Annotated in this window: 46 protein-coding genes (1 of these 46 running past the window's edge); 19 read left to right on the top strand and 27 right to left on the bottom strand. The window is 48.3% G+C overall.

What is annotated here, in order from left to right:
• The 8 genes from ACWHX8_RS12750 to ACWHX8_RS12715 all read right to left on the bottom strand — a co-directional run.
• Positions 1 to 109, bottom strand: partial view of a hypothetical protein gene (locus ACWHX8_RS12750; protein ID WP_447968506.1) — the 5' portion only. It extends 224 nt beyond the left edge of the window; only the first 109 of its 333 coding nucleotides appear in the window; it begins with the start codon at positions 107 to 109; its stop codon lies off the left edge, out of view.
• Between the two features lie 18 nt (positions 110 to 127).
• On the bottom strand, positions 128 to 562 hold the full coding sequence (locus tag ACWHX8_RS12745; protein WP_447968505.1) for an Asp23/Gls24 family envelope stress response protein: 435 nt from the start codon (positions 560 to 562) through the stop codon (positions 128 to 130).
• Between the two features lie 101 nt (positions 563 to 663).
• Positions 664 to 1,104, bottom strand: a complete 441-nt coding sequence (locus ACWHX8_RS12740) for an Asp23/Gls24 family envelope stress response protein (RefSeq protein ID WP_447968504.1) — start codon at positions 1,102 to 1,104, stop codon at positions 664 to 666.
• A 425-nt stretch (positions 1,105 to 1,529) separates the two neighbouring features.
• Positions 1,530 to 2,393, bottom strand: a complete 864-nt coding sequence (locus ACWHX8_RS12735; RefSeq protein WP_447968503.1) for a mechanosensitive ion channel family protein — start codon at positions 2,391 to 2,393, stop codon at positions 1,530 to 1,532.
• An 11-nt stretch (positions 2,394 to 2,404) separates the two neighbouring features.
• A complete protein-coding gene (locus tag ACWHX8_RS12730) occupies positions 2,405 to 2,587 on the bottom strand; it encodes a hypothetical protein (RefSeq protein ID WP_447968502.1) in 183 nt (60 codons plus the stop codon).
• Entirely contained in the window at positions 2,584 to 3,108 is a 525-nt protein-coding gene (locus ACWHX8_RS12725; protein ID WP_447968501.1) for an RNA polymerase sigma factor, read from the bottom strand. The genes ACWHX8_RS12730 and ACWHX8_RS12725 overlap by 4 nt, the downstream gene beginning before the upstream one ends.
• A 327-nt stretch (positions 3,109 to 3,435) precedes the next feature.
• The gene (locus ACWHX8_RS12720) at positions 3,436 to 4,464 is read right to left on the bottom strand and encodes an alpha-E domain-containing protein (RefSeq protein ID WP_447968500.1); all 1,029 of its coding nucleotides are present in this window, start codon (positions 4,462 to 4,464) and stop codon (positions 3,436 to 3,438) included.
• The gene (locus tag ACWHX8_RS12715; protein ID WP_447968499.1) at positions 4,464 to 5,921 is read right to left on the bottom strand and encodes a circularly permuted type 2 ATP-grasp protein; all 1,458 of its coding nucleotides are present in this window, start codon (positions 5,919 to 5,921) and stop codon (positions 4,464 to 4,466) included. Before ACWHX8_RS12715 ends, ACWHX8_RS12720 begins: the two co-directional genes overlap by 1 nt.
• 344 nt (positions 5,922 to 6,265) lie before the next feature.
• On the opposite strand from ACWHX8_RS12715, the gene ACWHX8_RS12710 reads away from it, so the two are divergent.
• The 3 genes from ACWHX8_RS12710 (at position 6,266) to ACWHX8_RS12700 (ending at position 13,129) form a co-directional block, all read left to right on the top strand.
• Complete coding sequence (locus ACWHX8_RS12710) at positions 6,266 to 9,583, top strand: transglutaminase family protein (protein ID WP_447968498.1); 3,318 nt, start codon at positions 6,266 to 6,268, stop codon at positions 9,581 to 9,583.
• Positions 9,584 to 9,671: 88 nt separating this feature from the next.
• On the top strand, positions 9,672 to 12,227 hold the full coding sequence (locus ACWHX8_RS12705; RefSeq protein WP_447968497.1) for a circularly permuted type 2 ATP-grasp protein: 2,556 nt from the start codon (positions 9,672 to 9,674) through the stop codon (positions 12,225 to 12,227).
• A gap of 14 nt (positions 12,228 to 12,241) precedes the next feature.
• The gene (locus ACWHX8_RS12700; RefSeq protein WP_447968496.1) at positions 12,242 to 13,129 is read left to right on the top strand and encodes a transglutaminase family protein; all 888 of its coding nucleotides are present in this window, start codon (positions 12,242 to 12,244) and stop codon (positions 13,127 to 13,129) included.
• A 41-nt stretch (positions 13,130 to 13,170) separates the two neighbouring features.
• On the opposite strand, the gene ACWHX8_RS12695 is transcribed toward ACWHX8_RS12700, so the two are convergent.
• From ACWHX8_RS12695 to ACWHX8_RS12685, 3 genes are all read right to left on the bottom strand, one after another.
• A complete protein-coding gene (locus ACWHX8_RS12695) occupies positions 13,171 to 15,123 on the bottom strand; it encodes an alpha-1,4-glucan--maltose-1-phosphate maltosyltransferase (protein WP_447968495.1) in 1,953 nt (650 codons plus the stop codon).
• 105 nt (positions 15,124 to 15,228) lie between these two features.
• Positions 15,229 to 18,579, bottom strand: coding sequence for a maltose alpha-D-glucosyltransferase (gene treS, locus ACWHX8_RS12690; protein WP_447968494.1), 3,351 nt, complete (start codon positions 18,577 to 18,579; stop codon positions 15,229 to 15,231).
• Between the two features lie 442 nt (positions 18,580 to 19,021).
• Positions 19,022 to 19,900 carry a mechanosensitive ion channel family protein gene (locus tag ACWHX8_RS12685; protein ID WP_447968493.1) on the bottom strand — a complete coding sequence of 293 codons (879 nt, stop codon included), beginning with the start codon at positions 19,898 to 19,900 and terminating at the stop codon, positions 19,022 to 19,024.
• Between the two features lie 188 nt (positions 19,901 to 20,088).
• Here ACWHX8_RS12685 and ACWHX8_RS12680 point away from each other — a divergent pair, with 188 nt between their 5' ends.
• Positions 20,089 to 21,054 carry a zinc transporter ZntB gene (locus ACWHX8_RS12680; RefSeq protein ID WP_447968492.1) on the top strand — a complete coding sequence of 322 codons (966 nt, stop codon included), beginning with the start codon at positions 20,089 to 20,091 and terminating at the stop codon, positions 21,052 to 21,054.
• A 137-nt stretch (positions 21,055 to 21,191) separates the two neighbouring features.
• On the opposite strand, the gene ACWHX8_RS12675 is transcribed toward ACWHX8_RS12680, so the two are convergent.
• Complete coding sequence (locus tag ACWHX8_RS12675; protein ID WP_447968491.1) at positions 21,192 to 21,890, bottom strand: hypothetical protein; 699 nt, start codon at positions 21,888 to 21,890, stop codon at positions 21,192 to 21,194.
• 293 nt (positions 21,891 to 22,183) lie between these two features.
• On the opposite strand from ACWHX8_RS12675, the gene ACWHX8_RS12670 reads away from it, so the two are divergent.
• The 4 genes from ACWHX8_RS12670 (at position 22,184) to ACWHX8_RS12655 (ending at position 30,484) form a co-directional block, all read left to right on the top strand.
• Complete coding sequence (locus ACWHX8_RS12670; RefSeq protein ID WP_447968490.1) at positions 22,184 to 22,330, top strand: hypothetical protein; 147 nt, start codon at positions 22,184 to 22,186, stop codon at positions 22,328 to 22,330.
• Between the two features lie 1,059 nt (positions 22,331 to 23,389).
• Positions 23,390 to 24,943 (top strand): sigma 54-interacting transcriptional regulator, encoded by a 1,554-nt coding sequence (locus tag ACWHX8_RS12665; protein WP_447968489.1) that lies wholly within the window; start codon positions 23,390 to 23,392, stop codon positions 24,941 to 24,943.
• 651 nt (positions 24,944 to 25,594) lie between these two features.
• The gene (locus ACWHX8_RS12660; RefSeq protein ID WP_447968488.1) at positions 25,595 to 29,035 is read left to right on the top strand and encodes a molybdopterin-dependent oxidoreductase; all 3,441 of its coding nucleotides are present in this window, start codon (positions 25,595 to 25,597) and stop codon (positions 29,033 to 29,035) included.
• Positions 29,036 to 29,194: 159 nt separating this feature from the next.
• The gene (locus ACWHX8_RS12655) at positions 29,195 to 30,484 is read left to right on the top strand and encodes a 4Fe-4S dicluster domain-containing protein (protein ID WP_447968487.1); all 1,290 of its coding nucleotides are present in this window, start codon (positions 29,195 to 29,197) and stop codon (positions 30,482 to 30,484) included.
• Between the two features lie 165 nt (positions 30,485 to 30,649).
• Here the strand turns inward: ACWHX8_RS12655 and ACWHX8_RS12650 are convergent, their stop codons facing one another.
• The gene (locus ACWHX8_RS12650) at positions 30,650 to 32,476 is read right to left on the bottom strand and encodes a glycoside hydrolase family 15 protein (RefSeq protein ID WP_447968486.1); all 1,827 of its coding nucleotides are present in this window, start codon (positions 32,474 to 32,476) and stop codon (positions 30,650 to 30,652) included.
• 245 nt (positions 32,477 to 32,721) lie between these two features.
• On the opposite strand from ACWHX8_RS12650, the gene ACWHX8_RS12645 reads away from it, so the two are divergent.
• A complete protein-coding gene (locus ACWHX8_RS12645) occupies positions 32,722 to 32,991 on the top strand; it encodes a hypothetical protein (RefSeq protein ID WP_447968485.1) in 270 nt (89 codons plus the stop codon).
• A gap of 102 nt (positions 32,992 to 33,093) precedes the next feature.
• Complete coding sequence (locus ACWHX8_RS12640) at positions 33,094 to 33,348, top strand: hypothetical protein (RefSeq protein WP_447968484.1); 255 nt, start codon at positions 33,094 to 33,096, stop codon at positions 33,346 to 33,348.
• Between the two features lie 712 nt (positions 33,349 to 34,060).
• Here ACWHX8_RS12640 and ACWHX8_RS12635 read toward each other — a convergent pair.
• The 10 genes from ACWHX8_RS12635 to ACWHX8_RS12590 all read right to left on the bottom strand — a co-directional run bounded on the left by ACWHX8_RS12635 (position 34,061) and on the right by ACWHX8_RS12590 (position 43,981).
• Complete coding sequence (locus tag ACWHX8_RS12635) at positions 34,061 to 34,753, bottom strand: sigma 54-interacting transcriptional regulator (RefSeq protein ID WP_447968483.1); 693 nt, start codon at positions 34,751 to 34,753, stop codon at positions 34,061 to 34,063.
• Between the two features lie 700 nt (positions 34,754 to 35,453).
• On the bottom strand, positions 35,454 to 35,978 hold the full coding sequence (locus ACWHX8_RS12630) for a hypothetical protein (RefSeq protein WP_447968482.1): 525 nt from the start codon (positions 35,976 to 35,978) through the stop codon (positions 35,454 to 35,456).
• A gap of 84 nt (positions 35,979 to 36,062) precedes the next feature.
• Positions 36,063 to 36,965, bottom strand: a complete 903-nt coding sequence (locus ACWHX8_RS12625) for a hypothetical protein (RefSeq protein WP_447968481.1) — start codon at positions 36,963 to 36,965, stop codon at positions 36,063 to 36,065.
• A 261-nt stretch (positions 36,966 to 37,226) separates the two neighbouring features.
• Complete coding sequence (locus tag ACWHX8_RS12620) at positions 37,227 to 38,546, bottom strand: S8 family serine peptidase (protein ID WP_447968480.1); 1,320 nt, start codon at positions 38,544 to 38,546, stop codon at positions 37,227 to 37,229.
• Position 38,547: 1 nt separating this feature from the next.
• A complete protein-coding gene (locus ACWHX8_RS12615; protein WP_447968479.1) occupies positions 38,548 to 39,177 on the bottom strand; it encodes an anti-sigma factor family protein in 630 nt (209 codons plus the stop codon).
• A gap of 19 nt (positions 39,178 to 39,196) precedes the next feature.
• The gene (locus tag ACWHX8_RS12610) at positions 39,197 to 39,913 is read right to left on the bottom strand and encodes an RNA polymerase sigma factor (RefSeq protein ID WP_447968478.1); all 717 of its coding nucleotides are present in this window, start codon (positions 39,911 to 39,913) and stop codon (positions 39,197 to 39,199) included.
• A gap of 106 nt (positions 39,914 to 40,019) precedes the next feature.
• Positions 40,020 to 40,850, bottom strand: coding sequence for a PEP-CTERM sorting domain-containing protein (locus ACWHX8_RS12605; RefSeq protein ID WP_447968477.1), 831 nt, complete (start codon positions 40,848 to 40,850; stop codon positions 40,020 to 40,022).
• A 723-nt stretch (positions 40,851 to 41,573) separates the two neighbouring features.
• A complete protein-coding gene (locus ACWHX8_RS12600) occupies positions 41,574 to 42,485 on the bottom strand; it encodes a transposase (RefSeq protein WP_447968140.1) in 912 nt (303 codons plus the stop codon).
• Positions 42,479 to 42,805 (bottom strand): transposase, encoded by a 327-nt coding sequence (locus tag ACWHX8_RS12595; protein WP_447968141.1) that lies wholly within the window; start codon positions 42,803 to 42,805, stop codon positions 42,479 to 42,481. Before ACWHX8_RS12595 ends, ACWHX8_RS12600 begins: the two co-directional genes overlap by 7 nt.
• A 552-nt stretch (positions 42,806 to 43,357) precedes the next feature.
• Positions 43,358 to 43,981, bottom strand: a complete 624-nt coding sequence (locus ACWHX8_RS12590; protein ID WP_447968476.1) for an OmpA family protein — start codon at positions 43,979 to 43,981, stop codon at positions 43,358 to 43,360.
• A 385-nt stretch (positions 43,982 to 44,366) separates the two neighbouring features.
• Between ACWHX8_RS12590 and ACWHX8_RS12585 the strand changes: the two genes are divergently transcribed.
• The 3 genes from ACWHX8_RS12585 (at position 44,367) to ACWHX8_RS12575 (ending at position 47,712) form a co-directional block, all read left to right on the top strand.
• Entirely contained in the window at positions 44,367 to 45,455 is a 1,089-nt protein-coding gene (locus ACWHX8_RS12585) for a saccharopine dehydrogenase family protein (protein ID WP_447968475.1), read from the top strand.
• Positions 45,456 to 45,463: 8 nt separating this feature from the next.
• Entirely contained in the window at positions 45,464 to 46,984 is a 1,521-nt protein-coding gene (gene amaB / locus ACWHX8_RS12580; RefSeq protein ID WP_447968474.1) for an L-piperidine-6-carboxylate dehydrogenase, read from the top strand.
• 134 nt (positions 46,985 to 47,118) lie between these two features.
• The gene (locus ACWHX8_RS12575; protein ID WP_447968473.1) at positions 47,119 to 47,712 is read left to right on the top strand and encodes a VOC family protein; all 594 of its coding nucleotides are present in this window, start codon (positions 47,119 to 47,121) and stop codon (positions 47,710 to 47,712) included.
• Positions 47,713 to 47,968: 256 nt separating this feature from the next.
• Here the strand turns inward: ACWHX8_RS12575 and ACWHX8_RS12570 are convergent, their stop codons facing one another.
• Complete coding sequence (locus ACWHX8_RS12570) at positions 47,969 to 48,559, bottom strand: hypothetical protein (RefSeq protein WP_447968472.1); 591 nt, start codon at positions 48,557 to 48,559, stop codon at positions 47,969 to 47,971.
• Between the two features lie 456 nt (positions 48,560 to 49,015).
• Here ACWHX8_RS12570 and ACWHX8_RS12565 point away from each other — a divergent pair, with 456 nt between their 5' ends.
• Entirely contained in the window at positions 49,016 to 49,258 is a 243-nt protein-coding gene (locus ACWHX8_RS12565) for a ribbon-helix-helix domain-containing protein (protein ID WP_447968471.1), read from the top strand.
• Positions 49,255 to 49,641 (top strand): PIN domain-containing protein, encoded by a 387-nt coding sequence (locus ACWHX8_RS12560; RefSeq protein ID WP_447968470.1) that lies wholly within the window; start codon positions 49,255 to 49,257, stop codon positions 49,639 to 49,641. The genes ACWHX8_RS12565 and ACWHX8_RS12560 overlap by 4 nt, the downstream gene beginning before the upstream one ends.
• A 385-nt stretch (positions 49,642 to 50,026) precedes the next feature.
• On the opposite strand, the gene ACWHX8_RS12555 is transcribed toward ACWHX8_RS12560, so the two are convergent.
• Entirely contained in the window at positions 50,027 to 51,697 is a 1,671-nt protein-coding gene (locus tag ACWHX8_RS12555) for a GMC oxidoreductase (RefSeq protein WP_447968469.1), read from the bottom strand.
• Positions 51,698 to 52,300: 603 nt separating this feature from the next.
• On the opposite strand from ACWHX8_RS12555, the gene ACWHX8_RS12550 reads away from it, so the two are divergent.
• Both ACWHX8_RS12550 and ACWHX8_RS12545 read left to right on the top strand, forming a co-directional pair.
• On the top strand, positions 52,301 to 52,561 hold the full coding sequence (locus tag ACWHX8_RS12550; RefSeq protein ID WP_447968468.1) for a hypothetical protein: 261 nt from the start codon (positions 52,301 to 52,303) through the stop codon (positions 52,559 to 52,561).
• 76 nt (positions 52,562 to 52,637) lie between these two features.
• On the top strand, positions 52,638 to 53,159 hold the full coding sequence (locus ACWHX8_RS12545) for a DUF2726 domain-containing protein (RefSeq protein WP_447968467.1): 522 nt from the start codon (positions 52,638 to 52,640) through the stop codon (positions 53,157 to 53,159).
• Positions 53,160 to 53,796: 637 nt separating this feature from the next.
• On the opposite strand, the gene ACWHX8_RS12540 is transcribed toward ACWHX8_RS12545, so the two are convergent.
• A complete protein-coding gene (locus tag ACWHX8_RS12540) occupies positions 53,797 to 54,864 on the bottom strand; it encodes a 4-oxalomesaconate tautomerase (protein WP_447968466.1) in 1,068 nt (355 codons plus the stop codon).
• A gap of 16 nt (positions 54,865 to 54,880) precedes the next feature.
• On the bottom strand, positions 54,881 to 55,783 hold the full coding sequence (locus tag ACWHX8_RS12535; RefSeq protein WP_447968465.1) for a DMT family transporter: 903 nt from the start codon (positions 55,781 to 55,783) through the stop codon (positions 54,881 to 54,883).
• A gap of 596 nt (positions 55,784 to 56,379) precedes the next feature.
• On the opposite strand from ACWHX8_RS12535, the gene ACWHX8_RS12530 reads away from it, so the two are divergent.
• Together ACWHX8_RS12530 and ACWHX8_RS12525 are read left to right on the top strand one after the other, a co-directional pair.
• Positions 56,380 to 56,706: a transposase gene (locus tag ACWHX8_RS12530; protein WP_447968141.1), complete on the top strand. Its 327-nt coding sequence runs from the start codon at positions 56,380 to 56,382 to the stop codon at positions 56,704 to 56,706.
• Positions 56,700 to 57,611, top strand: a complete 912-nt coding sequence (locus ACWHX8_RS12525) for a transposase (protein ID WP_447968140.1) — start codon at positions 56,700 to 56,702, stop codon at positions 57,609 to 57,611. Before ACWHX8_RS12530 ends, ACWHX8_RS12525 begins: the two co-directional genes overlap by 7 nt.
• The last annotated feature ends 60 nt before the right edge of the window (positions 57,612 to 57,671 follow it).

Genomic DNA, 57,671 nt, shown 5'->3' with positions numbered 1-57,671 from the left:
TTAAGCGTGCTTGCGGGCTAGTTGGCATTGTCGCGTCATGGACACGGCTAATTCCCCTGACGACGGTTTCAGCAATGTGTTGTTCGTCAATGAGGAGAGATTGTTCCATGAAGACCCTCAGCTATTGTCATTCGACTCTTTTGGGCGGAGGTGCGGCTTTCTCTTGTTCAGGCAAGTGTAGCCCACTGACTTTGATGTTCATTTCTTTAACCACGAGGCCAAGGAGACGTTCGACCCGGTCGATCACATTGCGTCGTACGGCTGCTGTCAGATCGGGAATGCGAACGCCATATTGAGCGATGACACTGAGGTCAATCGCAACTTCGCGTTCTCCGACTTCCACCTGCACACCCTGTTCTGAGGATCCATGCCCTGAGAGACGTTGAGTGAGGCCCGTGAGTTGGTCGCCAAGCTTCTGACTACCGATATCATAGATCCCATCTATTTCTTTGGCCGCAAGCGTCACCATTTTTGCCACGACATCATCGGCAATTGTCGTCTTCCCTTGACTGCTTGCCAAAGGTGATGTCTCTTGCGTGTGGTCTTTCGTGACGTCTGTCATACATCAAATCTCCCTTTTCACAGTGTTCTGGGCTGTGTGGATTTCGTGAGTCTGTTCAGTGACGAATCTCGGGGGTGCATCAAGTAGCTTCTCTATGGTATTTAGGCCACTCGAGAGCTTTCCCCCTGCCGGTCCTTTTCCTTGCCTTCCTCAGCAAAGTGTAGTCCGCTGACATCAACATTGACCTCTTTGACGGTAAGTCCAGTCATGGTGTTCACACGGTTAATAATATTCCGGCGAACGGCTACCGCCACTTGGGGGATGCTAATCCCGTATTCAACGACAACTTTCACATCAACGGCTACTTCGCGTTCTCCGACTTCGACGTGTACCCCTTGAAAGCCTTGGCCAGTTTTTACCGCTCGCTGGGCCATGCCGGTAATGGTATCGCCCAGACCCAATGTACCCATTTCATGGACGCCTTCAATTTCCTTTGTTGCAATGGCGACGATTTTGGCCACAACTTCATCCGCAATGGATGTTTTCCCTTCTTTTGTCACTAAATCTGAACTGCTTCGTGGATTGTCTTTTGTATCAGCCATAGGGGTTCCTCCTTACTGAGTTGATGAACTCTGCGATGTTGTGAGCAGAGATTCGCATGATGTGTACATTCACGTTGTATGAAGGCTTACTGATAGTCCTCTGATATTGAGGTTCTACTCAAATTGCCTCTTCTGATTGTTTAGACAGCTGAGCCAGGGATTTGGTCACATTATTTTTTCGGTCGCTTGAGAGCGACATGTCCCATTCATTATGAATATGCAGTGGTCTGATCCTGAAACGTGAGATTTGTAGGTCGTGGGAATTTGTGAGCATAGACCTCACGAAGGTCTGTTGATAGGCAATGCCTTGCCGGTGTCTTTCAGGATCTATGCAATAGGCGTAAAGGCGTGGAGAGGCGTTGAGGGAAGACGATTGCTGGTGATGATGAGGAAGGCTGAGCACGATGTGTGAATGTCTGTCGGTGTCACGTGTCCTCTTCTGTTTTGGGTCTTCGTTTTTTCGAGCCTTCTGCAATAATTTGCTCATTGGGAATGTGGAGAGTTTCCTCATGTTCCGTTTGTATGACCACCGAGACTGGCGTGACTTTGCGAATGATGCCTTTTTCCCCAGCAAGTAAGACTTCATCTCCCACATGATAGAGCTGAGCAATGTAATATCGTGCTAGAACATTGGCCATAATGCTTCGACTCCCGAGACCAATAGATAGGGCCATTGCGAGCACGACTCCCGCGATAATAACCGTGATATTGGCCGTAAACACTGTCATATCCAATCCGAGTTCCGTGAGGGCCATCACAATCCCGAATCCAATAATTAGGATTTCGAGAAAAGAGCTTAAGGCTCCGGCATAGGCAATATTCAGGTTCGTCGATGCGGAGGTGGCTCCGTCTTTGATGACTTTCGCGAGATACAAGGCAATCACCAGAATAAGAAACGCGCCCAGCACATGGGGGACATAGGCAATGAATGAATTTAGTGTCTCGAGAACAACCGTCAGTCCTAGCACTTCAGACGCCGAAAGGAAGAAGACGAGGAGGACCATGTAATAGATGAGCGTTCCGATAATGTGGTCGAGACTCCTGGAGATGCCGAATTTGTGTAAGATCTCGTTCAGTTTGATCTTTTCACCGAATGACACAATACCAAACATGCCTAAGAGTTTTGTGGTTAGTCCTCTCAGGAACTTTGCGACAACCCATCCAACAAGAATAATGAGGATCGCTCCAATGAGATTTGGCAGGAATGTCCCAATCCGTTCGCCTAAGCGTTCCAAAAAAGTCCAGACAACCATTCCCCATTCCTTGACCTCATGTTGTGTGTCAACCATATGCGCTCCTCTCACTCGTATGTTGTATCGTCCAATAATATTCCAGGAATGGACACGTGAAAGAGTCCAATTTCTTTTGCGACCATAAGGAGATATACGGCTTTCATGATCCGCTCTTTGGTCACAAGGTCCGGGTCAGGGAGATCTAAGGCGTTCAGGACTTGCTCAAATACCAGACTTTCGTCGTTGTTCACGTCCTCACCTCCTCTCGGAGTTTGTCAATTAATCGAGACACTCTCATTTTCGCGGCGCTGACACCGATGCCATAGGAGGTTGCAATTTCCTCGTATGTATACTCGCCCATAAATTTCAGGGCAAGAATACTTCGGTCTTCTATGGACAATCGTGCAAGAAGATGATGAGCTTCCGCTGTTTGCGTCGGATCCTGGACCGGGGGTGAAGTGGTCTCCATGTTGGTTTCGACATTGGCGGTCTGGGCTTTGGCCTTGATGAAATTCAGGCAATGGTTCGTCGTGAGTCGATACAGCCAAGTTGAAAATGCTGCTTGCTTTTTGAACTGATGGAGACGAAGGAACACTCGCATCCACACCTCTTGCATGAGATCTCGTGCATCTGTGGCATTGAGGCAAATGAAGTAACATCGTTTCAGGACCTTGGAGGCATATCGGTCGTACAAGCCTTCAAACGCATCGAGATCACCTTGAGCGATGAGATCTATCAGTCCATGGTCATCAATGTGCTCGAAACGATTCATTGCGTTGGTTGTGATTCTCCGGGGCCAGTCTGTTCATGGTCGTAACCTGGGTAAATGGTCTGTCTCTGCAGATGGGGCAGGGAATGTGCGCAAGGCTATAGTTACCATACTGTACGTCAAAGACCAAGGTGTGGAGGTTTGCCGTTCGAAGGTCGTTGTTCGATCATAAAGGAAAGAGGCGTATAGACTCACCGACTCTGTGGTCAATGAGCTGAAGAGGGAATCGTGCCGTATAAATGTGTTTACGCGTGATGGGAAATGTAGAACGTCAGTAGGTCGATGGTTGAATTCTGGCATGCTCGGGGTGAGCCGTTTCTCTTGAACCTTCTAGCTGGCGATGTTGGCATCTGCAGATTGCTGTTGTGTGTGTCGTGAAGCCTTTTCAATGGTCTTGGGATCAGGGGAATAGGCCGTTGTGCGAAAAAACCCTTGCGCAATGAGGTTGGTGAGTAGGTCTAATTGTTGGAGTACCTGCCCTAAAAAATCCGAGAGCCCTATGTCATAGACTTCCTCTAGGCTGCCAAATTCTAGGTCAGCCGCTAATGCTCCGCCTACACGAATGGCTTGCCGTGTTTCTGAACGGCGGGTTGAGCCCACCATACGTTCCAGCAATTTACTATTGAGGGTTGTGGTAAATCTCACTGATCGAGGAAATTTATCATGGAATAGGAGGAATTGTACGATTTTTTTCGGAACAAGTTGTGCAGAATAGAATTTTCTATAGGCTTCAAAGGCGCTCGCCGACTTGAGGACAGCTAGACATTGATGATAGTCGGAGATAATTCGAGGTTCAACAATGGGACGGCTGAAGATTGGGATATCAATCAGTCGAGCCGTTCGCCCACCTCGTTCAATATTTTTCCCGAGTCGATAGAAGTTCCACCCCTCATCATGGACCATAGTGCTGCCCACGACACCATCGAGGGTGTAACAGGTGTTGAGCACATGATCCAGCAAGTCATGTGTGTCGCCCCACAAGTCTTGGCTTGTTTTTTCTTTGATACCTAAATAGAAATCGTTGATGAAATGCCAGACTTCGCTTGAGAGTTGGTCTTGAATGCCTCTGGCATTGGCTCGGACTGCGGTAATTAAACTAAATAACGAGTTGGGGTTGTCTCGCGACAAGGTGAAAAACTCAAGGACTGAACGAGTTGAAATATTTCCATAGAGTTCTTCGTACAACGCTCCTTCGCCTGTTCCCTCTAAATACTGTCGCCATGTGTCAACCTGATCATCCCACTTTGCGATTTCAGTTAAGAGATGGTAGTGCACGTTGGTAAACCGTGCCGTATACTCAGCGCGTTCAATGTACCGTCCTATCCAAAAGAACGATTCTGCGGTGCGACTCAGCATCATTATTCTTCTCCATAGAGGACCCAGGTGTCTTTACTTCCACCACCTTGTGACGAATTGACGACGAGAGACCCCTCTCGAAGCGCGACACGCGTCAGCCCACCAAGTGACACGGAGATCTCTTCTCCCCAAAGCACAAAAGGGCGGAGATCGACATGACGACTGTCTAACTTTAAGTCCTGGTTGTTTTCAATCACGCAGGGGTGGTGGGATAACGACACGACTGGTTGTGCGATGTAACTGCGAGGATGAGCAAGAATTTTCTTTCGAAATTCCTCTTGTTGTGTTGTGGTCGACCATGGCCCCATGAGCATCCCATAGCCTCCTGATTCCGCGACGGCCTTCACGACCAGTGACGACAGGTGGTCCAACACGTAGGCTTGATCTTCGTCATTCTGACACAGATACGTCGGGACATTTTTAAGTAGAGGGGTTTCGCGTAAATAGTATTCAATCATTTTGGGAACATAGACATACACCGCTTTGTCATCGGCGATACCAGTGCCAACTCCATTAGCCATGGCGACGTTCCCTGCACGATACGCTCGCATGAGTCCTGGTACGCCAAGAACGGAATCAGGGTTAAACACTTCAGGGTCCAGGAACGAATCGTCGACCCTTCGGTAGATGACATCGACTTGCTCCAGTCCTTGGATGGTTTTCATAAAGACTTTGTCTGATTCAACCACCAAGTCTCGCCCCTCGACTAAGGGGATTCCCATTTGAAGAGATAAAAAGCAATGTTCAAAATAGGCTGAATTAAAGACGCCGGGTGTGAGTAATACGACTGCGGGATTTTCTCTGGGATTAGGCGAGAGATACTTGAGATTTTCCAGTAAGTGCGTGGGATAGGAATCAACCGGGCGAACTTGCATGTCGGCAAATAAATTGGGAAAGAGTTGTTTCATGACGATTCGGTTTTCGAGCACGTATGACACCCCCGATGGGGTTCGGAGATTGTCCTCTAAAACATAGTAGGTTCCGTCATGATCGCGAATAAGGTCGATGCCCCCAATATGAATGAAAATATCTTTTGGCGGACGAAAGCCGACAAGATCTTTCTGGAAATGAATCGAACTTTCGACGAGGTCTCGTGGAATGATTTGGTCTGCCAGAATTTTTTGCGGACCATAAATATCAAGGAGAAACATGTTGAGTGCGCGAATCCGCTGCCGAAGGCCATCATTAATGATGTGCCATTCCGTGTTGGGAATAATGCGAGGAAGCAGATCGAACGGAAAAATCTTTTCAGTTTGCTGCGGGTCTCCATAGACCGTAAACGTTATGCCCTGCCTCAGGAATGCTTCGTCAGCTTGTCGGCGTTTTAAATTGAGATCTTTGAGGGGAAAGCTTTGTAGTCGTTCAACAAGTCGACGATAATGCTTGCGCGGAACCCCCTGTGCCTCAAACATCTCATCGAACCCTGGTTTGACGAGATATCGATCGAAGAGCGTTTTCACGGTACCCACCTGTTCATATTAAGGCGAAAGTATTCACGTCTCATGTGTTGTTGTGCTGTAGACATGCACCTAATTGATACCTGCTTTTACGGGCGGACTGCCTAGGTCTGTCACATTTGGCTAGGAACTTCCCCGTCAGTGTACAGCAAACCTCTCTTCAGTCAAAGTCGACGAAGGTTGCATGCTTATCATGATCAATTTCCGTGCGATGAAGAGCTGTGAGTAACAGGCTAGGATGAAAATAGTATTTCTGGTAATGTGAATGGTCATAGTTGCTAGGTGGTCTTGTCTCCGTTTGTCCAACCATGAGCTCAGACATTATTGATTTGTAGGACTCGATTGTTATGGCACTGCATGTTGCGCTCAATCATCAGACTCATTATCAATACGATCGTCCGATTCAGATGGGTCCGCAAGTCATTCGACTCCGGCCGGCTCCACATAGTCGTACGCCGGTTTTGAGTTATTCATTAAAGCTCAGTCCTGAAGGCTACTTTCTGAATTGGCAGCAAGACCCACATGGGAACTATCTCGCACGCGTTGTGTTTCCAAATAAGATGACGGAACTTCATCTTGAAGTTGACCTCGTGGTGGATATGGTGGTGCACAATCCGTTTGATTTCTTTCTAGAGCCAGACGCCGAGACCTTGCCCTTTACCTACGATCCAGTATTAACCCACGATCTTCGTCCGTATCTCGTCACGGAACCGACAGGTCCCCACCTGCAATCGTGGCTGGAGCGTTTTCAATACCCGCAGCAAGACCCCACCGTGCCATTTTTGGTTAACTTGAATCAAGGTCTTAAGCAGCAGATCGAGTATGTGGTTCGCATGGAAGCAGGCGTGCAAACTCCAGATGAGACTCTAAATTTGGCCAAAGGATCGTGTCGTGATACGGGGTGGCTGCTAGTTCAAATTCTTCGAAACCTTGGAATTGCTAGTCGTTTTGTTTCCGGCTATCTCATTCAATTAGTGGCGGATCAGCCTTCATTGGATGGCCCCTCCGGCCCTTCCCGCGATTTCACAGATTTGCACGCCTGGGTAGAAGCTTATCTTCCAGGAGCGGGATGGGTCGGTATGGATCCAACGTCTGGCTTGTTAGCTGGCGAAGGACATATTCCGCTGGCTGCGACTCCACACCCTACGACGGCTGCTCCTATCAGTGGCACAATGGATCCGTGTAAAACGGATTTTGCTTTTGACATGTCGGTTCATCGTATTGTGGAAACCCCACGAGTGACAAAACCCTATACGGATGAGCAATGGTATGACATTGATCGTTTCGGCCACATGTTGGATAAAGAGTTACACGATCAGGATGTTCGAGTCACCATCGGTGGTGAGCCAACATTTGTATCTCTTGATTTTCCCGATGCCCCTGAATGGAATACCGAGGCCGTTGGTCCGACGAAACGTACGCTTGCCGTTGATTTAATGCATCGGCTTCGTCAGCGATTTGCCCCCAAGGGGTTGCTGCACTTTGGGCAGGGGAAATGGTATCCAGGCGAACAACTTCCTCGATGGGCTATGGCGCTGTATTGGCGGAATGATGGTGAACCGCTCTGGCAGCACGACCAACTTATTGGAGGCGGACCTGCGGATAGCTCAGTGTCAATGAATGATGCGCAATTGTTTATCAAAGGGATTGCGGAGCGTGTAGAGGTTGCCCCGACAGCCATTCAAACTGTTTTTGAAGATCCGTGGCATTTTCTCTCTCAGGAACGAAAGCTTCCCGAGAGCCTTGATCCAGCCTCGAACAATCTTGACGACCCGATGGCTCGTCATCGTTTAGCCAAAGTGTTTGAGCGAGGGTTAGGGGAGCCGGCAGGGTATGTGCTGCCCCTTCAACGATGGAACACTAAAGATCACGGTCGACGTTGGTATAGTGAATCCTGGTCGACACGAACCGGTCATCTCTTTTTAGTACCTGGGGATTCACCGATTGGATTTCGTTTACCGCTACCATCCCTTCCGCCACTTGCCCCGAACGAGTATCCGTATATTATTGCCACTGATCCGTTTGAGCCTCGTGGAGCGCTCCCGAAACCTCCCGAGCGCCGCCAACGCTTTCAGCGCACACAACATGCGCGACAGGAAGGCTCCGTCGATCCTCAACAGCTGGTTGGTCAGGTTAGTGGTGAGGGAGACGATCGGATAGTCCGAGCGTCTTTGACGGTTGAAGTCCGAGATCATCACATGTATGTGTTTATGCCACCGGTGGAAACGGTTGAAGATTATCTAGACCTGGTAGCCGCCGTTGAAGAGACGGCGCTTGCCCTTAATAGGCCAGTGTATCTTGAGGGATATACGCCGCCGTATGATCCCAGAATCAGTGTCTTGAAAATTACACCGGATCCTGGCGTGCTGGAGGTCAATATCCATCCTGCGAGAACGTGGGAAGAGATGAGTGCGATCACCACGGGTATTTACGAAGATGCCCGGTTGAGCCGCTTGGGAACAGAAAAGTTCATGCTGGATGGACGTCACACGGGAACCGGCGGTGGCAATCATGTGGTCTTTGGAGGCGAAACGCCAGCGGATAGTCCATTTCTTCGACGACCGGATCTTCTGAGAAGCCTTGTGGCATATTGGCAGCGCCATCCGGTGTTGTCGTATTTATTTTCCGGGTTATTTATTGGCCCAACGAGTCAAGCCCCTCGTATTGATGAAGCGCGGCATGATTCATTGTACGAATTGGAGTTAGGGTTCAAACAATTATCGAAATCTCAGAACGACACGCCAACGCCGCCATGGCTTGTCGACCGGATTTTTCGAAACTTGTTGATTGATGTGAGTGGCAATACTCATCGTACTGAGATTTGTATCGATAAACTCTATTCTCCAGATGGGCCGACCGGGCGTTTAGGGCTTGTGGAATTTCGCGGGTTTGAGATGCCTCCACATGAACGCATGAGTCTTGTGCAACAGCTGTTACTGTTGACCCTCATCGCGCGCTTTTGGAAAAATCCGGACAATGGCGAATTGGTACGATGGGGCACGCAGTTGCATGATCGTTTTATGCTGCCATATTTCATCGAACAAGACCTTCGCGATGTCGTGGCAGATTTGAATCATGCGGGGTATGAACTTCAAGCAGAATGGTTTGCTCCACATGTTGAATTTCGATTTCCGCTCTATGGGTCAATTGCCTTCGGGAGTGTCGGGCTTGAATTGCGGCAAGCACTCGAACCTTGGCATGTGATGGGAGAAGAAGGCGCGGTTGGCGGCACGGTCCGACATGTCGACTCGTCCGTCGAGCGTCTGCAGGTCACACTTTCCGGGTTGACCGAAAACCGCTATGTGGTAACTTGCAACGGTCGGCGCGTGCCACTGATCCCCACTGAGCGTCAAGGCGAAGCGGTTGGTGGTGTACGGTATCGAGCGTGGAAGCCGGCAGCGAGTCTGCATCCTACCATTGGTATTCATTCCCCATTGGTTTTTGATGTGTACGATCGTTGGTCGAAACGGGCCGTAGCCGGCTGTACCTACCATGTTGCACATCCCGGAGGGCGAAACTTCGAACAGTTTCCCGTCAATGCGTATGAAGCGGAAAGTCGTCGCTTGGCGAGATTCTTTCCATTTGGTCACACAGGAGGGGCATACGAGGAGCCGCTTGATGAATCGCGTCCGGAGTTTCCGTATACCCTTGATCTTCGATGGTGAACCTCAGTATATGCAAGATGGCGATTGTGAGTCAGGAAGAGACCTCAGGTTCTCCCGTCGATATCTCCATGTGTTTTTATAGACGACGATGACGACGTTTTCTTCGCACGATCAATCACCCGCTTCCCAGGGGTCTCCTATTATCTATCCCCCCAAAGACGGCACATTTGATGAACTCGTGTCATCGGATGGTTCCGTTCGTCCTCATTGGCAAGGACTTCTCAATACGTTTAGTGGATTACACCAGGACGCGCGTCGTCGCGCCCATGAAACCGCTGCACGCATGCTTCACGATGATGGAATGACCTACCTGGCTCGCCAGGATAATCAACAGGCGGCAAGGCCCTGGCAACTTGATCTATTTCCGTTACTCATTAGTCAGTCAGAGTGGCAACAGCTTGAGGCAGGACTCATTCAACGTGCGCGTTTGCTCAACCATATCCTCAATGATCTGTACGGCCCACAGCAGTTAATTAAAAATGGTACGCTTCCGCCAGCTGTTGTCTTTGGGAATCCTCAATTCCTTAGGCCGTGTCATGGGGTGCCGGTGCAAGGGGGGACCTACCTGCATTTTCTGGCGGTAGATCTGGCTCGGTCACCAGATGGACAATGGTGGATCTTGAGGGATCGAACGGAAGCGCCGACCGGGGCCGGATTCGCACTCGAAAATCGCACGATTGTTTCTCGCGCGTTGCCCCATGTGTTTACGCAGACTCCCGTGCAACACCTCTCTGCATTTTTCCAAACATTCAGTGATCATGTTTTACAATTTGCGCAACGTGACGATCCGTTGGCCGTTGTCCTTTCGCCAGGGCCACAGAACGCGACCTATTTTGAGCATGCCTATCTCGCTCGACATCTAGGGTTTCCGGTGGTCGAAGGGGCTGATCTCACGATGCGCGATACTCGTCTCTTTCTTAAAACGGTCGAAGGCTTGAAACCGGTTGATTTAGTTTTACGTCGCATCTATTCCGATTTGTGCGATCCGTTGGAATTAAACACCGAATCAGTGTCTGGTGTGCCAGGTCTGATGCAAGCGATTCGTGCAGGACAAGTCACGATGGTTAATGCCTTAGGCAGTGGACTTGTCGATAGTGAAGTGCTGCTCAGCTTTCTGCCAGGAGTCTGTCAATACTTTTTTAATGAAGGATTGAAAATTCCGAGTGTAGCAACCTGGTGGTGTGGACAGCCAAAAGAACAGTCTCTTGTGCTGGAACGGCTTGATGAACTCATGATCCGACAAGTGCTGTCCTCAACCAGGGCTTCTCCCCAAAGCCACATCAGTTCATTCGGGACTGATCTCTCGCGGCAATCGAAAGAGCAGTTACGTCAGGCTATTATTCGGCGCGGCCACGAATTTGTCGGTAGAGAGATCGTCTCGCCATCGACCGCACCGTTCTGGTCCAACCAAGAGTCACTCAAGCCTGTGCCGATGACGTTGCGAATGTATATCACCGCATCGCCTCACGGCTATACAGTCATGCCCGGTGGTCTTACGCGTGTGTCTGTCCAGTCTGACCCGCGCGGGCACTGGCATGAACCCGGAGATTTCAGTAAAGATACCTGGATGCTGTGGGAGGGGCACGAACATATTCCGAATAGCGTACCCCACGTTCCGCAGGCGCTCAATCTTCGTCGGGGCGGTCGGGACTTGCCTAGTCGTACCGCCGACAACTTTTTTTGGTTCGGTCGATATCTTGAGCGCGCTGAAGGAGCGATTCGAGTCCTTCGAAGTCTCGTGGAACGATTGAGTGGCGCATCAGAACTTGGCGCCGATCCCGAGATGCTGAATCGGCTTGTCTCGTTGCTTGTTGTGCAAGAGCATCTTTCCCCACGACGTGCACGACGGGTGTTAGTCGGTGGTGCCAAGGCCGTTGAACGAGAGTTACGGACTATTTTGTTTGATCCGGATTCTCCTGACGGGCTAGCCAAAATTCTGATGAATGTTCGTTTGACGGCAGATCGTGTGCGCGAACGTTTATCGATCGATACCTGGAAAATTCTTATGGAACTGACCAATATTCCTCAGGAGTGGAGACGAACCAAAGGGCAGAGCATCGATGATACGATTCGCCTGCTGAGTCGAATGATCCAACATCTTGCCGCATTGAATGGCATGGTGATGGAAAATATGACGAGGAGTTATGCGTGGAGGTTTTTGGAAATGGGTCGTCGCTTAGAACGTGTTCGTCATCTTTCGAAACTGGTACGTCACCTGACGACTCGTAGGAGCCCCGCGACGACCGGTGCGTTGAATCTTCTGCTTGAGTTAGCTGATAGTTATATCACCTACCGGACACGCTACAAGTCTGAAGCGAATCTTGCGGCGGTGTTGGATCTTTTACTGGCTGATGAAACCAACCCGCGATCCGTAATTTTTCAATTGGTCACCTTTGAGACGCATATGGAGATGTTGCCCTATGATCGGTCTCAAGCCAAGTTGGCTCCAGCTTTGCAGATAACCACCCGTTTATGTACCGAACTTCGATTGGCTGATATGGTGCGGTTGTCTGCTATGAATGAGAGAAGTGGTGTTCGGTCGCATCTTGAACGACTGATTCGACAGCTTGAACAGGGTGTCCAAAAAGTATCCGATGAAGTCATGCACATGTATTTTAGCCATTCTATGCCCAAACGTGTGTAACGGATCATTGGTGGGTGAACATTGTTATGTACCAGGTGAGTCACAAAACAACATTCACGTACACGCAACCTGTCGCGATTTCTCATCATATTCTGCGTCTCCTTCCGCGAGTGCATCCACGTCAACAGACGCTTCGTTCCACGGTACTTGTTGAGCCTGCCCCTTCAGTTCATTCGGAAGGTGTGGACTTTTATGGTAACCCCATGATGTATCTGACGATTCAAGAACCGCACACGCAACTCGTTGTGTCTGCCAGTTCACGGATTGATGTCCACTTGGCTGAATGTATGTCCTTGGAAACGAGCCGACCTTGGGATCAGGTTGTGAGTGATCTGCAGACACTGCATGAGCCTGCCATCCAAGAAGCGCAACAGTTTCTCTATAATTCTCCATACGTGATCAGCAATGATGCCACGTATGATTATGTTCAACAGTGCTTTCCGCCTGGACGCCCCATGCTTGCAGGCGTCATGGAGCTGACAAGTCAAATTTATCATGAGTTTCGATATGAAGGTGGTGTGACCGATGTGTCAACGCCAGTGGATGAAGTGCTTGAAAAAAAACGTGGAGTTTGCCAGGACTTCGCGCATTTAGAGATTGCCTTGCTGAGAAGTCTTGGTCTCCCGGCTCGGTACATTAGCGGGTATCTCTTAACGCATCCACCTGAAGGGAAAGAGAAATTGGCGGGTGCTGACGCCTCTCATGCCTGGCTCTCAGTGTGGTGTCCGGACTTTGGATGGATTGATTTCGATCCAACCAATAATATGATTCCCGGAGATGAGCACATTACACTCGCATGGGGACGGGACTATGGCGATGTCAGTCCGATTAATGGGTTCATGGTTGGTGGAGGAGAGCATACGGTGTCCGTTGCGGTTGATGTGAGTCCAGTCGAGTCGTGATTGCTAAAATCCTCTGACCTGCCACGACCTCGCTTTTGTGCTCACTGTTGAATAACAAAAATAGCTGCGGGTTCTGTGTTGGGGTCTAAGCGGATGATATATTCGCTGCCTACGACCTCATGTCGATAATTCTGAATCAGTTCATGCATGTGATACGTCTCACGTTCGCCGATTCCTAAGTCCTCAAGCGGAATGGTCAGTTTGGCTTCCTGAGTGGTATGGGGATCCATATTCACGGCGATCAGGAGCCGGTCTGCTTTATCTGCAGTCATTTTTCCATAGAACAGAATCTGCTCGTTGTCTGTGAGGTAGAATTGAATGTTTCCGAAAGTTTGTAATGCCGGGTGCTCACGCCTGATGCAGTTGATGTGTGTAATATAGTCTCGAATGTTTCCTGTGCGGTCCCAATCCCAGTGTCGGATTTCATATTTTTCGGAATCCAGGTATTCTTCTGTTCCTGGAATAGCTCGATTTTCACAGAGTTCATATCCATTATAAATGCCATAGGTTGGAGAGAGCGTTGCTGCGAGTGCAAAACGAAGTTTAAACGCTGGCCGTCCTCCTTGTTGCAGGATTTCCGGAAGAATATCTGGAGTATTCGCAAAAAAGTTTGGGCGGAAATAGTCATACATCGCGGTTTGAGTTAACTCCGTCATATATTCAATCATTTCCTGTTTGGTATTGCGCCAGGTGAAGTACGTATACGATTGCGTATACCCGGCCTTGGCTAACACGCGCATCATTTTGGGTCGCGTGAAGGCTTCCGCCAGGAATAGCACATCAGGGTGTAGGGTTTGAATTTCTCGAATGAGCCATTCCCAAAAGATGACGGGCTTGGTATGGGGATTGTCGACGCGAAAGATTTTAACGCCATGATTGATCCAGAATAACAGCACACGTTTCATTTCCTGCCAGATTTCTTGCCATGCGTCAGAGTAAAAATCTAGCGCGTAAATGTCTTCATATTTTTTGGGAGGATTTTCTGCATATTTGATTGACCCATCGGGGCGTTGCTTGAACCATTCGGGATGTGTGTTGACGTATGGATGGTCGGGGGTTGCGTTGATCGCAAAGTCTAACGCGACTTCCATGTCGTGTTTTCGTACCGCGGCTTGAAAGTGTGCAAAATCTTCCATGGTTCCCAATGCTGGCTCTACAGCGTCATGTCCTCCATGCATGCTTCCGATGGCCCAGGGGCTGCCGGGATCTCCGGGTTCAGCTTTCAGGCTATTGTTGCGGCCCTTTCTATTAGTTTCTCCTATCGGATGAATTGGCGTGAGATAGAGCACGTCGAATCCCATCTCTCGAATGAGAGGCAGCCGGGTTTCGCAATCCCGAAATGTTCCGCCTTTCCCTTCTTCCGTGCCTTCGGATCTTGGGAATATCTCATACCAAGCCCCATAGCTCGCACGTCTGCGGTCTACCACTACTTCTAAGCTTTGGACATAGGTTGTCCATGCAAAGCGAACTTCATGTTCTGCAACGAGCGTGGCTAAGGTTGCATCCAGCGCGATCGTAATTTGACGTTCTTGGTCAGAGGCGGATACGAACTGTTCGAGCCACTGTTTGAGTTGAGCCTTCTCTTCACCTTTGGCGCGTGTCATGGCATGGGTGATGTGTTCTTTCCCCTCCAAGAGTTCACTCGACAGGTCCGAGACGGCTCCGTGTTTTTTCTGAAGTTCACGTCGCCATGTTTCAAAACGCTGAACGTAGGCGCCAACGGTATATACATAGCGTGTATTTTCTGAAAGGATGAATGCTCCGGCCCATCGGTCATTGTCGACATGATGCATCGGGGTTTCTGTCCATTCCTTCTGCCCCACAGTTTTATAGCGGAGTCGAGCAGCTAAGGTATCATGTCCTTCCTTGAAAATATCGGCTGTGACTTCCAGTGTCTCGCCAACGATGCGCTTGATTGGATATCGTCCTCCATCAAGTTCAGGTTTGACGTATTCAATGATGAGAGGTTGTAGCGTTTTGGGGAGCTTGTTCATAATGCACTCCTTCGGGAAACGATAAGATTTCGTCTGTTGATGCTCGGTATATTGATGGTCACTGATGTCCTCTACTCTGTAATCGACGCAGGCATGACGTGCTGATTAGTCGACTTGAAGGATTTGTTGGATGCCGTCTAATGGGATGCCAACCCAATCCGGACGGTTATTCAATTCATACCCTAGTTCGTAAATGGCTTTCTGGATGATGTAGGCGTCTAATAGCACAAAAAGGTCCTCCGTATTCTGAGGAAGGAAGGGGGCATCCTTCGTCACATCGAGGTAGGCGTGTAAAAATGTTGCGCTGACCCAGCGATGCCAAAATCTTGCCCAAGGTTCTAAGGCTGGAAAGTCTTCAGGCCGTACACCTGCGACTTGACCGACAAGGCTGGAGTAGGCCGCGTAGTGAAATGAACGCAACATGCCTGCGACGTCCCGAAGCGGTGATTCCTTGAGTCGTCGAACGCTCAACGCGCGAGCGGGTTCACCTTCAAAATCTATCATGACAAAGTCCTTCCCGGTATAGAGGACTTGTCCAAGATGATAATCGCCGTGACAGCGAATTCGCATCGCTTTGATTTTTCGGTCTCGAATTGGCTGGAAATGTTTACGCAACGTTGCTTCCATACTCAAAAAATTCTTGGCAGTCGTCTGCATAGGTTCTGAGAGTGTTTTGAGGCGTTGTCGTAACAGTGGAAGATTTTGATTCGCTAATCCCACCATGCTTTGATAGAGACTTCGTCGGTAAAAATCAGTGAAGGGTTCAGGTGAAAAATGAGGATCGTCAACATCTGACCCTAAGGCCAGATGTAGCTCTCCGGTTCGAAGTCCCAACAGTCTGACTTCTTCGAGGTAGGGGCCAATAAATTCTTGGGCCAACGGTGGAACGGGTTCCTCAAATAATGTCGAGAGTGGCGCATGCGGAATCATTGACGACGTCATGGCCGTGGGGTGAGTCGACGCAGTTTCATAGTATCGACTCAATTCATCCAGGGTGTATCGCCAGGCATCGCCTTCATTCATGATGTATTGTTGAAGAATGCCGATGGTCATGGTGTCGCCATTATCTCGTTGATATTCCAATTGTCCGGCAACGGGTGCGATGTGTGGAAACCCCTTCGCTGTTAAAAACCGTCCAATTTCCCAGTCCGGGTTGACGCCAACGTCAACGCGTCGGAATAACTTTAAAATAAACTCACTTCCGTAGGCGATTGAACTATTACTCTGTTCTCCTCGGAGCAGCGTAGGGACAAGATGCGGTCGTTGGGCGCTCAGTTGTCGTCGAAATGCCCGAACTGACCCAGCGGAAAAATCTCCCAACGGTCCATTATATCGTCGCCCTCGCGTCATACTCTCAAGCAAATGTGATAAGAAGGCCGAGGTATAGATCGCATCGCATAACATGCCATGACGTTCGTCTTGCCCTTTTTGTCTGATTGTGAGGTCGGCCAAGAGGGCTGGAGTATCCGTGAGGTGTTTTGCGTCTTCATGGGAAATAAAACGAAGTGGGAAAACATAGGTTTCCGACTCACCTTCTGTATATTCCACTCGAATCAAACAGAGAACCACCAATGGATCTTCATTGGGAATCGAGACGGTTTCAATAATCTCGATTCCTTGAATGATCCGTGCCTTTCCTCCAAACCACCGGCAGCGTCGCACATACTCAGGCAGGATCGCCTCCAGGCGAATCTTATCTCGACTCGTAGGCAAGTGATCCCAATCGCGTGTGGTGGTCAGTTCTGGGATTTTCCTGGAATCATCAGGGAGCGTCCGTGTTGCATCAGCTCCTGGCATTTGAAGCTGAAACCAATAAAAGGTGTGCCCACTTAATGTCAAAAAATACGGTAAGTCACCGATGGGCGGAAACGGTGTCTGTCCAAAAATCGAGGTTGGGACCATCCCTTTGTATTTTGAAAGATCAAGTTCGACACACTGGGCATAGCGGGATAGGTTGGCCGCGATGAGTACGAGTTCATCATTAAATTGCCGGAGGTACACAAGAACTTTTCGATTGGCCGGATGAAAGAATTGTATCGTGCCTTGACCGAAGACTTTGAACTGCTTGCGAATCGACAGCATCCGTTTCATCCACCACAGCAATGATTGGGCGTTATTTTGTTGTAGCTCCACATTGATCGCCTCATAGTGGTATTCCGGATCAATAATGATGGGCAGGTACAGCTTTTGCGGATTGGCTCGTGAAAAGCCGGCATTCCGATCGGCATTCCATTGCATTGGGGTGCGAACACCATTCCGATCGCCCAGGTAATAGTTATCGCCCATGCCGATTTCTTCACCGTAGTAGATCACCGGAGTTCCAGGCATGGAAAAGAGCAGGCTGTACATGAGTTCGATCTTATTTCGATCATTCCCTAACAACGGGGAGAGGCGACGGCGAATGCCGAGATTGATGCGGGCTTTATTGTCATGGGCAAACATTCGATACATATAGTCCCGCTCTTCATCGGTGACCATTTCTAATGTCAGTTCATCATGGTTACGAAGAAAGAGCGCCCATTGACAGTTTTCGGGAATGTCAGGTGTTTGTTCTAGAATATCAATGATGGGAAAGCGGTCCTCCATCTGCATGGCCATGAATAGCCGAGGCATGAGGGGGAAGTGGAAATTCATGTGACATTCGTCACCTTCGCCAAAATAGGCCGCGGCATCTTCCGGCCATTGGTTGGCTTCAGCCAGCAGCATCCGATCATCAAATTTTTGATCGACATGTTTGCGGAGTTGTTTCAAGTAGGCGTGTGTTTCAGGAAGGTTTTCGCAATTGGTCCCCTCGCGTTCGTACAGATAGGGAACGGCATCGAGTCTGAGCCCGTCGACACCCATATCAAGCCAAAAATCCAGGACGTCAAAGATGGCGCGTTGTACATCAGGACTGTCGTAGTTGAGGTCTGGTTGATGAGAGAAAAACCGATGCCAAAAGTACGCATTGGCAACAGGGTCCCACGTCCAGTTGGAATATTCTGTGTCCTTAAAAATAATACGAGTGTCTTTGTATTCTTCTCCAGATTCACTCCAGACATAGAAGTCACGCCATTTACTTCCTGGTGCGGATCGACGTGCTCGTTGAAACCATGGGTGTTGATCCGAGGTGTGGTTCACCACGAGTTCGGTAATGACTCGAAGTCCTCGACGATGGGCTTCGCGAACAAATGCACGAAAGTCCCGTCGGGTTCCATACGAGGGGTGAATATTGGTGAAATCTGCAATATCGTATCCGTCATCGCGTAAGGGGGATGGACAGAACGGCAAGAGCCAAATAGTGGTGACTCCCAAATCTTGCAAATAGTCCAATTTTTCTGTCAGCCCGCGAAAGTCTCCTACACCATCGGTGTTGCTATCATGAAATGCGCGAACGTGTAATTCATAAATGATCGCGTCTTTATACCAAAGAGGGTCGTGTTCAAACGCCTCGACGATCTTCCTCTTGTCAGCCATCGTACCTCCTTGAAAAACCGATGTGAGACTGCTTCCGTAAGCGTTGCTTCCAATTTAGGTGTGTATTCGTTCCCTTTTATCTACATCATTCGCATCGCGGGCTTCTGGCCATGTTAGATGAGTAGACCTATTGTGCCAACATAATGGAGCTAGCACAAATACTCTAGCGAAACCAAATTACTTCTAAATAGGAAAATACAATTAACCCAGCGCGTTGCAACGTTAACATAGAGGAACGTTATGCCCGCCTGGATGCCCTGCATATGATTGACGGTTCAATAACGAAGGGTTATAGCGAATCCCAAAAAGTTCCAAACAGGAAAGTACAGCGAACTCCGCGCGGTATAATGTTTCCACCAGCGGAAGTTATTTGAAGCGGCTATAACCAGCATTCAGTAGGTCGACATTTAAGTGATTCGGCATAACTGGAACGGCTATAGCTTTAGACTTGCACATTCGTTGGAAATGACAGGGGAAATGTTTTGAGATGAAGGTCACGTTGCGGAAATGGAATTTCAACCCCACGATTTCGGAATTTTTCGACAATGGCACAATTGACGTCGGAAATGACCTGCATACGATTTTTGGGCGAATCCAACCATACAAGCAATCGCATATTCCAGGAGCTGTCCCCAAAACTCATGAGCCAAGTCTTGGGAGTTGGGTCTTGTAAGACTTGCGGGTGTTCCGATCCCGCTTCTACGAGCGCGTGAATAACGGTTTGCAGGTCTGATTGATAGGAGACGCCCACATCGATTTCCACTCGCGTTCGTGGATCGCTATGCGACCAATTGGTGACGGTCCCGGAGATAAACTCGGCATTGGGAACAATAATCGACATATTGTTTAAGGAACGAATGGTTGTTGATCTGATATTAATTTCCAGCACATCGCCTTCAATGCCTCCGACGGTGACTCGATCACCAACAATAATCGGTCGTTCAAATAAGAGCATCAGTCCCGCAATAAAGTTTGATGTGAGATTTTGAAGTCCAAAACCAATGCCGACTGACAAAAATCCGAATATGACCGCAATGCTACTGAGATCGATGCCGATAAATTGAAAGGCAATGAGACCTCCAACAAGCCAGAGAAGGTATTGGACGATGCGAATGAGCGTATAATGGGTGCCGGCACTCAGTTGCATGCGAGACAGCACTCGTCGTTCAAGGAAAATTCGTGTCATTTTACTAGCAAGGATAGCCAGGCCAAGGGTGGTGCAAAATATCAGAAGAGAGGATACGGTGATGGGGGTCTGATTGACCGTAAATAATGAATAGTGCAGAAACTGCAGAATCGTGGGCCATGTGTCTTCAGCCATACCGTTCTCCTTTCATCAGTAAAGAAACTGTCACATGTGTATTGTCGTGAAATCATACATGGGCGGGGCGTGGCAACAAAGTGTCTCGTGTGTCTTTTCTTCCCTCTGTGCACCGCTCCGGTATTGGTTTACAATGGATGAAGATGGTGAAAGGGTGTTGGGTCATCTGAGGAACGAAGGGATATTGTATGACTACGGAACAAGGGCTGGTTTTTGCTTGTCGATTAACCGGGGACGGGGGCGCACAGGTATTGGCATGGGAAGAAATCAACTCAGTACAGGGATCTCTGTGGATTCATCTCGATCGAACGGGGTCAGATAGCCGACGCTGGCTTTTAGAAGACAGTGGAGTGAGTCCCATTATTGCTGAGGCTCTGCTTGAAGAAGAAACACGCCCTCGTAGTATGGTGTTTGATGATAGCTTATTTATGACGCTTCGAGGGGTGAATCTGAATCCTGGAGCAGATCCAGAAGATATGATTTCAATTCGTCTCTATATTCAGCCTAACCGTGTTATCACTGTACGGCATCGTCCTCTCATGACGATTCGAGATATTCAAGCCAGCCTCAAGGCGAACACTGGGCCCAAAACGCCAGGTGATGTGTTATCCGTGTTGGCGGATCGATTGATGGAACGCATGGCGCCGGTTGTGAGTCAGTTGGATGAAGAAATTGATGACCTGGAGGAGCAGATCATCGGACAAGCGAGCTATCAGCTTCGCAGCCGACTCGGCGCTCTCCGACGGCAAACCATTTCATTGCGTCGGTATATTTCCCCTCAGCGCGAAGTGGTGGGACATCTGCACCTTGCCCAACTGTCATGGTTGACCGCCACGCATCGTGCACGAATCCGAGAAGTAGCGGATCATCTCATTCGTTATGTCGAAGACCTCGATGCGGCTCGTGACCGTATGGGGGTCATGCAAGAAGAACTGACTGGGAAATTATCTGAGCAAATGAATAAAACCATGTATATTCTTACCGTGTTAGCGGGAATCTTTCTCCCTATTACATTTGTCACGGGTTTGTTGGGAATCAATGTTGGTGGCATTCCCGGGTCTGAGAATCCTGGGGCATTCACCATTGTCTGTGTGACCTTAACTCTTTCTGGATTGTTTCTTGTGGGTGTCTTCCGCTGGTTGAGATGGCTGTAACCGCCTTGTGGCAATGTATAATTCAGGTATGACATGCAGAAGACAGATCCGTGCGGCAACACATGAGTGTGTGTGCCGCACGAGGTCTGATGATGTACGAGATGTCCCTGCCTTTTTTGATCTGACCATCTCGCTTTTTAGGGCGTACGCTCAATGAAGGGACCGTTGAAGATCGTTGGGAATCGAGTTCTGTAGGTTTTGGGTTCGATATTCTGGACATGGAGAGAGCTCCCAACGCCAATTCCCCCTTCGTTTCGTGGCTCACCGCCAAGTGAACCAATCTGAGATGAATACGAATACACGGCTTCGACAACTAAATCGTCAGTCGATCTGGTGATATACAGAAATCCTTCTATGACCTCTTTGTCTGCAACTTGAGGTAAGGGGCCATTCAACGCTTGTGCAATATCTTCACAATCCACTTTCACGGTTCCAAAATTTGAAATGGACATTGGGCCAAGATTGACTCCTCGTAAGGGAGCATTCTGGGATGTTTCCGGCACTGAGACCATCACATTGATGTTTGTGGTGGTGTTGGCTCCTGTAAACAAGACATTCAACGCTGTGGCATAGCTTCCTGGTTCGAAATCGCGATAGTCATAGACGGCAGGTCCTAGCAGGACTCTTGACTGTGGCGGTGTGTATCCAGGTTTAAATCCGCAGACAAACTTTGCGGCGTAGACTGTGGACGTTAACGGGACCGGCTGGAGCACTTGAGCGTGAGCAAGGGGCGTGTGTGCGCTCACAACTCCAAGTGTGCTCAGCAGTATTGCCATTCGTGTGAATGAACCTGTCCAGGAATTGAGCCGGTGAAGCCCGGATGTATTTGATTTCATGTTGTAGCCTCCATACGTATCAAGATGAACAAAAGTTGTGGGAGCGATTCAATACATATTCTTGCACCTTGCTGCAGCAACGAATTGAGCCTCCTTTCTTTGTTGCATGCATCTAGGCAATGCTCGATGTGAAAGTTTGGGTTGCCAGCTTACGATGCACATCATCCTCGGTTATCTATCTCTGTTCATGTATGTGTGTTACGAGACGGATTCACTTTTGGATTTATGAACCAGATTTTTGTTTTGCAATGTGGAGCGGTGAGGACAGATAAGTTAAACTTGATGTCGATGGCATGGCGACGATTGATGAATCGTTACTGTATGTGGAGGCTACAGATAAATCGTGTGTCGTCGATGGGGAGATGATTGGGGAGTTAACTGTATCCGGAACGGCATGCTGCAGTGAATGCCGAATTGTGACGAATCGACACGACGATTGACCAACGTGGTGAATGACCTGGGTTGAAATATCTAGAGCGTCGATGAACGAGGTGTTTCCTACAACGCAAACGTACCATTTAATTTGCATGTGATGAGGTACGGACGTCTCATGGAGCGAAATCGGCCTGTGCTGTAATGCCGGAGCTTTACAGTGAGAGGGGCGTCAGGGGAAACGTTGTTATGAGCATAGAGAGCGTCAGGCAAGAGTTTATGTCATGTGGGTCATTCTCTCGTAATTGTCGTCAAGCGGATCCATACAGATTATATTGTAATGAGCTGTTTGAGCGAAAAAAGACAGTCAGTAGTGTGTGATAACGCACATATTCTGAAAGTCACGGTCTTGAAACTTCATTTTTCAGGGTATCTGACCAGGCAAATTATCGATAAAGAAAATATGAATAAGAGGGAGATTAATCTCATAGGATGGGAGCGTATGGCGGGTCATTGTTGTGTCGGTCATGGTTTTTAACCTCACGCAGCTTAGCTTTCTATGTTGGTTGTTAGAAAAAAGAGTTAGGAATGCTGGGGATATTATGAATGAAAAGTTGTAAAAGTGTGCATTATCGGTAGAAAAGTTGTCGAATTGAATCAAGAAATCTCAATTTCATTGAACTTTTATTAAATTTCATGGGAGTGCCATGAAATTTCACTGTTAATTTACTGCCTGTGGAATATTGTAATTTTCCCTTATTCACGTTTATGATTCAGTGATAATATTTGAAAAATATTCACAGAAACAACATTTTATCGGTGCAATATTTAAGTGATATTATTGATGAATTCGATGTATCCATGAGCCTTGAGCTGGACATTTTAATTTTTCAAGGGTTGGCCTCGGTATTGCTCTTTAGCCGTAGTGTTGGTCTTGCTCTTATTCTTAAGGAAGGTCAGGTGAAATTTCGTCTGTATTTATCCCATGCACTGAATTGTGAGTCATTTTGTGCCTCTCATAATGAAATTATTACGGCTAGGAATGAAAGAGGACCTCATTCAGCATACTAGACGGTTATTATCTATTATTTTACGTGAAAGCGTGGTCTATGCTCATGAACAATCACATGTCTGAACAGTATGACGCTGATCTATCGTCTGATCGTATCAATAAGAGTTTCTATCGAAAATTACTTGAAGTCTCCAATATTCTCAATTCCCAGCGAGATACCGAAAGTTTTTGGCGAGCGATTACCACCAATATAAAGGATGTTATTTCGTGGGAGCGAGCGGGGATTACTCTGTATGACTCAGATCTCGATTCATTCCGGTTTTATGCTGTGGAAACGAGTATGCCAATTGTGAAGTTGAAATGTGACACGATTATTCCTCGAAACGGCAGTGCCATCGGATGGGTCTATGACCATCGAACGATTCATGTCCGTCCTCACTTACAGTCTGAGCGCGTATTTTTAGAAGACGATCTGTATTTTGAGGAAGGGTTGGGACGAATGATCAATATTCCATTATTGGTTGGTGATCAGTGTTTAGGTTCGCTGAATATTGGAAGTGTGCAGTCTGGTGAACCGGACGCGGAGAATATGGAGTTTTTGATGCAGGTCGCCACGCAAATTGCGTTTGCCATTGATCATGTCAAGTCATATGAAGAGATCAGCCAGCTCCGTGAGCAGCTCGCGAGAGAAAATGCCTATTTACTCGAAGAGATAAAGGGTAGCCATAATCTTGGCTCTATGATTGGGAAGAGCGAGAAGTTTAGGAAGACCTTGGAGCTTGCACGGGCTGTCGCGCCGACTGTGACCAGTGTCCTGATCATGGGAGAAACGGGAACCGGTAAGGAGATGCTGGCTCGATACATACACGAACATAGTTCGCGTCAGGATAAGCCCTTTGTTCGGGTGAATTGCGCGTCTATACCATCTGGTCTTGTGGAAAGTGAATTGTTTGGTCACGAGAGAGGGGCGTTTACTGGGGCGGAGCAGTCTCGCCAAGGGAAATTTGAATTAGCCCATGGCGGGACGTTGTTTTTAGACGAGATCGGGGAAATGCCCATAGAAGCGCAAGCAAAGTTATTGCTGGTCTTGCAGGATGGTATGGTGGATCGAGTGGGAAGTGCGCGGCCTCTTGCGGTAAATGTACGCATTATTGCGGCTACGAATAATGACTTAACCCAAGCCATCGCCGAGGGGCGCTTTCGGTCGGACCTGTATTATCGGTTACATGTTTTCCCAATCACCACACCGCCGCTTCGTGATCGGCCGCAAGATATTCCAGTGTTGGCTGAATACTTTATGGGAGAGTATTGTCAGCAATTTAAGCGGAAATGTCAGAGGATTGAATCCGATACGCTGGAACGATTAATTCAATATGCGTGGCCAGGCAATATTCGAGAACTGAAAAATGTCATTGAGCGCGCGATGATCCTTTCCAATTCCACCGAATTGAAGATCGATGAAACGTTGGTGAATGCTCATAGGCCTGAGTCAGGAGAGCCACTCCCAAGAAAGCTCAAGGATTTGGAACGAGTGAGAATTCTTGAGGCTTTAGAGCGAAGCGAGTGGCGTATTGAAGGTGCGTTAGGGGCGGCGAAGCAATTAGGATTGAATCCAGGAACGCTTCGAAGCCGTCTCAAAAAATTGGACATTCATCGTCCACGACATTGACCTCGGAATCACGCTGCGGATTCCTGAAGCTCTGAGTCGTATTTCGATCGTTTTCTTTTTGTGTCAGATCTCCTGTGTACGCTCAATGATCTGATTGAGCGATAGCGAACCCACAATAACTTTTCTTAAAACTTCTTCCGCGCATCCTCATTTTCTGAGTCTCGATCTTTCCAGTTCTTTCCGTAATGAGTGATGTTTGTCTTTCCTGTTTTCTTTCCTACCCTTCTTTTTATTCCATGAGAAGTCTCGGCCTCAAAGTGTGGGGTAATGATTTTTCAAGGTTACAAACTTTGCAGATACGAATGTAACCTTCATTAATTTCCAGAAAAAACAATGTATTTCAATGGCTTTGCATGATGTAGCCACATGAAACGTATTAGGCACATGGGTTGCTAGTTCTTCAGTGGTCGTAGTTTGTGAACTCATACGAGCATCGCGTTATTTATATGTTGTGTTTGTCTCTAGCGAATTCAATTGATTTCCAGGTGAATGTCGCAGACTGCCATAGCGAAGGCATACGCTTCAAAGCTTGGAAATGATTTGAACCGGCTTTAGGTCCCGCTTAAAAAAAGAAAGGAGGGCGTGTAGCCTGCATTCTGTGTAACACATTTCATTCTCACTTAATCATGTTATTTGTGAAAGGAGAAGCGCATGAAATTTTTGTCACGGCGGCAGTTTTTAAAAGTGTCCGCTGGTACCGTGGCGGCGGTGGCATTGGCGGATAAGGCGTTAGCCTTAACGGCCTTGCAGCCAGTTATCGAAGTAGGGAACCCTCTGGGCGAGTATCCCGACCGGTCGTGGGAGCGGGTGTATCACGATCAGTATCGCTATGATTCCTCGTTTACGTGGTGTTGTTCGCCGAACGATACGCATGCGTGTCGGATTCGGGCCTTTGTGCGCAACGGGATCGTGATGCGAGTGGAGCAGAACTACGACCATCAAACGTATGAAGATCTCTACGGCAATCGGGGGACGTTTGCGCATAATCCGCGCATGTGCTTGAAGGGCTATACGATGCATCGCCGGGTGTATGGACCCTATCGGTTGAAAGGCCCCTTGATGCGCCGCGGCTGGAAGCAATGGATGGATGACGGCAGTCCGGAATTCACGCCGGATGTGCGTACGAAGTATAAGTTCAATGCGCGCTATCTCGATGACATGCTGCGGGTGTCCTGGGATACAGCGTTTACCTACTTGGCCAAAGCCATGATCATTATCGCTAATCGGTATAGTGGGGAGTCCGGAGCCCGCCGCTTGCGTGAGCAGGGCTATGCCCCCGAGCAGATCGAGATGATGAAGGGGTCAGGCGTACGGTGTATGAAGTTCCGAGCCGGAATGCCGGTATTGGGAATCATTGGAAAAATGGGCGTGACCCGGATGAACGGAGGCTGTGGGGCCTTACTCGATACCTATATCCGGAAGGTCAAGCCGCATCAAGCGCAAGGTGGCCGGTATTGGAACAACTATACCTGGCACGGGGACCAAGATCCCTCGCAACCCTGGTGGAACGGGACGCAGAACTCCGATTGTGACTTGAACGACATGCGGTTTTCGAAGATGAACACCAGTTGGGGCAAGAACTTTGTGGAAAACAAGATGCCGGAAGCCCACTGGAAGCTCGAGAGCATAGAGCGGGGGGCCCGGGTGGTGGTAATCACGCCGGAATATAACCCGACGGCGTATCGGGCGGACTACTGGATTCCCATTCGGCCGGAATCGGATGCGTCGTTCTTCTTAGGGGCGGCCAAGATCCTGCTGGATGAAAACATGTACGATCATGATTTCTGTAAGGCTAGCACGGATATGCCGCTGTTGGTGCGGACGGATACTTTGCAGTATTTAGATCCGCGAGAAGTGATCAAGGATTACAAACTCCCGGATTTCTCGAACTCCTATTCCGGCAAGGTGCAAACATTGAGTCCGCAGTATGTGGCGCGCTTAGGCGGGCTGATGGTGTGGGATTTGAACAAGGAGCAAGCGGTGCCGATTCATCGGGAATTGGTGGGCTGGCACTTTAAGAAAAGTGGGATTGACCCGGCCTTGATGGGGACGTACCGGGTGAAGCTCTTGAATGGCCGGGAAGTGGATGTGATGCCGATCTTCCAGATGTATCAAGCGCATTTACAGGATTACGACTTGGATACGGTGCATCAGATCTGTCGGTCGCCGAAAGACCTCATCGTGCGGTGGGGCCGGGATACGGGGACGATTAAACCGGCGGCGATTCATAACGGGGAAGGGGTGTGTCACTACTTCCATATGACGCAAACCGGCCGAGCAGCGGCGTTGAATCTTATCTTAACCGGGAATATCGGGAAGTTTGGGTCGGGCTGTCATACCTGGTCGGGGAACTATAAGGCCGGGGTGTGGGCGGCCACGCCATGGTCCGGTGCTGGGTTGTCGGTGCATACCGGAGAAGATCCGTTCAATATCACGACGGATGCCAATGCGCATGGGAAGGAAATCATCACGCGCTCCTACTACTATGGCGAAGAGCCTGGATATTGGAACCACGGGGATTCGGCGTTGATTGTGAATACGCCGAAGTATGGCCGTCGGGTGTTTACCGGGAAGACGCATATGCCGACGCCGAGTAAAATGCGTTGGGTGACAAATGTAAATATTTTGAACAACTCCAAGCATCACTATGACATGGTCAAGAATGTGGACTCCCACATTGAGACTCTTGTGCATCAAGAAGTGGAGATGACTTCGGACGTCAATCATGCGGACGTCTCGTTTGCGGTCAATACCTGGATGGAGTTTACCTATCCGGAAATGACGGCGACGGTGTCGAATCCTTGGTATCAAGTGTGGAAGGGGGGCATTCGGCCGCTCTATGACACGCGGAATGACTTGGATACCGTGGCCGGGGTGGCCGCGAAGCTCACGCAGATGACGGGCGATGGACGGTTCCGGGATTACTTCAAGTTCGTCTATGAGAACCGGGTGGATGTGTATGCGCAACGGCTCATGGATGCCGGGACGACGTCGTACGGGTATAACATCGATACGATGCTCAAGAGCGAGAAGGGCTGGATGGTGATGTGTCGGACCTATCCGCGCGTTCCCTTCTGGGAAGAAGAAAACGAGTCGAAACCGCATTGGACGCGCAGTGGGCGACTGGAGACCTATCGGGTGGAGCCGGAAGCCATTGAGTACGGGGAAAACTTCATTGTGCATCGGGAAGGGACGGAAGCGACGCCGTATCTGCCGAATGCCATTATGTCGTCGAATCCGTACATTCGGCCAGATGACTACGGGATTCCGATCACCGCGCAGCATCACGACGATAAGACGGTGCGGAATATCAAGCTGCCGTGGCAGGAAATCAAACGGTACTCGAATCCGTTATGGGAGAAAGGGTATCAGTTCTATTGTGTGACGCCCAAGACGCGGCACCGGGTGCACAGTCAGTGGTCGGTGAACGACTGGGTGCAGATGTATGAGTCGAACTTCGGCGATGCGTACCGGATGGATAAACGGACGCCGGGGGTCGGGGAGCATCAGTTGCACATTAACCCGGCGGCGGCGAAAGATCGGGGGATCAATGACGGGGACTATGTCTACGTCGATGGGAACCCGGTGGATCGGCCGTATCGGGGCTGGAAGCCCAGTGACCCGTACTACAAGGTGGCGCGGTTGATGATTCGGGCGAAGTATAACCCGGCGTTCCCGTATCACGTGACGATGGCCAAGCATGCGCCGTTTGTGTCGACGGCCAAGTCGGTGAAGGGGCATGAGACGCGGCCGGATGGGCGGGCGATTGCCGTGGATACGGGGTATCAATCGAACTTCCGGTATGGGGCGCAGCAGTCGTTTACGCGGAGTTGGTTGATGCCGATGCATCAAACGGACTCGTTGCCCGGCAAGAGTGCCAACAAGTGGAAGTTCAAATGGGGCTTTGAGATTGATCACCATGCGGTCAATACGACGCCGAAAGAATGTCTGATGCGGATTACGAAAGCAGAAGACGGCGGCATCGGCGGACGGGGGCCATGGGAGCCGGTTCGGACCGGGTTTACGCCGGGTCAGGAAAATGAGTTCATGATTAAATGGCTCAAGGGTGACCATATTAAGATCAAAGTGTAAAAAGGCTTTCTGGGGAGTCGGAGATCTTTTCGATTTTGCCGTCTGAAAAGAAGCATTGCATGCACCTCTTCGGCTTCCCTCTTAGCTAGGATATTATTTGCAGAAGATATTTCCACATTTAAACTTTAGCCATTTATTCAATAGTAAACGGAGGAACCTATGCCAGAGGTGTATAATTGGCAACTTGGTCGGAAGATGCTGTATCCGTATGAAGAGCGGCATCCGAAATGGCAGTTTGCATTTGTGTTCAATATCAACCGGTGCTTAGCCTGTCAGACGTGTTCGATGGCGGATAAGTCGACGTGGTTGTTCTCGAAGGGGCAAGAGTACATGTGGTGGAACAACGTGGAGACGAAGCCCTATGGGGGGTATCCGCAGTTCTATGACGTGAAGATCACGCAGTTGATTGAGCAAGTCAATCCCGGGGGGCAGGTCTGGAACGTGCGGGTGGGGCGGAAGCACCATGCGCCGTACGGGGTGTTCGAAGGGATGACGATTTTTGACGCGGGGGCGAAGATCGGGCAAGCGGCGATCGGGTATATCCCCACGGACCAAGAGTGGCGGTTTGTGAATATCTATGAAGATACGGCGACGTCGATGCGGGCGCTGGTCGAAGGCGTCGATAAGACGGGGTTCACGAAAGAAGAGCCGTGGAAGATGAGTGGGAGTAGTTTGCCGGAGCATGAGACGTACTTCTTCTATCTGCAACGGATCTGTAACCACTGTACGTATCCAGGGTGTTTGGCGGCGTGCCCGCGGAAGGCGATCTACAAGCGGCCGGAAGATGGGATTGTGTTGATCGACCAGAACCGATGCCGGGGATACAAGAAGTGTGTGGAGCAGTGCCCGTTTAAGAAGCCGATGTATCGGGGGACGACGCGGGTGACGGAGAAGTGTATTGCCTGTTATCCCCGAGTGGAAGGCAAGGACCCGTTAACGGGGGGCGAGCCGATGGAAACGCGGTGTATGTCGGCGTGTGTGGGGAAGATTCGCTTGCAGAGCCTGGTGAAGGTGGGGGAAGATGGGTTATGGGCGGAAGACCGCTGGAACCCGTTGTACTACACGATCCGGGTGGAGCAGGTGGCGTTGCCGTTGTACCCGCAATGGGGGACGGAGCCGAATGGGTACTACATTCCGCCCCGGCAAGCGCCGCGGGGGTATACGCGGCAGATGTTTGGGCCGGGCGTGGATAACGCGATTGAGAAGTATCTGGTGCCGAGTCGGGAGTTGTTGGCGGTGCTGCAGTTGTGGCGGGCGAGCCAGCAGATTCTGTTCCGGTATGATGTGATCCCTGGTCCGAAAGTGTTTGAGACCCAGATCCACGGGAAGAAGTTTGAGATGTATAACGATACCGTGTTGGGCTTTAACAAGTCGGGCAAAGAGGCGGTGCGGCAGCAGGTGGAAGAGCCCATCTATGTCCGCCCGGCGGAACGGATCAACTGGCTGTAAGTCGTTCAGACGACACACCAGAGAGACAACACCAGGCCTGGAGGGGGAGAATCCCCTTCAGGCCTGGTGTGTTTTTGCGCTGTATAGATGATGTAAATTCGGCTGGAAGTTCTTTGGTTTCGCTAGAGTACGGTATGTTTCTGTCTATTGAGATTGTGTGAGTCACTACCCAAGTTCACGGTCCAAGTTGAATGCAGCGCTTATGAGTGCAAGATGAGTAAAGGCTTGTGGGAAGTTTCCAAGCGCTTCACCGTGATGTCCCGTTTCCTCCGCATACAAACCGACATGATTGGCGTATCCCAACATTTGTTCAAACAATAGTCGTGCATCGTCTAAACGGACTCGATCAACCTTTCCAGCCCGGGTCATGGCTTCGACTAACCAGAAGGTGCAGATGTTAAATGTGCCTTCTTCTCCGCTGAGTCCATCCTGGGTATCCGCAATATTGTACCGATAAACCAATCCATTGGATGTCAAGCCGCCATCTTCTGGCGATCGGTTGGTGGCATCGAGTGTTTTGAGCATGCGAGGATCTGTCGGAGAAACAAAGAAGACGAGTGGCATCATGAGATTGGCCGCGTCGAGTGACGGGCTTCCGTATCGCTGGACGAATGTTTGTTCTTTTGCATCCCACCCTTTTGTCATGATTTCCTCATAAATCATATCTCGTGTTTTTAGCCAACGATCACGATCGGCTGGAAACGACCGTTTGTCGGCAAGGCGAATGCCACGGTCAAGTGCGACCCAACACATCAGTTTGGAGTAGACGAAATGTTGTTGTCCGCCTCGAACTTCCCAGACGCCTTCGTCCGTACGCTGCCAATTGTCACAGACCCAGTTAATTAAACGACGAAGATGTTTCCAGAGATCGTAAGAAATTGGTGTTCCGTATTTATTGTAGAGATAGACAGAGTCCATGAGTTCGCCGTAAATATCGAGTTGCAATTGATCGTATGCGCCATTTCCGACGCGGACGGGTTTTGAACCTTTATAGCCATCAAGGTGGTCGAGTGATTCTTCTGTCAATGTGTGACGCCCATCGATCCCGTACATGATTTGTAATGATCCTTCTGGACTTAACTCATGACATCGTGCTTCTAACCATTTCATGAATTGTGCGGCTTCCTCGGTAAATCCGATGCGCAAGAGGCCATAGATCGTAAAGGCGGCGTCACGAATCCAGGTGTATCGATAATCCCAATTTCTTTCTCCTCCAATCCCTTCTGGTAGACTGCATGTCGGAGCAGCCACGATAGCGCCCGTTGGTTCAAAGGTTAAGAGTTTTAACACCAGAGCGGATCGATAGACCGTTTCACGCCATCGACCCGTGTAGGTGCATTTCGATAACCACCGGCGCCAATAATCAACTGTTTGTTTGAAGAGTTCCTCGGCTTGATATTCAGAAAATGCCAGATCTTCCTGACTCTCTGGTTGAACCGCCTGAAGAGAGAAGTCGACTTCTTCTCCTTCTTTGAGCGTAAATTCTGCAATGATACTGTCGCCTTCTTGCTTGAGTGGAACTCTGGTTCCTAAACGAATCGTGAGCGTTGAGGACTCGAATATAGCTCCATGCTGCGTCACGATTGTTTTGTGTGCATCGCGGGCATAATTAAACGCTGGTCGGCACACAATACGAAATGCCATGGTTCCTCGAATAGCCTGAACGCGACGAATGAGACCATTGCAATGTGTGTCATTTGTTCGAAAACCGACAGGCATAAAATCAATGACCCGTCCGACTCCTTCTGGGGAAAGAAATCGAGTCACAAGAACATTCGTATCTGGCCAATAGTATTGCTTATTGGTGACTCGGTAAGACGACGGGGCAATTGAAAATCGTCCGCCATTTTGATCGTCAAGAATGGAGGCGAAAATGCTGGGAGAATCAAAGTGAGGAAAACATAACCAGTCAATCGAGCCGTTCATGCCTACCAAAGCCGTGGTGCGCATGTTCCCGATGAGTCCGTAGTTTTCAATGGGTTGGTATGGCATGCCAGACTCCAAGTTCAAATGGTGATTAGTGTGATATCAACGGTTGAGGGTGAGCGTATTCCTCTGATTGTAATGGATCAAACGATTTCTGTCATAAGATTTTTGTGTCAACGGTTCTTCGTATCAATAAGGCACGAGGAGGTTGTGTCCGAGTTGTGACGTCGTTGACTTTACAGAAGTGGGATGCGAGACTGAATCCATCCCCCTACAACTCAATACTTTTTCTTTTCTAAGGAGGTCCGTCGATGAAGCAACTATTCGCCGCATTAGTTATTGGTCTCTGTGTGATGGGGGTAAGTGCTGTTTCATATGCCCTTGATTTGGGTATGGGTGATGACAAAGTTAAAGATGCCGAAGCGACGTTGAATGAAATGACCAAAGAGGGTGAAGATAAAGTTAATGAAGCCAAGGGGGAAGAGACGGAGCAGAGTTTGGCGGAGAAAATTCAATCGAAGAGCAAAGATGACATTAAGGAAAAGATTGACGATATCAAAAGTGGTACTATGGAAAAGTGACGCTCATGATTGAGTCTTGAGTTGCTAGACAGAATGTCGTCATGAAAGGCCTGTGTCATACTGGTCTTCCTGGGTTTCGTTTCACTATCAAGGAGATGTTCAATGAAACACCTATTAGCCGCACTATTAACTGGAATGTTTCTGTTTGGGACAAGTTCGCTTTCTTCTGCTTTAGATCTCGATCTGAAGCAGATGACTGATAAGGCGGAAGAGGCCAAAACTGAAGCAAGCGAGAAAACGAAAGATGTGGTCGAGAAGACTGAAGAGGAAAAGTCTAAAGAACAAAACGATGGGATGATGGGCGATATCAAGGCTAAAGGAAAGGAAATGGTTAAAGAGAAAATTGATGGCATGTAACGTGCCATGGTGGCTCATTATGCAGAGGCGTTTCGCTAGGGCCTAACGCGTTGCTTCGTATCACATGAAAAAGCCTGCGTGAACTTTCGTTCACGCAGGCTTTTTCATGTCTATAGCTGTTTTAAACAACTTTCGCCGGATGCGGTCTATGATTTTCCTGTGTGAGTTGGAGTCTGTTGGCAAATGGTCTTGGTTCATAAAACTTGCTACAGAAATATGTGCGTGTCGTTGTCAATGCCGGCATCAACAAGGTTTCGCAATAGAGTCGGTGTGGATAGCAAGTGCTATCTTGTGGCTTGTGAGGTCTTTGTTTTCTGTAGGGTCGAAGAATTTAAAGGACAGTCGATGGCAGAAAAGGCTCTTTGAAAAGGCAGGAGGATGTTAATGAAAAATTGATGAGATAAAAAGGGATCAGGGGGATATGAGTAATGGCGACATAGGAGAGGAATTTCATGCCGTGCCTGCATGAGCTGAAAGCTCATGCAGGCAATTTTTTATCGATTACAGGCAAGTGGGAAGCGAATGAATTTACGGAAAATGCCAGGATAAAGGTTAGAATAAATACGGTTGGATAAAAATATGAACCGATAGACTTCGTGGAACGATTTAGAGATTTCCTTGATGAGTGACATTTTACTCATATTTTTAATATTTTTTCTCATTCGAGTCTTACTGTGAGAGACTGTGTGCGTTCACGCTGCTTCAGCGAGGCCTACGTGCCTAAGTTGAGAGCGCTGTTGTTCTGGGCTATGCGTTCTCTTTGCTCGACAAGTTGTGGAGAGGATGAGGCGTGAAAAACATCGTGGATTGCCAATCGATTGAGTTGGCTCAAGAGGTTGGCTTGGAATAGGCCTTCTTGGCATTGCCTCCAGATGTTTGTACTGGATGAAGCAACGACCCTAATCTCAATGTCTTCTACCTGGTGATTTGTGAACCGGACGATACCGTCACGATCCAACATGGAATAGAGTACGTGTTGTAGATCCATTGGCAAGCATTCAAGCTCGTCTAAAAATAACGTTCCTCCCAGTAAAGAGCTGGATTGTGCGTTGTATCGTTTCTGTAAGTTTGGTTGGCAAGGTGAGATGAATTGTGAGAGTGCTCTCACCCATGTTTCAAAAGGGTTCGTTCGGCAAGCGACATGAACAAATTGCTGTTCGGCAAATGGGCTTTTTTGGTGAATGAGCTTTGCGATATCGGTCATGTTGTGGTCTTTCTCATTCCACAAAATAACTGGTTGCTTGCTTGAAGCCACGCAATTGACGTGTACGCGTAATGTCTCGCTTGAAGCGTCTTCCAGCCAACGTGATCGTGGGCGGAAACTAATTTCTGTTTGGTCGAAGGATCGCCTAAATCCAAGGCGATATCCATTCCGTAGATGGCTCCAGATAGAGGGGGTATTCATAATGAAGCTCCTTTAAAAGTGAATAAATACGCTCAAAAGGTCAAAAATTCAAAAGCAGAACTCAAAACTCAATGAGGCAGTGGATATTTATAATAAATATGGAAAAGAGGCAGTGGATATTTATAGTGAATATGGAAAAAATGTAGGCCTGGTTTCTTTTCTATTTTTGTGCAAAATGTATTCCATGAAAATTATTTTGAAAGTTTCTTTCAAGAAATCAAACATTTTTGTGATCAAGGTTTGAAATAAGGGAAAAGATTACTCGAAAAAAGTGAAGGCTGACACCTGCACTTTCATCGTATAAATTTCACATATTGATCTCTTGAAATCACTCTTCATCTCATGACACATGACAATTCAAAAGGAACTTGTTACGCGAGCACCATGAGGTAGAAAAAGATGTCCGCTCGGATTGTCGAAGATAAAGAGTGTATGGGGGTTCAAAAAATATTCGATCAGTGTAGACAAGTCGTGTTTGAGGGCTTGCTTTGCCTGAAGCCTTCGAGCCTTAACCGTTTTTCCTGAGCTGCTAACCATCTTGTCCCTCTTTACGGTATGAGAAATTTTCAAAGAGCACCAGGTTGACCATGTTCCGTTGATCAGCGGACAACTTGTTCATCTTCATGATTTTCATGATCCTCATAGCTAAAAGATGTCAGTCTTTATTTTTCGATATACATTTTTAAAATATTTTCGTAAGTCAGTTTAGTAGTTCTTCGCCGTTTGGGAAGTTGGGTTCTGGCAAAAGATCGTCATATACTTCGTCATTTTCAGAATCGACGTGTTCCTCATTTAACGAGCTCAGCTGGGTTCGCAGTTCATCGACTGGGTAGGGCAAAGAAATGGTTGAGGAAGAGGATGGCCCCTCAGGCCTTAGTGATGCCGCTGTTCGTCGAGAAACAAGGTACAGTGCTGAAATTCTCCCTGTTGTCACATCACGATTGATTCCGTAGTTCCATCCGCTGAGAAGTCGATCTAAGCCTTCCTCTACCGGGAGATTCCAAAACGTTTTCGAAATTCTGACGTTGCCAATTTTCGTTTCTTCAAACGCCACAATGTTAAGGTTGCCGTGGTGACGTAAGTCGTTCAAGACGTCTGCCATAGATACATCATGAATATCCACGGTGAGTAAGTCGTGAGTCAGACGAACCTCGGCATGGCATGATGCGATGAAGCTCAGCAGTTCCAATATGACGAGGAGGCATGCAGTGAATGTTGGCATCATGATCTCCTTTTACTTCTGAATGGATGATCACGCAGGCTGTGTGCTGACCGCGAACGATCGCCCCCAGCCTGCGTCCCACAATTGCTAGAAGACGATTGCCTTGATGCGGTTTCGAAGTGTACGGCTTTTGATTTCGTCGACATCAATGGGTTGAGCTGGCACTTGCGTGAGGTCATAGGCTTGAATGAGGCCACCCTCACGGTTTGTACATATCACGACTTCCACATCTTTCAAGTGGAGGGTCACGCGTAACCCGTTATCCGTGTTTTGTGCTCCGCTTTCAAATGCATCAGCTGCTGCACGAATGAAAAATTTCACTAGCTGGTCGACATTGAGGGCATCCAATGCGGCTTGTCCGCCCTCGGCATTGGAACCATCAATGATCTCGCAGAATCCTGGTGAACCACTGGCGTTCATGAGTGGTAGATTGGTTTTGGGACTTAAGAATATTGGATCGGAGTCTCCGGTATCCGGAGTGCCTGGCAGATCAACGGCAAATTTGATGTTTTGATCATCGCCGATTTCTCCAATCAAGCCGAACATGACGGCATCAGTGCCCTTTCCGCCTTCGAACTGATCAGATCCATCGCCTGGGGCCCACATGAATATATCTCGTCCATGTCCACCGAACGCACGATCTTGATTGAATGGACTGAAGTCTTCCGTGCCTCCGATCATGACATCGTTGCCATAATTTCCCACGAGAATGTCCGGACCGAGTCTTCCTATGATCAGGTCATCTTTGTGGGTGCCACGGAGGATATCTCCAGATCGTAAGGTCTGATCACGATCGCCACCTGACAGGGCCGGGTCTTGTGGTTGAACCGTTGGGTTGGCTGTATTGTTGAGGTCTGATCCTTCTATCACATTATTAATTTTGACATTGTTGTGCTTGTACCAATTCCGAGCCTCGACGTTGTCGGTCATCCCGAGGCTTGTGCAGAGGGCCATTCCTGTGAGTAATGATGTGAGTGCTGTGTGTGTCATGCCGTCCTCCTTGATAGTACGTTGTAATGGGTAATGCGTCTGTCTTCCCTTGACGCCTGCTCAACAACTGTTGAGTCGAATCGTGTTGTTGGGTAAGTCGGAGGCTGAACTGAAAAGGTTGTAAATATTTTTGGTCCGTAGTGTGTCGGTGGGAATAATTTTCGGCCGTGAGTGACTCAGAGAGTGAACCTATTCATGGAAGAGAATGATAGAGGTATGTGAGGATGGTCGCGAGACTGTCGTGTGAGCGGTGTTGAGTCTTTATGAAGGGGTGTGGAGGAGTCGGGGCTTTGCGCCACATGTTTGGGGCATCTGAATGAGTCCCCAGCCGAACGTGTTGTCTTTTCCATGTTTCCCTAAATCCAATGCATGGGTGGCAAGATAGTTTGAAATTTGCTCTGGCGTCCATTGTGGATGCATGTGTTTGACGGTTGCGGCTGCGGTTGTGACGAACGGTGCGGCAAATGACGTTCCGGACTGAAAGACGCCGTCGTTGTCATTCTTGGGAATCCATATGTCGACCCCGGGTGCGGAAAACGCAATATATGGCCCTCGACTTGCGTGTCGATAGGGATGGAGGTTGGAGTCTAGTGCGGTGACGGCTATCACCCCTGGTTGAGCTGCGGGATAGACTGAACCTCCGCGAGGCCCAGCGTTGCCGCCAGCCGCAACAATGGAAATATCGTGTGCCAGAGTATTGTTGATCGCATAAGAGAGTAATGTATTGGGTGGGCCACCCAAGCTGAGGTTAATGATCTGAACATTTTGTTCGATAAGCCAGTCCAGCGCTCGGACAATACTCCATGTCGTCGCTTCCGTAATGCCGTTGTCTGTCCGACGAAAAGCCTCTGCGACAAACAACGAAGCTTGGGGAAGCAACGCATGGCTCGTAGATTGAGCTTCTCCTACAAGAAGTGTTGCCACTGCTGTTCCATGATGATCTGGAGCTTTGCGAGCTTGTTCAGATAAAAATGATTCAGTGTGAATTATTCGATGACGAAGTGACGGCCGATGTCGATCGATGGGCGTGTCGATCATCCCGATCGACATGTCGTGTGATGTACAGCTTGCTGTCTGCTTATTCCATTTTACCAATCGATGACCGTAGAGACGTGGGTCCAGTTGGTCAGTTTTCCCTTGAAGGAAATAATGGTGATTGGCATCGATAATATGTGAAGGGAAGGCGTGACGGAGCTCGACAATACCTTGTTGCACTGTGTGTCCCGGTGGGACGTGCAAGATGCTCATCACAAATCCTAGGCTATTCAATATTCGGCGTTTCTTTTTGATATATCCACGAGACAATGCAAAGACATCGAGTTTTTTGGCTTCGTTTTCGCTGACATTGATCACACAGACTTCGCCGGGTTCAAGTGCATTCAGATCAATATTGGCATGGTCGTGTATGCCATTTTTTCGCAAATCTTCAAATTCCTGAGAAGTGTCTTGTGAAGCTGTAGTGTGTGGGGTGGGTTCCGCGTGAATCGGAACTTCAGAGGCGGTTATCCCACAGGATGCTCCAGAGAGAAGAGAGCAACTGAGAGCTGTGATGATCGATAGTCGTGAGATTCGGGTATGCATCCTATGGTTGCCTTCCTTCATCTTGTGCGACGTGTTGAATGATTGTGGTGTGTTGGCGGAGTTGTTCAATCATTTGTTGGAGTGAGGGTTCGTCTCCGGTATGAGGATCGAGTCGAATATGATAAATGCCCAAGGAACTTGGTCCGTCAATGAATGTGGCGTGAATATCTGTCAGTACTTCTCGTATTTGTGACTCAGTTGCGGTTGGCGTGAATGAAACTTGCAAGACACGTCCTTGTGCGTGAGGGCCGGCAAGTGGGACCATCGGTTTTGATAAATACCATGTATCTATTAACAGTCCAGCTTGAATGAACATGATCAGTACAGCGGCAATAGCCAGGCCTGTGCGCCACCATCCAGATTGCTGTGCTTCTTGTGTCTCATTCACATTCTGTTGAGTTCGAATTTCATGGAGAAGTCGATTGAGACCCACTTCACCGGAATTTTGGCTTGATGCTTTCTTCACCTGTTCCCGCATCTTTTGAAGCAGGTCGACTTCTTGTTGGCACTGTTGACAGGATTGGAGGTGTTGTTCCACCTCCTGTCGTTCGGCACCCTCCAGCGTTCCATTGACCAACCAAGGCAATAGCTCATCAGGATGTGTTGTCTGTTCCCTGGGGTTTTGGCTCATGGATTTCTCGTTTCTCTCGTCAAAGTCGCCTTTGCAGGCAACGTTTTAATGCCTGCTTCGCGTGAAACATCCGTGCTTTGATTGTGCCCTCGGGACTTCCCGTAATATCTCCTATCTCTCGATACGATAAGTCTTCAAAAAATGCTAAGTGCACCGTTTGACGATGGTCGGGTGACAATTTGCCCATGCAATGTTGAATATGATGCCCGAGTTGTTTCTGAAGGAGAATCTCATCCAAATTATCTGTCGATGGCTCTACGAGCGAGTCTTCGAGCTGTTCCGTACGGTATTTCCCTGATCGACGTAAGTAGTCGATTAGTTTGTGATGTGCGATGCCGAAGACCCATGTGGTGACCGAAGATCGACCTTGAAATGTTTTGGCTCCTCGCCAGACGTCCCACATCACGTCATTAAGGACATCCCCAGCTTCGTCTGTATCGTGTAAGCGAATGTTAAGGAATGCAGAAATGCGCGACTCAAATATTTGATAAAACTGTACGAATGCAGCTTCGCTCCCTTGCGCTATTTCTTTGAGAAGGGAGCGGTTGTGTCTGTCGTCTGTTTCTTCTGTCTGCCGTGTTCCCCCAGCATGGTCTGCTGGCGAAGTATATGGCGTTCCAGTGGGGGGTGACACGCGGGGCCTCCAGATAGGGAAACGACAGGCATGATCGGGGCGAAGAACGATTGGATGTGCTCGTCGAATGTCGCTGGAAGAGAATTGTGCCGTGTTTTTCATAGAAGGTCAACAATCCAGAAATTATCGAACATGGTTCCAGTGGCGAATGGCACAAGAGCCCCATCTGTAGTGAGGAGGCCTTTGTGCCCGGTAGTCGAGTTCATGCTCAGGAAGAGGTCGGCGTCTGCTCTACCCGACGCGTTCTTTTCCACAAGCCAATCCCTACGATGCCGGTTCCGAGTAACAGCAACGTGGTGGGTTCGGGGACCGGTTGTGGCTCACTGTATAGAAAGTCATCCAGGACGACGATATCGACGCCATTGATTGGATCATCATTTGGGCCAATAGCCGTGTTTCCAGCCGTGATTTGGACGCGGGCCACTTGTTCTGTGCTAAAGGTTGCGCCTAGAAACGATAGTCCTTGTGGATTGGTTGGTGCATACAGGGACAAGAGTGAATTGCCCGACGTGTCAAAAAAATCAAGTTTAGTGCTGTCGGGAAGATCGACATCGGTAAAGATGGCGCCGAATCCACTGACGGTAGCTGGGATATTAGTTGCTGAGACGAAAAAATGTACATCAAGGACGTTTGTGTCGATCGGTGTAAACAGGCGCGGAGCGCTAAACGTATCAAATTGATCTGGATACGTAGGGTTGATGGTGTCGAATTCATTATCGAATCCATCGTTACTGACACGAAATTGTGAGTTCTCGGATGTCTTGAACACCGCACCGCGTGTGACTCGCTCATTGAAGAAGTCTCCAGGCATGTTGAAAGGAACAATGCCGGCGTCCCAATTAATTTGCCGCCGACCGTTTGCAAGAGGACCTGGGGAATTGCCGTTATTCGGGTCTCCAAGTGCAGCTTGGAAGGCCGTGACTGTATTACTGATGTCGGCATCGTTGTCATAAAACGTCGTCGACACGGCCTTAGCCATTGAGGGAAATGCTAAGGTCACAGACATCAGACTAATGAGTGAAATCGTGAAGAAGTGCATGTGGAACCTCCTTGTTGAGTCCTGTCTCGGCGTATGATTGATTCACAAGTGTCATGCGTACGTTATTGAAGTGTAGCTTTTCGGCATTTCAACATTGTTTGGGCATGCTATGTCGGTCTTGTCTCGGGTAAGTCGAAGCTATGGAGGAAATGGTTGCAAGAAATATTGTGTGGTCAGAATTTTTTCTAAATTCTGAAGATGAAGAGAGTCTCGCTTATGCCATCAGTATCGTCTGACGTGATGGCAAAGCGAATCCACATACACATCAGTATGCTTGGACATGGTAGACGGAAGGCCTCGTGGTTCTCTCAGACCTTCGACATCGTCACTCACTCATCCAACTGATCTCTGGATGGTGTCCTCGAGCATGATAGCTGTGCGCGCAGGAGCTCTTGGAATGTCGCCGACTCTGGGCTCAGGTAGCGGCTGATGCTCTGAATTCCGGTGTTCAAGTAGAACACGGTTGGTGTGTAACGTAACGCTGCTGAATGGCAGCCTACGTTGGACTTCTAGCCTCGTTGTAATTTTGATTATAGGTGTGCTTGAACACGGTTGGTGTGTGACGTATCGCTTCTGAAGGGCAGGCTACGTTGGACTTCTAAACTCGTTGTAATTTTGATTATAGGTGTGCTTGAACACGGTTGATGTGTAACGTAACGCTTCTGAAGGGCAGCCTACGTTGGACTTCTAAACTGTAGCGCCTGCAATTAATCGGACACGTATTTAGGAAGCCATCTTGGCCTTCCGGTTCCATTCCTGTCGCACTTGTTGGGGCGTACGGTATGCATGGCGTTGTAGAATCCAGTTCGCATTGTAGCGTTCTCTGAATTCGTACAGCGCCCCTCTCAAGTGCTCTTCATCGTCGTAATCCTGAAGCCACAACAATTGTTCCTTGAGCGTACGAAAGAATCGTTCGCTCACCCCATTACCTTCTGGACTTCGCACAAAGCTCGGAGATGCCTCCAGGCCAAGGAAGGCTAGCTCGGCCTGAAAGTCGTGACTGATATATTGACTGCCATGATCATGGCGCACGAGCACCCCCTTGGCGACTTTGGCCTCGTAGGTCCCAAACACATGGTTGACCGCTTGGCGAATGGGCTCTAAGGCTTCATGGCGTGTACCGTACTTGGCTGCATGAAGGCCGAGACACTCGCCGGTAAAGTGCTCAAGGACGGCAAAGACGGTCACCTGGCCCTGCTTGAGTGTCCACGTGGCTGTGGCATCTGTGCCCCACATCAGATTGGGAGCCATCGGAATAATTGACCCATCATGCACTCGGGGGCCGTTAGGCGACCCTCCTCGGACAGGCGCCAAGAGCTGATGTTGCCCCATAAGCCGCCGCACCCGTTCCTTGTCTGCTCGCAAGCCGCGATGCCGCAGTCGCGCCCACACCTTGCGATACCCTTCGCCAGGGAAGCTCACCTGTGACGACCCAGCGAGCACTTGCCTGATCGCGACCATCAAATCCTCATTACTCACCAGCGGACGTCGGCCACGCTGCTTGACCGCGTTCCCGGCAACTCGTCGACGTTGCAGCCAGTCATATACGGTTGAACGTGGGATGCCCCACACATCGCATATACGAGACCATCCATACCGGCGCTTTGTGGAAATCGAACAGGTCTCGCTCAACACTTCGATTTCCTCAAGTGCAAAGGGACGCCATCCTCCAGACGATCGATCTTTGCATACAGCAAGTCGTTATCCATAACCAGGGACCCCACCTTGGCTTTCAGCGACCGGTTCTCCGCTTCCAGAGCCTTCTCCTTAGCTGACTCGCCAGTATGAAAGGTGGCCTCGCCACCCTGCATGAAGCTCTCCTGCCATTTCTTGAGCACATACGCCGGCTGACCCGTCAGCCGACTCACTTCTTCCAGTGACGCCCCCTTAAGTAGAACAAGCACCACCTCGGCTTTCCGGCTAGCATTCCAACGCTTGTGTTTGCTGAGTTTCATCGACACCTCCAATTGCCATAAAATACGCAATTTAAAGTGTCCAATCAATTACCGAGGCAATCCAAAACTCGTTGTAATTTTGATTATAGGTGTGCTTGAACACGGTTGGTGTGTAACGTAATGCTTCTGAATGGCAACCTACGTTGGACTTCTAGACTCGTTGTAGTTTTGATTGTAGGTGTGCTTGAACACGGTTGATGAGTAACGTAACGCTTCTGAAGGGCAGCCTACGTTGGACTTCTAAGCTCGTTGTAGTTTTGATTATAGGTGTGCTTGAACACGGTTGATGTGTAACGTAACGCTTCTGAAGGGCAGCCTACGTTGGACTTCTAGCCTCGTTGTAATTTTGATTATAGGTGTGCTTGAACACGGTTGGTGTGTAACGTAATGCTTCTGAATGGCAGCCTACGTTGGACTTCTAGCCTCGTTGTAGTTTTGATTATAGGTGTTCAAGTGGATATGATCGTCGGGCGAGCTACATGGGCCTGGAGGGAAATTGTCGTCGCGATCTTGCTGTAATCCTGTCTGTATTACAGGTAGCCCTGGGCAGGTTTATTCAGGTTTCGTTAATTGAACAAGGTATCCGCGTCGGTTAATCGCATGGCAGGTTTCGTGATCTTCAAAGCACACGGGGTGCGTGTCACCGAAAGACACAGGAGTGAGACGGTCGTCCTCGACTCCTAGGCTTACGAGATAATCTTTGATGGCAAGGGCTCGCTTGTCACCTAATACTAAATTGTAGCCTTCCGACCCTCGATTATCACAATGTCCTTCAATAATAAGAGAACTCTCAGGGTTTTTCTTTAACTGCATGGCGGTCAGTTCAAGGATGTGGCGGCCTTTATTTGTCAATGTCCAGCTATCGTAATCAAAAAATAAACTGGGAACATATTCTGGTAATTCCTTCGGAGGATCAGGTGAATGGTAATACGAGGCCGGAGTGAGTGCTGAGCGTGTCTCCGTCGAACCCATCGTTACGATGGGTTCTTCTTGCAATGTTTCTGCTCCGATATTGGCATCCATGGTCATCGATGAGTCAGGATGCAAAAGAGAGGATGACGGGTCTGTAGGTTGCGATTCGGAAGAGTATTCATGGGTTACCATGGATTGGCATGCCGAAAGATTGATGAGAAGCGTCAGTCCCAATAAGAACGTATTTCTAATATGTACAGACATGGTAGCTCCGTCGTGATGGTGCTCAATAGTGATCATTGGTGTGTGAGTACTATGTGTGTGTTTCGGGGAGAAATCGTCAGTTCTTGAGGCCATTCATTCAATCATGGTGTGCAGGTTTATCCGATTCGTACATGGATACGCTTCTCTGTTTCGTCACGTTGGAATTTGTTGTACGTTGCTGTTTGTTCGGTGTTGTTCATGAGTGCCTCACTGCTCCTACGTCAAAACAGGGAAATCGCTCGACTTGTCCCGCGTAGCGGGGAAGGGGATCGAACCTGTTCATTATTTAAGGTAGTGGCGAAAACTAGGGTGAGAAACTAAGCGGATAAAGAGAGTAGCCAGAATTGAAGAGACATAGGATAATGTAAAAAAAAGGGGTACATCTATGCGAAACATTCTGGTGTTGGGTGGTGGGAAAATTGGTTCGCTCATTGCGGTTTTATTAACTGAGACGGATGACTATGTCGTGCATCTGGGCGATGTGGATGTAGATGCGACGAATCGCTTAACGAAAGAAGTTACCCATCCAAACTTTCATGCACATGTTCTTGATGTTATGGCCGACGATGAGTTGACGCAGTTTCTGGCTACAACAAAGGTCGAGGGGATTATTTCGAGTCTTCCGTATTTCTGTAATCCCATCGTTGGAGAAGCGGCGCGTTCGCATGGCGTGCATTATTTTGATCTGACAGAAGATGTGCAAGTGACCGAACGGATCAAAGCGCTGAGTCAAGGCGCCACACAGGCCTTTGTCCCGCAATGCGGCCTCGCGCCTGGATTTATCAGTATTGTCGCGAATGAATTGATGACGCATTTTGATGTGATTGAATCCGTGAAAATGCGGGTAGGGGCGCTTCCGGTTAATCCCAGTAACCGTCTGAAGTATTCCTTGACCTGGTCCACCGATGGACTGATTAATGAGTATGGCAACCTCTGTTACGGAATCGAACAGGGAGAAAAAGCCTCGTTGCAACCGTTGGAAGGATATGAAACGATTGAAGTCGATGGTTTACTCTATGAAGCGTTTCATACATCCGGAGGGTTGGGGACGTTAGCCGATACCTATGCGGGCAGGGTCAAGACCATGAATTACAAGACGCTTCGATATCCCGGGCATTGTGAGAAAATTCATCTGCTCATGAATGACTTGAAGCTTAACGATGATCGCGAAACGTTAAAGCGGATTTTAGAGCATGCGATTCCTAAGACGCTACAAGATGTTGTCTTGATTTACGCAGCCGTGAATGGGAAGCAAAACGGAGAGTTGTACGAAGAAAACTATGTCAAGAAAATCTATCCACAAACGATTGCTGGAAAGTTATGGTCGGCCATTCAAGTGACCACTGCGTCTGGTATCTGTAGTGTCGTGGATCTCGTGTTCGACAATCCTTCCGCGTATCATGGATTTGTTACACAGGAAACCTTTCGTTTATCAAATATTCTCGACAATCGTTTTGGACAACATTATGCGTGAGGTGAGAAATGGATGTGTTGACGGAGCTTGGTCTTCAGCCCACGAACTCCGACGGATGTGCCGGTCCAGGAAAATGGACTCAGTCGGCTACTGCCGGAGTTTTACAGTCTATCAATCCTGCAACGGGTGAACCGCTTGCAAAAGTGAGCCTGTGCACGTCGGAAGATTACGAGAGGATTGTTCAAGAATCCTTGCGTGCGTTTCAGCAGTGGCGACAAGTGCCGGCTCCCAAACGGGGAGAGGTAGTCAGGCTCATCGGTCAGGCGCTTCGAGAAAAAAAAGATGCGTTGGGTAGTTTAGTTTCGATGGAAGTTGGAAAAATTAAAGCTGAGGGTGATGGCGAAGTCCAAGAGATGATCGATATGGCGGATTTTGCGGTAGGTCAAAGTCGGATGTTGTATGGCAAAACCATGCATTCAGAACGGCCGAATCATCGGATGTATGAACAGTGGCATCCGTTAGGTGTGGTCGGCGTGTTCAGTGCCTTTAATTTTCCTGTGGCTGTCTGGGCATGGAATGCCTGTATCGCGGCTATTGCCGGAAACACGGTCATTTGGAAACCGTCACCGAAAGCGCCGCTTACCGCAATCGCCGTGCAGCACATCTGCAATCGTGTGATGGAAGAGCAAGGCTATGCTGGGATCTTTTCCTTGTTCATTACCGACAAGAACGAACTGGCTGAACAGATGGTTGCAGATACGCGTGTTCCGCTTATTTCCTTTACGGGCTCCGTTCCGGTTGGACGTCATGTTGCCGGAATCGTTGCGCATCGACTTGGCCGGACGTTACTCGAATTAAGCGGAAATAACGCGGTGATTGTTGATGAAACGGCTGATTTGGATATCGCTATTCCAGGCATTGTGTTTGGGGCTGTAGGAACAGCAGGGCAACGATGTACCTCTACGCGTCGACTCATCGTGCATGAGAGTCGGTACCAAGATGTGGTCTCACGATTAATTAATGGGTATGAGCAAGTCCGTATTGGGAATCCTTTGGATGAAGGGGTCTTGATGGGACCGCTCATTGACCAGCAGGCGGTTAGTACCTATCAAAGCGCACTTGGCGAAATCCAAAAGTCTGGCGGAGAAATTCTGTATGGCGGTCAGGTATGCGAGCCGCCAGGGTTTTTTGTCGAACCAACGCTTGCCTGGGCTGAAAATCAATGGGAGATCGTGCAGCGTGAGACATTTGCTCCGATTCTGTATGTCATGACGTTTCGTGCCTTCGATGAAGCGATCGCATTACAAAATGCTGTGCCTCAGGGATTGTCGTCTGCACTGTTCACCTTGAATATGCAGCATGCCGAACAGTTTTTGGCTGCCACGGGAAGTGATTGCGGTATCGCCAATGTGAATATTGGGACCTCTGGTGCAGAGATCGGTGGAGCGTTTGGAGGAGAGAAAGAAACGGGTGGAGGCCGAGAAGCAGGGTCAGATGCCTGGAAAGCCTACATGCGTCGACAGACAAATACGATCAATTGGGGAACCGATTTGCCCTTGGCACAGGGAATTACCTTTTCTTTGGACTAACAGCGACAAAACGTATCTCGTTGAGCAAAAAGACGTTGCTCGTCGCTAGTCTCTCGTATCTCGTTAAAGAAAAGTTTTTTAGTTTTTGCGAGCAACTAGCAACGAACGACGAAATACGAAAAGGAGGTTCAACCATGGCAGCCACATCTGAGTTGGAAACAACGGTTCTCAAACTTGTCGATGAGTATGTGTCACGCAATCAGGCCGCGCGAATTTTTGCTGAGGGATTGAATGACGTTGGGGTGGGCTTGTTTCCGGTCTTGGATCATATCACGGTTCGGACGTTGAACATCGATCAGCGGGCAGAAGAATTTATTAAGGTCGGCTATAGCTATTCCGAGACCCTTCACTATGAAGATTGGTATGCCAAAGTGTATCGGGCCATAGGGTATCCGGCATTGTTTGTCGATCAAGCCTATGACGATGAGCGTGGGAAAACCAGTATCATTCCAGGGTGGGTCGGCACGTTTGGAGATCGTACACTTCACCACATCGCTATCCTTGTCCAAGATATTGACCAAGCAATAGAGGCATCTCAAAAGCGAGGCATTGGCTTTGCCGGAGCCGTAATTGGTGAGCGGGGAGAAGACTTACGGCAAATTTTCACTGTGCCAGAAAAAGTAGAAGGTCAACCGTTTTCAGTCTTAGAACTCACTGAACGTCACAATGGCTATCAAGGGTTTTCGCCTCCACAAGCGAATCGTCTAATGCAATCGACGGTGCAGTAAATTTCTTCCTTAGTATGAATATTGGCTCTCAGGAGTAAAGAAAAGGAGATGTCATATCTCTAAAGCGGAATGATGACGACCGACTCAAAACGATCCAAAGCGGACATAGGGCTTAGTCTAATTTGTAACTAAAATTGAATATAAGCATCAGGAGTAGCCCTTCATGGAATTATTGGGGATGGGTTGTATGTGGCTTGACCCTGTCGGATATGTTTGGTGGTGTTGAGCGAATCCTCGAAAAAATAGTAGGAAATATTCAGGGCATCAAAGAGAGGTCTATTTTATGCTCGAACTCTTTCCCGGAATCTTCAATAATCACTAGCCTCGCCTCTTTTTGTGGGTCAATTTGACTGTAAAGAAAAAAGAGTGCCGTGTTGTTTCTTTCACTCACAGAACCCATGTTGTATCTTATTCCAAGTGGTTGAATGTTCTTCGCGCCTTGTTTACGAACTACCTGATTATCAAGAAACCCTTTTTTTGAAGCTCGGTGGCAGGTCCGTATATTTATAGCGAAAGATATCTCTCTTACCTTGCCACTCAACATATACGAATCGATCTCCGCATATTTTTTTGCAGCAGCCATAGAGCTACCGACTAAGTCACGTATCTTTGTAAATACATCGCCATTGTTACATGTTGATTGGTCGCCAAATTTGTATTGTTTAATAAATTTCCCCACAGAAACATCATAAGCGTCAGAATCCGTTCTCCATAATTCGGCAAGGTCTTTCCCCTTAGCGATTGCCTCATCTATTTGCACTTGGGTGGGAGAAGCTTCCATGCCCCAACCAATGGAAGGCCAAAGGACAATCAAAATTGCGGTTATTCTGAAAGGGTATTTGGGCATGATGCTTCTTCTTGCCCTAACTAATTTCTTTAATTTAGCGCATCTCTTCCTATTTGAGGAGTCCACATTTAACGTCTCTGGGGAATCTACCTCAAAACTCTAGGACGATTCAATTTAACCGCTCTCTGAAGCTTAGCGAATGTCTGCATCTGGTCAATCTCCAATCCTTTTGTGACGGTTTTAGTGCTCGAATGGATATGTAAACTTCCCCGTTAAGTTGACAGTTTGTATGTAGATTTTTCGGCCGTAGGCTTATAATTGGTATACGGAGACGCTCCTTGTAACTTCATGCGGTCTGTGTTCATTATAGGTGTTGATCCGCTCTGCCGGGTAGGTTGGAGAGATATAGTGAAATTACTGTCTTGTCCCCTTTGACTGTCTTTTCTTCCTTGACAAAAGTCATTGACATATACTACTAATGTATACATTAGTTAATTACGTAAGCAGGTAGAATAAATGATACGAACTCAAATCTACTTAACCGAGAGTGAGAAGGATCAGCTAGAAGCTATAGCCAGCACTCGTGGAGTCAAACAAAGTGAGCTTATTCGGGAAGCCGTCGATGAATTGATTGAAAAGTATGCACCTTCTCAGCGTTTAGTTCGCCTCAGAAAAATACGAGGCCTTTGGCGTGATAGAAAAGACTTTCCTGCCCTGCGTGACCTTCGCAAAGGCTGGAGCCAAAGGACCAAAAATTGAAGCGTGGATTTCTCCTTGACACAGATGTCATCATCGACTATCTCAAAGGTCTTGACGCAGCCAGTAATTTCATAGAACCCAATCTCGATGTTGTCGGCCTATCAGTTATTTCAGTTGCAGAAATTCGAGCAGGCATGAGAGGGAAAGACGAAGAGCAAGCACTTGAAGAATTCCTCTCTGTTATTCCTATATTTGATGTGACTCGAATCATTGCTGAGAGCGCTGGGGATTGGGTTCGCCAATTCGGCAAGTCTCATGCAGTTGAAGTTCCGGATGCTTTAATTGCCGCGACTGCTATCACGTACACTCTTGAGCTGAAGACTCTCAATGTTAAGCACTACCCCATGTTCAAGAGTCTTACTCCTGCTTACAAAAAGAGATAGGTTTCTATTCGGGGAAAGTGGAAGGGGCAAGACGCTTGCTTTTGAATACCTTGCTCACTACATTATTTTGTCGTGCTCGCCCTGGTGCTCGGCTGGAAGGCCGGGTATGTGGCATTCTACCTAGCTGCAGTCAGCCAGATTCTTCTATACACGCTGCTAAGGGAATTGGATAGTTGATATTTCACCAGAATTTGCCGTTTCAGACGAGCAGTGGTCGTACCTCACTGGGCTAGTGGTACTCCACATTCTTACTCTTGTACTCGTGACAGTCGGCGTTAGAGTTCGCTCAACAGCCGCTTTGCTCCGACTTGGGAGCGCCGATCCTATCTCATGACAGGTTTCTGCATAGCGGGGCAGTAGTTGCCTCCGACGCTGACTGACTCTTTCAGCCCAAATGTCGCGAGAGGCGCAAGGCTAGGCCTGCAAGAGTACGAACGGGATTCGCGGCCGTGCTGATTGGCATGACGGACATGTCGCAAACATAGAGACCGGCGGCGCCTCGGACCTTGAGATTTTCGTCCACAACTGACTCGTGGTTAAAGCTTGTGTTGCGGTTGGGCTTCCAGGGCATCCGCAAGGTGCCGCAGGCATGATGCACAGTTCCCCAACCGAAAGGCCATTGCTCGCCATTACCGCCGCCATACTCACCGGTAATCCAGTCCACATCGTTGAATTCTTTAAACACACGATTTCGAGTTTCGTTGAGTAATTTGAAAAACTCCTCACGGCTCTTTTGCCAGCCTGCGAGTGCTGGGAATCGTGATTGCAACAGATCATCTAGCGAAGAAAAGCGCTTGAAGCGAACGTCGGGCGTGTACCCGTCGTTGGCGTGTGAGAAAATGCCGTTGAAATCATCCAAACAATTGGCGAAGCTGAACTTTATGTCTACGCGGGTCTTGCTGGTATTGTCAGCAACTGGTTCCGCGGAGGGGTCGTTGTTTCGTAGGTGCCAATATTCGTGGTTGATGTTCATCTCGATATTGAAGGGATAGATCAAATGACCACTGGCGTCAGACTTGCCGCGTGAGTAGAAGATGATCTTGGCATGATCCCGGCGACTAAGAGAGATGCGTGGACTATTTCCCAACGACGAGACATAAGCCTGTGACTCACCCGTAACGGGGTGATCCGTCAACCCAAAGCCTACAAGCCCCTTTACACGATCGGGCAGACTTTGGTAAATCGCGGAACGATTGATCAGTTTCGGACTCTCCGTAGAGCCAGCGGCAATCACAACTTTTTGGGTGTAAAAGCTGACTTGTTCGCCTGTGACTGTGTTGGTGGTGCTGACTTCATACCATCCAAAAGGGACGTCATGAATGGCCTCAACGAAGCTATTAAGCTTGATGAAGAGACCTTCGCCATTTTGATCGACGCCGGGCGTTAAGCCTACCTGGTTGATGAGCAGTTCGGCGGTATTAAATACACCCGTCGGCTCCACAAAGAACTGATCCCGCGGTGTGCCATCGCGATTGAGATAGGGCTGGTGCAGAGCGCGAGGGGTCTCGTGTATATCAAAGTCACTGTTCAGAGGGCTATTGCGGAAATGCTCCACCAATTCCTTCGCCTTATCACCCAACGAGATGGACTCGTTCATTCGGTCAGCGGCCAAGTCAAAGTAGTCCGAAGATAAAGCTGAGCGTACATTATCCGGGAAAAAGTCTAGTTCCCAGCCCTGGACCTGTGGGATCAGGCCAGACCAAAAGATGGAACGCCCGCCGAAAGCCAATTGTGGCTTGCCGCCAATGAACTGATGGTCGGTCGGCGACTGTTTGAAATTGTCGACACCAAAATGATTGGCTACGGCAGAGTTTGGTATGCGGCTGATGTTGTAGACGTGTGTTGGATAAATGAACGAACCAGCGTCAAGCATCAGAATGCGATGGCTGTGACCTAGTCGGTCAGCCAGGTCGTCGGCTAGGATGCCGCCGCCCATACCGGAACCGACAATAATATAATCAAAGTCTCTCTCGGCGCCGTCATAGTCTCGAATCAAGCGGGTATGAGCGTGGGTTTTCTGTGCAACCAAATTTACGTAATTGTTCTGAAATGGCATCTCTGTGTTCCCTGAGTTTCAGTGTATCGTATCCTAGCGGTTAGAATAAATGCTCGATCGGGATGTGGCGTGGCCTAACAAGTGATTAACTAGTTTCTGGATATCTCCGAGCCAGTTATTGCATTTTTGACACATACGGCTTTGCTGTCTCTGCTTCTTAAGGATTACACGATATTTACTCATGATATTCAGAAACCAGATAATACCAGATGATAGTTGTGTCGGCTCAAATTGCTAACCAATTCTGCAGAAATTGCTGGATAAAAGCAGTCGGGACCACTGCGAAAACGAGCGCATCACGACAAAAGAGGCAAAAGGCCCACTTGATTTTTGATCGATTAATTCTGAATAGATAAACGGGTATTACTATTTACCGGCAAAAGAGGTCTCTAGTACCCGCCGCGAGGAATGACCGCTCATGGCAGAAAAGCAGACATATCGGTTGCCGACCCCAAGCGGACATTTGGGGATTTTAACGTAGCTCTATTAAATGGCAGGAGCCCATATAAGCGTCTAGCCGTTTATTGATATTTGGATCTGTATATTGAACTATTCTACGGTACTATGGGCATGGCTAGTGAATAAACAGATCAAATGCAAAACATGAATGTTAAGGCCATGACCAAGGATGGATTTGAAGTAGAACCTCAAACGGTTATATTTCCAATTCTTAAAGAGCTTGAAGAAGGTAAAAACCAGATGATAGGAACTGGTTTTTTTATAACAAAGATCGGTCACTTTGTTACTGCGAAGCATGTAATTGAGGATATCTATAACATCCCCACGAGAAAACAATCGAATCCAATTCATGCAGTACATTTTGTTGAGGGTTTCAAAGTCCTTGTCCGTCATATAACGAAGTAAAGAAGTAAGAGGAAAGGGGACGGATTAGTTTAATTCTTTTGTGAGTTTATTCAAATATGTGTAGCGCGAGCGTATCGTGAACGACCTCTGGGTCCCCGTGGTAGTTGGCCTTCTCTTCATCGGGGGACTTGGCCTGCTTCTATCCTGGATTAGAGCGAGGAGTGCCCGAGAGGGGTCGGAGTTATCGGACTACGAGCGAATTGAAGTGCTGATGTCTCCCGCGGAGCGGTCGCTCTTCGGTGTCCTGAAGACTGTGGCTGGCGATGAGTTTGAGATCTTCGCGAAAGTTCGCATGGCCGACGTGTTGACACCGAGTCGACGGTTAGATCCTTCTCGGCGTCGTAGTGCTTTGAATCGAATAATCTCAAAACACTTCGACTACGTCGTTTGCGCGGCAGATGATCTCCGTGTGTTGTGTGCTGTCGAGCTTGATGACCGTAGCCATCGTCGCCAGGACAGACGAGAGAGGGACGATTTCGTCAGCTCAACGTGCGCCGCAGTCGGCCTTCCGTTAGTACGCGTAAAGGCCGCACCGCAATACTCTGCAGCGTCGCTCGGCGAACAAATCCGGCTTGCAGTCCGAGGAGAATCCTCGTGACACATAACCAGGGGTTCGAGTGCGCTACGGCCTACGGCGGACAACCAGTCCGCTACGCGGGTTGTCTGCCCCTGAGCGCAGCGTTAGACGGTAAGAGGAATTAACCAAGATTCAATGTCAGCTTCTTATTGGGGTCGAGTCTAGTTTTATAAAGTTATATTGCCATGGGTGGGTCGTAATGGGTAGTTAGAGGATACATTCGAGGGATGGGTCAATAATTGCTAGCAATGGTGAGAAAGCGAAGTCTGCTCGGTTTTTCTTCACCTTTGTTACTATAAAACTAGAAATAAGGGAGTTGGTCAACATGTGGGATATTGGATCGAGCAACGCCCATCTCTTAAGCGTCTTTTAGGTAAGCTGATCAAGAGCATCTTGATGCTTTGAACGGGGTAGGGAGGCATATCTTTGACTTCAAGGTTCTTGATGCCTTTTCGTAGCCATTACTCCGTACATGGTAAGAGCTAATGCGTGGTGTTTTTCTGTCATCGGATCCGGTATAGGAGAGCGTGTCAAAAAGAAGAATGTTCATCATAGGGGAACAAAGAAAATATTATAAAACTAGTCTTGACCCTAAGTTAATATAAAAAACGAAATTTTAACATGTTATTTTTATATAGGATTATTTAGTTTTCAATCTTTATACCATTACTTCACCAGCAAACAAGGGCCTTGCTGTCCTAATAAACGAGACTTTAGGTATTTCTATTTTTGACCCAGTTGTCTCTTTATGAACTACAGCATCTATTTTCCCAGCAGGGTGCTCAACAGCAATCTGCTGGGAAGCATGCTGGGGCGATACATTGCTGGTGACTTGGCAAGCGACTGATCCGGGAACGAAGCAAGCTGCAGCTATGCAAATTGCCCCAGTAACGGCATGTGTAGGATGGCAGTCATAAGGTGTGAAATAACGTGAAGTAATATTGCCATTAAATTGGGGTTTAGATAGTAGCGCCATTTTAGGGGTAACAGACTGGCTAACATCTCCCATACCCATTAGACGTGCGGCGTGTTGGCGTATATCTTCCATTTTTCTAATAAGCTCTTTATCTGAATCTAGCTCTTGCTTAGTTTCGTAGCCCGATTTGCCGAATGATTTTGCTAGCATCATTACTACAGGTACAGAAACATCAATACATGAAGTTTCTATATTATCGATAACATCTAGGCTATTTCCTGTAGGAAGAAGCTTGCCAGTTTTTGTGCCGACTGAATCAAAAAAACTTAGTTCTATCGGAGCACTTTGACCGGGGACGCCATCAATTGTCGCTTCTCCATCAAAGTTTAATTTACCCTCTGGTGTTTGAACTTTGGCTTCAATGACAACATTCGTATTTTGATTATGTATACGTACAATTGTTTCGTTGCCTTGGACTTTGACTAAACCTTTCGCAATAGCAAAAGGACCAACACCAGAAAGCATATTCCCACAATTTAAGCTCGAATCAACTCGAGATTCACCAACGAGGACTTGGCAAAATAAGTAGTCAACATCAATGCCCTTTCGTGTCGATGGACTGATAATTGCGACTTTACTTGAAACACTACTTCCGCCACCAATGCCATCTATTTGAGATTGATGCGGTGACCCCATTATTTTTAATAACATTTGCTCACGTTCATCAGGGTCGTTAGGTAAGTCAGAAGAGAGAAAAAACGGTCCTTTAGAAGTGCCGCCACGCATTAAAATACAAGGGATTCCTTTCATGATGGTAACTCCTAGGTTAGGTATTATTTTTACTAAATAATGCACTCGTAACAATTAGAATGGCGCCAGATATGACTTCAATGTCAGGCAAGTGGTGATAAAAGAAAACATCAAATAATCCTGCAACTAAAATAGAAATATAGATTAGCGGCGCAATGCTCGCAGGGTCTTGTACTTGTTGATACGCTTTACCGCGAAAAAACTGATTGCCTAGACTGGCTAAACCCACGAGTATGAGCAGTCCAAGTACTGGTACTGAAAAAGAAATAGTGGGTGCTAGTGCTTTGAGCTCGGCCTCGATATCAGCAAGACCAAAATAAATCACAGACAACAGTGTAGAAAATAGATACACGAACAGCATGACATGGCTATTTTTCTCTTTTTTAGCAGAGCTATGCAGAAGAAGCTGTGAGATGGATAAGCAAAATCCAGACAGTAAACCAACTAACACGTAAGGATTGAGCACACCATTTTCAACATGAAGCATTAAGCCAACACCGATAGCGCCGATTAATGTAGCAATTAAAGGCTGTATGCTTCCCCTTTTATTTTTGAAAAGAGAGTATGCAGCAATAAAAATTGGCCCTGTACTATAAAGGATTGTTGCTTCAGCAAGTGAAAGGTGGATTATTGATATGAACAATAAAAATTGAGCAAGTGTTAAAAATACCGCGCGGATAAAATGTGTTTTCACATTTGTTAATTGTAAGTAACCCCATGCTTGATATACCGTAAAAAAAATGATCAAGAATATGAGTGGGATAGCAAAACGTGCCAGTAATGTAACTTGTACGCTGGTGTGATGCATGGCAAGTTTTGAAAAAAATCCAGCAGAGGCAATGCAAATTGTTGAGATAATCATATAAACAATTGCTGTTTGTTGAGATAATGAACTTTTGATACTTTCAATGGCTTTCACCGTGAAAACTCCTCTTCAGAAGGATAATTATTCTTCAAGCTTTCTATTAGTGGTTTAAATTGAAAAGGACACGAATCCAAAGAGGTAACGGACAAATTAGTGCTGTCTTCAAGGCCAATACGCCAGTGCTTTTGACGTGTTGTTTTATGAAACAATGAAAATATTTGGTCCCACCAAATAAAGAGGAAGCCATAATTCGAATCTGTATCTTTACGTAACGCATGGCGGTGAACTGAATGTTGTTTAGGTGTCGTGATTATTAAAGATAATATAATTGTGATCTCATATAAGTTAGTCGACGAGACTCAAAAAAAGGTTGTAGTTTTTATGAAGGTAATCTTGGAAGGGCGGCAGGGGGATTGATGGACCTATGCAGACTGTAAAACGGTATTCTGCCCTCCTTGAAAGTGAAACCACCTTTAAAACATGACCCATCTCTGGGTCTTACCCAACAAAAGGACAAAAAGTTTTATAGCTACCTAAGTACCAGCTTCTATTCTCTACTCACTCTCCGCTATTTGCACCATTGCTGTGGATTGCCTCGGTAATTGATTGGACACTTTAAATTGCGTATTTTATGGCAATTGGAGGTGTCGATGAAACTCAGCAAACACAAGCGTTGGAATGCTAGCCGGAAAGCCGAGGTGGTGCTTGTTCTACTTAAGGGGGCGTCACTGGAAGAAGTGAGTCGGCTGACGGGTCAGCCGGCGTATGTGCTCAAGAAATGGCAGGAGAGCTTCATGCAGGGTGGCGAGGCCACCTTTCATACTGGCGAGTCAGCTAAGGAGAAGGCTCTGGAAGCGGAGAACCGGTCGCTGAAAGCCAAGGTGGGGTCCCTGGTTATGGATAACGACTTGCTGTATGCAAAGATCGATCGTCTGGAGGATGGCGTCCCTTTGCACTTGAGGAAATCGAAGTGTTGAGCGAGACCTGTTCGATTTCCACAAAGCGCCGGTATGGATGGTCTCGTATATGCGATGTGTGGGGCATCCCACGTTCAACCGTATATGACTGGCTGCAACGTCGACGAGTTGCCGGGAACGCGGTCAAGCAGCGTGGCCGACGTCCGCTGGTGAGTAATGAGGATTTGATGGTCGCGATCAGGCAAGTGCTCGCTGGGTCGTCACAGGTGAGCTTCCCTGGCGAAGGGTATCGCAAGGTGTGGGCGCGACTGCGGCATCGCGGCTTGCGAGCAGACAAGGAACGGGTGCGGCGGCTTATGGGGCAACATCAGCTCTTGGCGCCTGTCCGAGGAGGGTCGCCTAACGGCCCCCGAGTGCATGATGGGTCAATTATTCCGATGGCTCCCAATCTGATGTGGGGCACAGATGCCACAGCCACGTGGACACTCAAGCAGGGCCAGGTGACCGTCTTTGCCGTCCTTGAGCACTTTACCGGCGAGTGTCTCGGCCTTCATGCAGCCAAGTACGGTACACGCCATGAAGCCTTAGAGCCCATTCGCCAAGCGGTCAACCATGTGTTTGGGACCTACGAGGCCAAAGTCGCCAAGGGGGTGCTCGTGCGCCATGATCATGGCAGTCAATATATCAGTCACGACTTTCAGGCCGAGCTAGCCTTCCTTGGCCTGGAGGCATCTCCGAGCTTTGTGCGAAGTCCAGAAGGTAATGGGGTGAGCGAACGATTCTTTCGTACGCTCAAGGAACAATTGTTGTGGCTTCAGGATTACGACGATGAAGAGCACTTGAGAGGGGCGCTGTACGAATTCAGAGAACGCTACAATGCGAACTGGATTCTACAACGCCATGCATACCGTACGCCCCAACAAGTGCGACAGGAATGGAACCGGAAGGCCAAGATGGCTTCCTAAATACGTGTCCGATTAATTGCAGGCGCTACAGCTGGTTCTGCGTAAATAGCAAAAATAAAT

It is taken from the genome of Nitrospira sp. M1, from assembly GCF_965152605.1.
Note: the sequence above shows the minus strand (reverse complement) of the source record. Positions and strands in the feature narration are given on the sequence as shown.

What these genes read in the sequence shown, in the direction of transcription:
- ACWHX8_RS12590 (WP_447968476.1), bottom strand. Translation starts at nt 43,981, where the DNA reads ATGTCTGTACATATTAGAAATACGTTCTTATTGGGACTGACGCTTCTC.
- ACWHX8_RS12530 (WP_447968141.1), top strand. Translation starts at nt 56,380, where the DNA reads ATGAAACTCAGCAAACACAAGCGTTGGAATGCTAGCCGGAAAGCCGAG.
- ACWHX8_RS12685 (WP_447968493.1), bottom strand. Translation starts at nt 19,900, where the DNA reads ATGGCTGAAGACACATGGCCCACGATTCTGCAGTTTCTGCACTATTCA.
- ACWHX8_RS12645 (WP_447968485.1), top strand. Translation starts at nt 32,722, where the DNA reads ATGAAGCAACTATTCGCCGCATTAGTTATTGGTCTCTGTGTGATGGGG.
- ACWHX8_RS12705 (WP_447968497.1), top strand. Translation starts at nt 9,672, where the DNA reads ATGACGACGTTTTCTTCGCACGATCAATCACCCGCTTCCCAGGGGTCT.
- ACWHX8_RS12630 (WP_447968482.1), bottom strand. Translation starts at nt 35,978, where the DNA reads ATGATGCCAACATTCACTGCATGCCTCCTCGTCATATTGGAACTGCTG.
- ACWHX8_RS12625 (WP_447968481.1), bottom strand. Translation starts at nt 36,965, where the DNA reads ATGACACACACAGCACTCACATCATTACTCACAGGAATGGCCCTCTGC.
- ACWHX8_RS12640 (WP_447968484.1), top strand. Translation starts at nt 33,094, where the DNA reads ATGAAACACCTATTAGCCGCACTATTAACTGGAATGTTTCTGTTTGGG.
- ACWHX8_RS12660 (WP_447968488.1), top strand. Translation starts at nt 25,595, where the DNA reads ATGAAATTTTTGTCACGGCGGCAGTTTTTAAAAGTGTCCGCTGGTACC.
- ACWHX8_RS12650 (WP_447968486.1), bottom strand. Translation starts at nt 32,476, where the DNA reads ATGCCATACCAACCCATTGAAAACTACGGACTCATCGGGAACATGCGC.
- ACWHX8_RS12675 (WP_447968491.1), bottom strand. Translation starts at nt 21,890, where the DNA reads ATGAAATCAAATACATCCGGGCTTCACCGGCTCAATTCCTGGACAGGT.
- ACWHX8_RS12735 (WP_447968503.1), bottom strand. Translation starts at nt 2,393, where the DNA reads ATGGTTGACACACAACATGAGGTCAAGGAATGGGGAATGGTTGTCTGG.
- ACWHX8_RS12585 (WP_447968475.1), top strand. Translation starts at nt 44,367, where the DNA reads ATGCGAAACATTCTGGTGTTGGGTGGTGGGAAAATTGGTTCGCTCATT.
- ACWHX8_RS12665 (WP_447968489.1), top strand. Translation starts at nt 23,390, where the DNA reads ATGTCTGAACAGTATGACGCTGATCTATCGTCTGATCGTATCAATAAG.
- ACWHX8_RS12710 (WP_447968498.1), top strand. Translation starts at nt 6,266, where the DNA reads ATGGCACTGCATGTTGCGCTCAATCATCAGACTCATTATCAATACGAT.
- ACWHX8_RS12570 (WP_447968472.1), bottom strand. Translation starts at nt 48,559, where the DNA reads ATGCCCAAATACCCTTTCAGAATAACCGCAATTTTGATTGTCCTTTGG.
- amaB (WP_447968474.1), top strand. Translation starts at nt 45,464, where the DNA reads ATGGATGTGTTGACGGAGCTTGGTCTTCAGCCCACGAACTCCGACGGA.
- ACWHX8_RS12745 (WP_447968505.1), bottom strand. Translation starts at nt 562, where the DNA reads ATGACAGACGTCACGAAAGACCACACGCAAGAGACATCACCTTTGGCA.
- ACWHX8_RS12605 (WP_447968477.1), bottom strand. Translation starts at nt 40,850, where the DNA reads ATGCACTTCTTCACGATTTCACTCATTAGTCTGATGTCTGTGACCTTA.
- ACWHX8_RS12555 (WP_447968469.1), bottom strand. Translation starts at nt 51,697, where the DNA reads ATGCCATTTCAGAACAATTACGTAAATTTGGTTGCACAGAAAACCCAC.
- treS (WP_447968494.1), bottom strand. Translation starts at nt 18,579, where the DNA reads ATGGCTGACAAGAGGAAGATCGTCGAGGCGTTTGAACACGACCCTCTT.
- ACWHX8_RS12595 (WP_447968141.1), bottom strand. Translation starts at nt 42,805, where the DNA reads ATGAAACTCAGCAAACACAAGCGTTGGAATGCTAGCCGGAAAGCCGAG.
- ACWHX8_RS12670 (WP_447968490.1), top strand. Translation starts at nt 22,184, where the DNA reads ATGGCGACGATTGATGAATCGTTACTGTATGTGGAGGCTACAGATAAA.
- ACWHX8_RS12615 (WP_447968479.1), bottom strand. Translation starts at nt 39,177, where the DNA reads ATGAGCCAAAACCCCAGGGAACAGACAACACATCCTGATGAGCTATTG.
- ACWHX8_RS12720 (WP_447968500.1), bottom strand. Translation starts at nt 4,464, where the DNA reads ATGATGCTGAGTCGCACCGCAGAATCGTTCTTTTGGATAGGACGGTAC.
- ACWHX8_RS12680 (WP_447968492.1), top strand. Translation starts at nt 20,089, where the DNA reads ATGACTACGGAACAAGGGCTGGTTTTTGCTTGTCGATTAACCGGGGAC.
- ACWHX8_RS12565 (WP_447968471.1), top strand. Translation starts at nt 49,016, where the DNA reads ATGATACGAACTCAAATCTACTTAACCGAGAGTGAGAAGGATCAGCTA.
- ACWHX8_RS12550 (WP_447968468.1), top strand. Translation starts at nt 52,301, where the DNA reads ATGAATGTTAAGGCCATGACCAAGGATGGATTTGAAGTAGAACCTCAA.
- ACWHX8_RS12655 (WP_447968487.1), top strand. Translation starts at nt 29,195, where the DNA reads ATGCCAGAGGTGTATAATTGGCAACTTGGTCGGAAGATGCTGTATCCG.
- ACWHX8_RS12610 (WP_447968478.1), bottom strand. Translation starts at nt 39,913, where the DNA reads ATGAAAAACACGGCACAATTCTCTTCCAGCGACATTCGACGAGCACAT.
- ACWHX8_RS12540 (WP_447968466.1), bottom strand. Translation starts at nt 54,864, where the DNA reads ATGAAAGGAATCCCTTGTATTTTAATGCGTGGCGGCACTTCTAAAGGA.
- ACWHX8_RS12725 (WP_447968501.1), bottom strand. Translation starts at nt 3,108, where the DNA reads ATGAATCGTTTCGAGCACATTGATGACCATGGACTGATAGATCTCATC.
- ACWHX8_RS12695 (WP_447968495.1), bottom strand. Translation starts at nt 15,123, where the DNA reads ATGAACAAGCTCCCCAAAACGCTACAACCTCTCATCATTGAATACGTC.
- ACWHX8_RS12635 (WP_447968483.1), bottom strand. Translation starts at nt 34,753, where the DNA reads ATGAATACCCCCTCTATCTGGAGCCATCTACGGAATGGATATCGCCTT.
- ACWHX8_RS12740 (WP_447968504.1), bottom strand. Translation starts at nt 1,104, where the DNA reads ATGGCTGATACAAAAGACAATCCACGAAGCAGTTCAGATTTAGTGACA.
- ACWHX8_RS12575 (WP_447968473.1), top strand. Translation starts at nt 47,119, where the DNA reads ATGGCAGCCACATCTGAGTTGGAAACAACGGTTCTCAAACTTGTCGAT.
- ACWHX8_RS12620 (WP_447968480.1), bottom strand. Translation starts at nt 38,546, where the DNA reads ATGCATACCCGAATCTCACGACTATCGATCATCACAGCTCTCAGTTGC.